This window comes from Paractinoplanes hotanensis, assembly GCF_023717965.1.
Classification (GTDB): domain Bacteria; phylum Actinomycetota; class Actinomycetes; order Mycobacteriales; family Micromonosporaceae; genus Actinoplanes; species Actinoplanes polyasparticus.
Window position 1 is genome coordinate 113,429 of record NZ_JAMQOL010000042.1, and the last position, 57,671, is coordinate 171,099.

The window sequence follows — 57,671 nt, forward strand, 5'->3', positions numbered from 1 at the left end:
TTCTGCGCCGCGCGTGGACGGGATTGCGGCCGGGCCGGCCGGCTCGCACCATGCGGGGCTGGACGATCGTCACACCCCTGATCTTCCTGGCTGCGGGCCTGCTCTTCACGACCTCGGCCACCACCGCGGACGGCACCACACTGCGCGACGACCGCCGCCCCCAGCTCGCCCAGCTGATCGCCGACAAGCGCGTACGCCTCGACAACCGCGAGCAGACCGCGGCCGGACTCCGCTCCGCCGTCGATCAGGACACGGCCCGCCTGGCCGAGGTCGACGGCCCGGTCAAGCAGGCCCGCGATGGCGCCGACAAGCTTCGGGCGCCCGCCGGCTTCACCGCGCTCCAGGGCCCCGGCCTCACCGTGACACTCGACGACTCCTCACGCCGAACCAATGATTTTGTGGCCGCCAACGCTCCCGACAATGACGATCTTGTCGTCCACCAGGGTGATGTTCAGGCAGTGGTGAACGCTCTCTGGGCTGGTGGGGCCGAGGCAATGTCGATCATGGATGTCCGCGTGATCTCCACCAGCGCTGTACGCTGTGTCGGCAACACGCTGCTCCTACACGGCCAGGTCTTCTCGCCACCGTTCCGGATCACGGCGATCGGCGAACCCACAGAGATGCATCGCGCGTTGGAGTCCGCGGACGGAGTCCGGCAATTCAAGGATGCGGTCGCCGACTTCGGCCTGGGTTATCAGGAAACCGTCGAGAGGAACGTGACAGTGCGGGCGTACGACGGGTCGAGCGACCTCCGGTCCGCGCGGGTCACCGGCTGATGGCCGCTCCGGACCAGCCGCCGGCCGGGCCCGGGTCGGGACGGCACCGCGCCCCCGACACCGAGGCCCAGACCGCCTACATCCCGCGGATCACCGACGCGTCGCCCGACGGCGTGCCCGGCGGACCGCTCGCCCCTCCGATCGGCCTCGGCGGACAGCCGTCCCGGGCCGAGCAAAGCGCGCCGGCCGCGATCCCGGTCGACCTCGGCGTACAGCAGGCCCGGCCCGAGCAGAGCGCCCCACCCACGCCCCCGATCGGCCTCGGCGCACAGCCGGCCCCGCTTGAGCAGAGCGCGCCACCCACGTTGCCGCCACCCGCCCCCTCGGCGGCCGAGACGGCCGTTCTGCGCACCGACGAAGAGGTGCAGCAGCGGATCGTCCGGGGCGCAGCCGCGGGCGGCGCGGTCCCGCGGGCCGCGCACTCCGAGCCCCGCCAGCCCGAGCGCAACGAGTTCGACTTCTTCGCCGCGGCCGAGGAACCGGCCGCCCAGCCGCCCGCGGCTCAGCCGCAGCGCTACAACACCGCCTACTCGGCTGCGCAGGCGCCCGCAGCCGGCCCGCAGACGCCCTCAGGCGGCCCACCGGCCCCGAACCGGTCGTTCGGCGGCCCGCCCCAGGGCGGGTCGGGCTTCGACGCCCCGGTCTCGCCCAGCCCGTCTCAGGGCTTCGGCGCCCCGGTCTCCCCAAGCCCATCTCAGGGCTTCGGCGCCCCGGTCTCCGCCAGCCCGGCTGCGGGCTTCGACGGCCCGGTGCCGCCCGGTTCCCCTCTGGGCTTCGGTGCCGCGGTCCCGTCCGGCCCGCCTCAGGGCTTCCGGCCCGCGGTGCCGCCCGCCACCGCTGGACACAATTCGGGCGGCTACCCCACGGGGCCGCACGGGTACGGCGCCGAGCAGGGCCGCCCGAGTGTTCCGGTCAACCCCGGCGTCCCGATCAATTCCGGTCAACCCGGCCACCCCTCGGCCGACGGCCCCTCGGACCCGCGCCTCGCCCGAGCGCCCCAGGACGCGCACCTCGCAGGCACGCCGCAAGACCCACGCCTCGCGGGAACGCCGCAAGACCCGCGGGAGACGGCTGTCATCCGTACGTCCGACGCCCCCACCGGCCTGCTGCCGGCGATGAAGCGTTCCGACGAGCACCCACCCCCCATCCAGGCCCCCACCGCGCTCCTCTCCGCGGTCCCCGGCCTCGCCGCCCAGTCCGCGAAGGCGAAAGCCGAGCCCGACGCCGCCCTCGGCGCCGCCTCGGTGTCCCCCGCGGCCCCGGGCTCCCTGAGGCCCCCCGCAGCGGAGGAGCCCGTGCCGGAGCAGCCGAAACGCGGCGAGAAGGTCGTCAAACTGCGACCCGAGCAGACCGGCGAGGGCTACAAGAGCGTCTACTCCGAGATGACCCGGCCCACCGTCGGCTCCCGCATCCGCGGCGCGATCCGCGTCTCCGGCGAGCTGATGATCACCTTCGGTCTGATCGTGCTGCTCTTCGCCGGCTACGAGGTGTTCGGCAACTCGGCCAAGGTGCAGGACGAGCAGAACGCGCTCAGCACCGAACTCGACGAGGTGTGGAACGACCCGACCGTCGGCCCGACCCCATCGGCGGCCACGAAGGCGCCCGTGGCGCCCGGCAGCAACCTGGTCGGCCGTCTCTACATCCCCAAGCTCGACAAGGAGTGGGTGGTTGTCGACGGCGTGCAGCCCGACGACATCCGCTACGCGCCCGGCCACTACCCCGACTCCGCCAAGCCGGGTCAGGTCGGCAACTTCTCGGTGGCCGGCCACCGGATCAAGAAGATCTTCTGGCGGCTCGACGAGCTCAAGTCGGGCGACGTGATCGGCGTGGAGACCCGTTCCAACTGGTACGTCTACCGCGTCTACACGAGCCAGGTCGTCAAGCCCAGCGCGGTCGAGGTCGTCGCCCCCGTGCCCGGCAGGCCCAAGGCCAAGCCGACGAAGTCGCTGCTCACACTGACCACCTGCAACCCGAAGTACAACAACTACGAGCGCCTCATCGTGCACGCCGAGCTGGTCTCGACCACCAAGCGTGACCAGAAGCTGCCCAACGCCGGCATGCCGGCCGAAGTGAAGGGGGCCTGAGCATGTACGCCTGGATCTGGCGCAAGCTCCCGTTCGGCTTCTGGGGCAAGCTCACCGGCTCGCTGGGGTTGCTGGCGGCCACCACCGCCCTGCTCTGGTACGTGGTCTTCCCCTGGGCCACTCCGCTGCTGCCGTTCGACGACGTGCAGGTCGGCACGGGCACCGAGCAGCAGGGCCCGGCCGGCAACGACTCGGATGTGACCGTTCCCGGCGACCCCGACCACGAGGCGCCCGAGGACATCCCGTACAGCACCGAGTCGAACCAGCCCCACCCCTCAGAAGGCCTTCCCGGTGAGTGACATGCGCATCCTGGTCATCGACAACTACGACTCGTTCGTCTTCAACCTGGTGCAGTATCTGGGCCAGCTCGGCGCCGAGTGCGAGGTGCGGCGCAACGACGAGATCGAGGTGTCCGACGTCGGCACGTTCGGCGCCGCGGGCATCCTGCTCTCGCCCGGCCCGGGCACGCCGGAGCGCGCCGGCATCATGATGGACGTCATCCGGGCGTACGCCGGGAAGGTGCCGATGTTCGGCGTCTGCCTCGGTCATCAGGCGATCGGCGCCGCGTTTGGGGCCACCGTGACCCGCGCCCCCGAGTTGCTGCACGGCAAGACCTCCGAGGTGCACCACGACGGCACCGGTGTGCTGGCCGGGCTGCCCGAGCCGTTCACCGCCACCCGCTACCACTCGCTGGCGGTCCTGCCCGAGACCCTGCCGGCCGAGATCGAGGTGACCGGGCGGACGGAATCGGGCGTGGTGATGGCGATGCGCCACCGCGAGCTGCCGATCGAGGGCGTGCAGTTCCACCCCGAGTCGGTGCTCACCGAGGGCGGCCACACCATGCTGGCCAACTGGCTCGCCTCGTGCGGCCTGCCCGAGGCGCTCGAGAAGGCGCCCCCGCTGGCCGCCGAGGTCGAGACCCGTCGCCGGGCTGCCTTCGCCACCACCTAGATCACAAAAAAAACGGCCCGCCTTCACGGCGGGCCGTTTCTCGTTTCCGCTCAGATGCCGGCGTCGTCCCGCCGGACCGCGTTGATCGAGTTGCCGATCAGGCCGTTCGCACCCGTGCCGCCGCCGTTGCCCGGCGATTCCGTATCAGTGGGATCGGTGGGTTCGGTGCCGGGGTCATCAGGCTCGGCGATGACCGACAGCGTCACCACGTCGCCCTTCTCGGCCGTCGTGTTCGCCTTGGGGGTCTGCTCGACCACCGTCCCCGGCACGCCATTCGGGTCCTGGACCTCGACCGGATTGACATTGAACTGGCCGGCGTTTTCGAGGATGCCCTGCGCGGTGGCCAGGTTCTTGCCGACCACGTCGGGCACCTTGACCAGGCGGCCGTTCGACACCTCGATCGTGATCGTGCTGCCGGGGTCGACCTCGCGGCCGGCACTCTCGACCTTGGTGACGATGCCGACGGGCTTGAGGCTGTCGACCTCTTTCGGGTCGACCTTGAAGCCCAGGCCGCGGAGGTTGGACTGGGCGCTCTCCTTGGTCGAGCCGACCAGGTTGGGCACCTCGACCTTCTCCGGCTTCTGGCAGAGCTGGTAGCTGACGGACTCGGTCGCGCCGACTGTTTGGCCCTTGCCCGGGTCCTGCTTGACGACAGTGCCGTCGCAGTCCGACCGGAACTCCGGCTCGTCCGGCGAGTAGTTGGTGATGCCCGCCGCCTGCAGAGCCTTCAGCGCCTCAGCGTTCGTCATGCCCACCAGATCGGGCATGTCGTGGGTCACCGGGGCCGAGCTCGGAGTCTCGCTGCCGGCGGTGTTGTTGTTGTCGTTGCCGCGTTCCTGCATGAGCGCGACGCCGAGCACCACGACGACCAGCACACCGAGGGCGGCCAGGCCTGCCCACACCCACGAGGACGACCGCCGTTCCGGCTGCCGCGGCGGGCCGCCGACGGGTCGCTGCATGGTCGTCGCGGACTGCGGCTGCCACTGCCGCTGCGTCGCCGCCCCCTGCATCGCCATGGTCTCGGCCTGCGACATCACCGGCTCGGCCAGCACGGGCCGGCCGGCGACCGCCCGCAGCGCGTCGGCCCGCATCTCCTGCGCGCTCTGGTAGCGGTTGACCGGGTTCTTGGCGAGCGCCTTGAGCACGATGGCGTCGACGTCGGCCGGAACACCGGGAACGATGTCGCTGGGCGCCTTGGGCTCTTCCCGTACGTGCTGGTAGGCGACGCTGACCGGGCTGTCGCCGACGAACGGCGGGTTGCCGACCAGCAGCTCGAAGAGCACACAACCGGCGGCGTACACATCGGAGCGGGCGTCGACCGACTCGCCGCGGGCCTGCTCGGGTGACAGGTATTGCGCCGTGCCGATGACCGCGCTGGTCTGCGTCATGGTGGTGGCGCCGCTGGCCAGGGCCCGGGCGATGCCGAAGTCCATGACCTTGACCTGGCCGTTCTGCGTGATCATCACGTTGCCGGGCTTGATGTCCCGGTGGATGATCCCGTGCCGGTGGCTGAACTCCAGGGCGGCGCAGATGTCGGCGATGTATTCGAGGGCCTGGCGGGTCGGGAGCCGCTGTTCCTGGGCGAGCACCTCTTTGAGGGTTTGCCCGTTCACGAACTCCATCACGATGAACGGCTGCTTCTCGCCGGTCGACGAGATCTCCTCGCCGGTGTCGTAGACGGCGACGATCGCGGGGTGGTTGAGGGCGGCGGAGTTCTGCGCCTCGCGGCGGAAACGCTCCTGGAACGTGGCGTCACGGGCCAGGTCGGTCCGCAACATCTTGATCGCTACGTCACGGCCGAGCCGGAGGTCGCGTCCGCGGTGCACCTCGGCCATGCCGCCGTAGCCCAGGAGCTCGCCGACCTGATACCTGCCACCGAGCAGGCGGGCCTGCGCCGTCATAGCGTCTGTCGTCCTTCGTTAGCTCTTGTCCAGCCGGGGTTCGCGCCCGCCTGAGTGGTTAGACGGTTCGACGCCACCGATGGATCCCCACCGGTCACGCCCGTGTGGACGACGGTCACGCCGGCCGGCGTGCCGCTCGCGTTCTGGCCCTGCTTGTAGAGGAACGAGATCACCCCGGCACACAGCAGGACCAGCAGCGCCAGCACAACAGCCAGCACGATCAGGACCTGCCGCCCGCCCGAACTCTGCGGTTTGGCGGCCGGCGTCGCCGGTGATTGATACGGCTGACGGTAGGCCTGCGGTTGAACGGGTTTGTGAACGGGCTGCGCGGCGGGCGGCCCGGAAGGCACGGAAGCGGCGCCGCGCGCGCCCGAGACGGGACGCGGAACCGGAGGATACGGGGGACGACCAGGTGCCGGCGAGCCGGGCGTGGGCGCGCCGCTCGACGGGTAACCGGTCGGTGGACTGGGCGGGCCGGACGCGCGGACGGTCTGACCGGCCGGCTGCGATGCCGTGTTGGCCAACGACGCGGCGGCCTGCCGGGCGATGGAAGCCAGCGCCGAGGCTGAGGGCCAGCGGGCGTTCGGGTCCTTGGCCAGAGCGCGGTCGACGATCACGCGCACCGGGGGCGGGATGTCGCCGGGCAGCGGGCGCGGCGTCTCACGCACGTGCTTCATGGCGATTTCCATCGGGGTGGCGCCGTCGAACGGCCGGTGGCCGGAAAGGCACTGGTAGGCGACCACGCCGAGGGCGTACACATCGGAGGCGGGCGTCGCGACCGCGCCCGAGGCCTGCTCGGGCGAGATGTAGGACGCCGTGCCGAGCACCGAGCCGGCCACGGTGAGCTGACCCACCAGGGCCGAGCGGGCGATGCCGAAGTCGGTCAGCACCAGCGTGCCGTTGGGGCGGACCAGCAGGTTGCCGGGCTTCACGTCGCGGTGCACGATGCCGTTCGCGTGCGCGGCCTGCAACGCGTCGGCGGCTTGGGCGATCAGCGCCATCGTGCGGGCCGGGGTCAGCCGGCCGACCCGGCTCAGCGTGCGGGACAGCGCGTCGCCCTCGACGTACTCCATGACCAGGAACGCGAGTTGCTGGTCGCTGCCGTAGTCGTAGACGTCGACGACCCCGGGGTGGTTGATCGTGGCCATGGTGCGGGCCTCGCCCCGGAACCGCTCGGCGAAGCCGGGCTCGTCGAGCAGCGCGGGCAGCAGGATCTTGACAGCGACCGTCCGGCCCAGCACCTCGTCGGTGCCGCGCCAGACATCGCCCATCCCACCGCCGGCGATCCGCTCGTCGAGCCGGTACCGGCCGCCGAGGGTCACCCCAGGGCTGATCATGCTCAGTCCCCTCCCTGACCCGCCGCGGCCTTCATGATGAGCCCGGCGATGCGGGCAGCCTCGGCGCTCGCGTGGCCACCGGGCACGTTCTCCAGCATGACGCAGACCGCGGAAACCGCCTCACCCTTGTCGTTGTAGGCGAAGCCGATGAACCAGCCGTGCGGGTCGGCGCCCTCGGCGTTCTGCGCGGTGCCGGTCTTGCCGCCGACCTCCATGCCGGAGATGCGGGCGCGGCGGCCGGTGCCGTTCTCGACGACGCTGACCATCATGTCCTTGAGGTCACCGGCGACCTCGCCGTTGATCGGCGTGCGCAGCGTCTTCGGGTCGGCGGTGTAGATCGTCCGAAGATCCGGGCTGGTGAGCTTCTGTACCAGGTAGGGGCGCATCTGCTTGCCACCGTTGGCGACCGTGGCGGCGATCAGCGCGCCCTGGATCGGGGTCATCCGCACGTCGCGCTGACCGAGCGACGACTGGGCCAGAGCGCCCTTGTCGACGCTGCCGTCGGGGTTCGCGATCTTGCCGGTGTCGCTCATCGCGACCGGCAGCCCGTTGCCCTCGAGGTTGCCGACCGTCAGCTGATCGTCTTCGAAGCCGAACGCCTTGGCCGCGGCGAGCACCTTGTCGCGGCCGAGCGTCACGCCGAGCCGGGCGAAGCCGGTGTTGCAGCTCGTGGTCAGCGCGTCCTTCAGATCAATCTGGCTACCAGGGCAAACTTCGTCCTCGGAGTTGCGGATGACCGCACCGCTCTCGCGGTACTCACGCCCCGCCTCGATCTCGGTCTCGGTTGTATAACCGTTTTGGAGAGCCGCGGCCGAGACGATCACCTTGAAGACCGAACCGGGCGGCTTGGTCTCGGCCGTCGAGCGGTTCAACAGGGGCTGATCGGGGTCCTTGTTGAGCTTGCTGTACGCCGCCGCCGCCGCCTTCTCGTCGTGCGTGACCAGCGTGTTCGGGTCGAAGCTGGGCATCGAGACCATGGCCTGCACGGCGCCCGTACGCGGGTCGATCGCGATCGCCGCGCCCTTGTCGACCCCGCGCTCGTTGTCGACAAGCTCCTTCCAGGCCTTCTCCTGCGCCTTGGTGTTGATCGTCAGCAGCACGTTGCCGCCACCGGTGTTGTTCCCGGTGAACATGTCCTTGACCCGGTCGGCGAAGAGCTTGTCGCTCTCACCGGAGAGGAAGTCGTTCTCGGCGTTCTCGATGCCGGTCGCGGCCAGGCCGACGGGCCGGTAACCGAGGACCGGGGCGTAGACCTCTTTGCGGGGGTAGACGCGCAGGTACTTCAGCGCGTCGTCGGTGACCTTGTTGGTCGCCACCCCGGTGCCACCGGCCTCGATGATGCCGCGGGGCCGCTCGTACTGCGCGACCACCACCCGGCGGTTGTAGTCGTTGGTGCGGTAGTCGTCCGCCTTGTAAGCCTGAACCCAGTTGAGATTCGCGAAGAGCAGGGCGAACAGGACGAGGATGACCACGCCGGCCCGTCGAAGGGGTGCGTTCACGGCTTGATCACCTCCGTCATGGCGCCGTGCAGTTGGGTTGGTGCCTTCTTCGGTCCGCCGGACCGGTCGCTGCCGCCACCGCTGGCCGCCGGGCCGCGCGCCGCGTTCGAGATCCGCAGCAGCATGGCGATCAGCAGCCAGTTGGCCATCAGCGACGATCCGCCGGACGACAGGAACGGCGTCGTCTGGCCGGTCAGCGGAATCAGGCCGGTGATGCCACCCAGGATGACGAAGATCTGCAAACCCAGGGTGAACGACAGACCGCCCGCCACGAGTTTGCCGAACGAGTCGCGCACCGCCAGCGCCGAGCGCAGACCCCGCTCGACGATCAGCAGATAGAGCACCAGCAGGGCGGACAGGCCGAAGAGGCCGATCTCCTCACCCATGCCGGCGAAGATGAAGTCGTTCTGCACCTCGGGCACGAACCGCGGCGAGCCGGCACCGGGCCCCGTGCCGAACAAGCCACCCGTGCCGAGCGAGAGCAGGCCCTGTACCAGCTGATAACTGCCGCCGAGCCGCTCGTAGTTCTCGTTGTCGAACGGGTTGAGCCAGACCTCGGCCCGGTCGTAGAAGTTGGCGAACGGGCCGCCGACCGACGCGCCCAGCAGGTAGGCCACGTAGACGCCGCCGAAGAACAGCAGCAGACCGATGATCAGCCAGCTGGCCCGTTCGGTGGCGACATAGAGCGTCACGATGAACAGGCCGAAGTACAGCAGCGCGGTGCCGAGGTCTTTCTCGAAGACCAGCACCAGGAGGCTGAGCAGCCAGACCGTGACGACCGGGCCGAGGTCGCGGCCGCGCGGCAGGTCGATGCCGAGGACCCGGCGACTGGCCAGCGACAGCACCTCGCGCTTGCGGACCAGGTAGTACGCGAAGAACGAGACCAACGCGATCTTGGCGAACTCGCCGGGCTGGATCGAGAACGACCCGATCCGGATCCACAGCTTGGCCCCGTTGACCTCGGAGATGCTGCCCGGCAGCACCGCCGGAATCATGACGAGCACGATGCCGGTCAGGCCCAGCGTGTACGCGTACCGGGAGACGATCTTGTGATCCCGGACGACCAGCAGCAGGATCGCCGCCAGGATCAGCGAGATCAGCGTCCACGCCAGCTGGCGGCCCCCGATACCGGCGAAGATGCCGGGCACGGGCAGCTTGTCGCTGAGCGCGTCACCGATGTCCAGCCGGCGCAGGAAGCCCACGCCCAGCCCGTTGATCAGCGCGACGGCCGGGATGATCACCGGATCCGCGTACGGGGCGGTGTAGCGCACCACCACGTGCAGACCGAGGAACAGGATGCTCAGCAGCGCGGCCGGCACCCAGAACGTCGGAGTGATCTCACCGATCCGGCTCGCCTCGACGGTGGCGCCGTACGCCGCCACCAGCACCATGGCGAACGCGAGTAGACCCAGCTCGGCATTGCGCTGGGTCTTCATTCCCGGGATACGCGCCATCTCGCCCGTGGAGGCGGGCGAGGAGGCGGGCACGGCGGGCGCGGTCAAGAAGGATCCCCAGACATGGTCGAGCCGAAGCTCAGTTGACGGTCCGGCACCCGGCCGGATCGGCAGCGGGCGCGGACTCTGACGCCTGAGCGGACGGCGTACTGGTGGGCACGGAGGAGGGCGGCGCCGCGACGGTGCTGCCGTTCGTGGTGCTGCCGGGCAGCGCAGTGCTGCCGGCACGGTTGCTCGCCCCGGCCGAGGGTGCGACCGGCGGCGCCGACGTGGGAGCCGGCGCGGTGGTGGGCACGATGCAGAGTGGCTTCAGATTCGGGTTGGTCGGAACGTCGTCGGTCAGTTCGGCGATCATGCGCTGGGCGTCCGGCCGGTCCTCGGCGTGGATGCCCTCCTTGACCCGCTCCTGCGCGACCACGGTGAGGTCGTCGAGGCGGGACGGACTGGTCTCGTTGACGTTGGACAGGTCGAGGCCGGCGATCTCGCCCGGCACCCCGCGGAAGATCGCGAGCTGACCAGCCTCGGTCGCGCCGACGTAATACTGCTTCTGCGTGTACTGGTAACCCAGCCACAGGCCCCCGCCGAGCACCCCGAGCAGCACGAGCACGAGCAGCGCGGCCCGCACCGGATGGCCCTTCGGTTCCGGCTCGGCGTAGTTGTCGTTCTCGGGCTGCGGCTGCGCCGGACGCGGCGCCTGGAGCGCGGCGGCCCGGGCGGCCGAGGTCGAGCTGTCGGCGACCGTGTTGTTGCCCCGGTCGAGCGAGGCGGCGCCACCCACGATCGGCGCCTGCTCGACGATGTCGTGGTCGGTCGCATCGGCGATGACGACCGTGATGTTGTCGGGGCCGCCGCCGCGCAGCGCGAGCTGCACCAGCCGCTCGACACAGGCCTGCGGATCGGCGATCTCACGCATCGTCTGCCCGATGGTGTCGGAGCTGACCACGCCGGAGAGGCCGTCGCTGCAGATCAGGTAGCGGTCACCCTTGAGCACCTGACGGACGGAGTACTCCGGATCGATGTCGCGGCCGTCGAGCGCGCGGGTGAGCAGCGACCGCTGTGGGTGGCTGCTCGCCTCCTCCGGGCTGACCCGGCCCTCGTCGACCAGCATCTGGACGTACGTGTCGTCCTTGGTGATCTGGGCGAACTCGTTGTTGCGGAGTAGGTAGGCCCGGCTGTCACCGATGTGCACCATGCCGAACTTGCTGCCCGAGAAGAGCACCGCGGTCAGCGTGGTGCCCATGCCCTCGAGCTGCGGATTCGCGTCGACGGTGTCACGAAGGTGCTGGTTGGCCGTGCCCACCGCGTGACGCAGCGCGTCGACCATGGCGTCCCCGGGGACGTCCTCGTCGAGCGGCGCCATCGCGGCGATGACGATGTTGGACGCGACGTCACCAGCAGCCATACCGCCCATGCCGTCGGCGACGGCAAGGAGCCGAGGCCCGGCATACACGGAGTCCTGGTTGAGGTCTCGGATCAGACCGCGGTCGCTCTGAGCGGCATAGCGCAGGGTCAGGGTCATGGCCGTAACTCGAGGGAAGTGCGCCCGATCCGGATCGGCACGCCAAGGGGGACGGGAGTAGGTCCGGAGACCTTACCGCGGTCGAGATAGGTGCCGTTCGTCGAGCCGACATCCTCGACGAACCACTGACCGTCGCGCGGAACGAGCCGTGCGTGCCGCGCCGAGGCGAAGTCATCGGTGATGACGAGGGTCGAATCCTCGGCACGCCCGATGGTGATCGGAGCCTCGCCCAGCGTGATGCGGGTGCCGGCCAGGTTGCCGGCGGTAACCACGAGCTGCCTGGCGGCCTTACCGCGTTTCGCCTTCGCCGGCCGGCCCTCGGGAACCGCGCCACCCACCCCCCGAGGGCTGGCGACGATGCTCTTGGACCGGACCCCGGCGAAGAGATCCCGGCGGATCACCCCGACGACCGTGAACACGAAGATCCACAGCAGGATGAGAAAGCCGAACCGGGCGACGGTGAGGACGAATTCGGGCAAGGTGCCTAGCCGTCCACTCGGAATGTCAGCGTGGTCGTGCCCAGCTGGATCATGTCGCCCGGGTTGAGCGCCACGGCCGAGACGCGCTGACCGTTCACCATCGTGCCGTTGGTCGATCCCAGGTCGGTCAGCACGACCTGGTTGCCGTCGTAGTCGAGCCGGGCGTGCCGGCGCGAGATGCCGACGTCGGGCAGGCGCAGGTTGGCCTGGTCGCCACGGCCGATCACGGTCGAGCCCATCTGCAGCGGGTAGGTGCGCCCGTCACCGGAGATGAGGCCCACGCCACCGCGCCCGTTCGGAGCACCGCCGCCGCCGTGCGGCGGGTAGCCGCCGTGCTGCTGCTGTTGCTCGTAGGGCGGGTACTGCGGGCCCGCGTCGTACGCCGGCTGCTGCACCGGGGCGACCTCGCCACCGGTGTAGACCTCGGCGGTGACCCGGAACATGCCCGTGTCGAGCCCGTCACCACGCTCGATCTCGACGATCACGTCGCCGTAGACGGTCCAGGCCTGCTCGCCGATGAACTCGGCCTGTGACTGTGCGAGTTCCTGGGCCAGCGCGGCGGCGTAGGGCGCCAACCGGCTGTGGTCGTAGGGCGAAAGGTCGATCACGTAGCGATTCGGCACCAGCGTGCGGCCACCGGCAAGGATGGCCTTGTGCGCCTCGGCCTCCCGCTGCATGGCATTCAGAATCTCCACCGGGTGCACGACACCCTTGAACACCTTCGCGAAGGCCCCCTCAACCAGGCCTTCCAATCGCTTTTCAAAGCGCTGCAGCACGCTCACCGGCTCCTCCTCGGCTTCCGAGGACATGATGGTATCCGGCCGCCGCTTGCGCACCTGTTGCGCAAGGTCGACCGGCACTTCTGACCCTCGTATGACACCCGTAGACGCCGTGCTAGTCTTCCCTGGCGTCAGGGGCGATATCAACTCGCTTGGTGACGTGCGACAGCGTAGTCTGTCGCAGCCAGTAACAAAAAGTCAGGTCTTCGGCCTGTCTAATAAGCCACGGGGATGTGGCGGAATGGCAGACGCGCACGGTTCAGGTCCGTGTGTCCGAAAGGACGTGGGGGTTCAACTCCCCCCATCCCCACGAGTCGCAGGCGCAGAGTGTCCGCTGAGAAGCGCGGACCTCTGCGCCTCGTCATTTCTGCTCAGGGGGCCGAGCCCCCTGAAACCCCGCGGTGCGGGCGCCGGCTGAGCGGGATATCTCACTCGGGTCGGGGAGTGCCGGCTTCGCCGGGGTCCGGTGGGATCGGACAAAAGTCGCGTAACGGGCATAAAATGTTGCTCTGCGTGTTGGTCACGGTCTGGTTCCAACCTTGCGGCCGGCGGGGACAGAGTGACTTCGGGTCGCGGATTCGGGTGCTACCGGATCAGGGATCGGGTGCTGCCGGGTCACCGGGGTAGGGCCAGGGCGGCTGGGCCACGGATCGATTGCTGCCGGGGGCACGGGTGGGGGCACGGCGGCATGGGTCACCGGATCGGGCCGCAGGGGGATGAGCCCGGACGGGTGATGGGGGTTCTGGTCGCTATGCTCGGCGGCGGAAAATGGCTGGAGAAACACTTACGTCAGGGGTGCCGACCGTGACTGCCGCTACCGGGACGGGCAAGCGCAGTGTGCTTGGTGTGCTCGTTGACATCACTGACTACGCGGACGCCACGGCGCGGATCATGGAGGCCGCGCGGGAGCGGCGCGGGTACGCGGTCACAGCGCTGGCGGTGCACGGGGTCATGACCGGTGTGCAGGACAAGGAGCACAACCGCCGGCTGAACTCCTTCGATCTGGTCACGCCGGACGGGCAGCCGGTGCGGTGGGCGCTCAACACGGTGCACAAGGCCGGGCTCGCCGACCGGGTCTACGGACCGACGCTGACGCTCAAGGTCGTCGAGCAGGCGGCGGCCGAGGGTCTTCCTGTCTATCTGTACGGATCCACGCAGCCCACGCTCGACCGGCTGGTGCCGGCGCTGGAAGGCATGTTCCCGGCGCTCAAGATCGCCGGCGTCGAGGCGTCGAAGTTCCGGATGTCGCACCCGGGCGAGGCCGGCGAGATCGCCGAGCGCATCAAGGCGTCGGGCGCGCGCATCGTTCTGGTGGGGCTCGGGTGCCCGCGGCAAGAAATCTTCACGTACGTCATGCGTCCGCTTCTTGACATGCCGCTGCTGGCGGTCGGCGCCGCCTTCGACTACCACGCGGGACTGCTCAGGAACCCGCCCGCGTGGATGCAGAAGTACGCCCTCGAGTGGCTGTGGCGCCTGGGCCTCGAGCCGAAGCGGCTGTGGAAGCGGTATGTGCTGCTCAACCCGGCCTACCTGGCCCGGCTGGCCGCTCAGCGCAGTGGCCTGTGGAAGGCCACTCCGCCCCCGCCGACCACCGAGCCGGTCACCAGCTTCGCCGTGTGATCCCCGCCGACGAGGGGTCTCGGGGTAATCGACGACACTTCCCCTACGGGACCGGTGGGGTGATAACCCGGTTTCGCGCCGGAGCCCGTCGGTGAACGCTGTCGATTGTGAACATCGTCGCGGACCTCATCCTCGCCGGCGCCCTCGTCGCCGTCTGGCTCACAGCCGGGCTGCTGGCCGACTCGCTGCCGTCGGCCCGTTCGGCGCTCCAGATGCGGCGCCGGGCCGGCCTGCTCACCGCGCTGGTCGCCGGGGGTGCCGCCGTGTTCGTCGCGATCCCGCTGGTCACCGGACTGCTGCCGGGCGACTCGGCGGCGCCGGCGGCGGCTCTGCTGCCGGCCGTTCCCGCTCTTGTCGCCCTCACCGCCACCCTGCACCGGGTGGCTCAGGTACGCCGCGGTGCGGGCGCCTTCGACACCGCGCCGCGAACGCCGGTGCCGCCCGGCCTGCGCGCGGCCGCCGCACATCCGCTGATCCTGGTTCCGCTGCAGGTCACGGGTCTGGCCACGCTGATCAGCCTGCCGATCGCGGGCGGGCTGGTCGAGGTGCCGGGCACCGACCTGGCCGGCATCGCGATCACCGTGGTCGGGGTGGCCGTGCTGGCGATCGGCATCCGGGCCGGGCTGCGGCACAGCCGGCTCAGCCTCCAGGCGCTGGCTCCGATCGGCCGCAACCGGCTACGGGCGCCGGTCGACTCGTCCCGCTGAGCTCAGCTCTTCTTGGCTTCCTGCACATACAGCAGCTCGAGGATCGACCGCGCCGCCTCGAACCACCGGTCCAGCCAGTCCGATGTGGGCAGTGTGCCGCGGGCGGGCAGCTCCAGGAGCAGGCCACGCAGCAGCGGATGATCGGCCATCGACTCCGACGAGCCGGAATCGGGCCAGCCGCTGGACGGGAAGACCGGCTCGCTGAGCCCGTGCAGGTCGAGCGACGGCAGTTGGGCCGCACGGTCGAGCGGGCTGGTCGGCTCGATGCTGTGCGACCGCCCCGGCGACCGGGTCGGCAGGCCCGAGGAGCTGCCCCGCGACATCAGCTCGCCGTCCGAGGTGTCTCCGGAGAGTGCCGCGTCCCGCCGGTTCTGCCGGTACGCGCTGACTCCGCCGCTGAACCTGTCCTGCGCCGTCGACGAGCTGCTGCTGAGGTTTTCCGAACCAATCGTCATCTGTCTGCCCTGCCTCGTTCGGGGAATTGACCCCGCCGGTGTGCGCGGTCCGGACCGCGCTTTTGGCGTTCAACGAGGCGAGCGCGGAAATGACTACGGCCGGCTCCCCCGCACCGGACGGGAGGGGCCGGCCGCAGCTCGGCGGACCGGGCGGCTCAGAGGTCGAACTCGCCGTCCTTGGCTCCGCCCACGAACGCGTCCCACTCGGCGGCAGTGAAGATCAGCGCCGCTCCGAGCGGGTTCTTGGAGTCGCGGACCGCGATCGCCTCGTCGACGAATGCGACCTCGACGCAGTTGTCGGAGTTCGGCCCACTGCGAGTGCTCTTGAACCACTGTGCCCGGCTCAGATCGACCCGGAGACCCTTCGCTTCGATTTCCACAATGGCTCCTCTGCCAGCATTTGAATCATCCCGATGGACTCCTCCGGTGGGAGGGCCGTCGTCCGGATGGTCTCGAAGATGGAGATGTACTTGCTGAGCTCCTCGGCCTTCTCGAGAAACAGGCCACCGGTCGCGTTCTCGGTGAACACCACGTCGGCGTCGCCTTCCTCCTCGAACTCGAGAATGGCGAACGTGCCGTCCATCCCGGCGTGCGCACCCGCCGCGAACGGCAAGATCTGCAACGTCACGTTCGGCAACCGGGCCGTCGTGATCAATCTGGCTAACTGATCACGCATGACCTCGTCGCCGCCGACCGGCCGACTCACCACCGCCTCATCGAGCACCACCCAAAGATCGATCGGATCGTCCTGAATCAATAACGACTGCCGTTCCATCCGGACGCGCACCCGCTGCTCGATTTCCTGGTCGCTGTCCCCCGACCGGGCGGCCCGAATCATCGCAATTGCATACTCTTCGCTCTGCAGCAGACCGGGAATGACCTGCGATTCGTACGTGCGGACCAGCCTCGCGGCGGCCTCTAGGCCGACATAGGCTCCGGTCAAAACCGTAGAAAATGGGTGCCACCATCCCTTTTGCTGCGCTTCTCGGGCAATTTGGACAAGCTCCAGCTTCGCCTCGTCAGAAACGCCGTAAATGTCCATCATGGCCGAGACATCACCGGGAGTGGCGCTGGTGTGTCCCGTCTCAATTCGGGACACTTTGGACGTGGAACAACCGAGTCGCTCCGCCACCATGTCGATCGTGACCCGAGCGGCCTCGCGGTGCCGGCGCAGCTCGACACCCAGCCGGCGGCGGCGAATGGTGGGACTGCGGCGTTGATTCACGACCACCAGTCTCCTGTCGATCATTTAACGATTCAAGTTGACCGTTGCCTACCGATCGGTAATCACGAAGGGCTGACATGCAACTTGCATCGACCCCACTCGTGGTGCAATCTTTTCGGTATGGCCCACGTCACTACGCCCATCCGGGCGATGCGGCTGGGCCCCGCTCAACCCTCAGATGCGCCATCGTTAACGGGGTACCGATCTTAATGTTCGTCCGACGTGGACTGATCCACTTTCGGGCGGCCATCGGATCGGTGACGGTGACGTTGTGCAACGCTTTTGATGATTGGCATCACCAGAGGCTTGCACTGCGGTTTTTGCCGGGCACACTTGGTGCTTTCGTGTCAAGGTTCGTCCCGCGACGAAGTTTCAGGGCAGGAGATGACGTGCTTCCTCGGTCCGGTGATGTTCTCCACGTGACGAAGGCGGCGAGCGTCCAATTCGCAGCGCCGATGCTGTTCCGTGTCATTCGGGTCCACGACTGGCCGACCTACGACGGCTGGATCTGGCTGGACGGATACGAGCTGAACGCAGCGGGGGACGCGGTGGAGCGACGATCGATCTTCGTTCAGGTCAGCGGCCTGCGGGCCGTCGGCAAGGCGCCCGACCCCCGGGCGCGCAACGGCCGCCAACCCGGCCTGGTCAGTGGCACGGTCCAGACCCGCGCGGTCCGCTCCAACCGCTGACCGGTCAGTTCTGACCCTGGTCCGGATCCTCCGTGGGGCCGGTCGGTGTCGTCGGCGTGTTCGTGGCCTCGGCCGCGATCACCAGGGTGACCGTCGTGTCCGGTGGCACCTCCTGCCCCTCCACCGGGTCACTGTCGATCACCGTGCCCGCCGGCACGTCCGGCGCCTGCCGGTAGATCAACCGGTAGTTCAGGCCGGTCGAGCGCAGCGCCGCCTGAGCCTCGCTCAACGCCAGTCCGCGCAGCGCCGGAATGATGACCTCGGCGCTGGTCGGATCGGTGGTGGACGGCTCCGGCGAGGGTGTGGTCGGCGTCGGACTGGGCGACGAGGTCTCGGTCGTGACCGTCTCGGTGGGCGTGACCGCCGCACTGGTCGTGACGGACGGTGCGGGCGTCTGCTCGTCGCCCGAGGTGTTCACGAGCAGATAGACCGCCCAGCCCAGCACTGCCAGCAGCACCAGGGCGATGATGCCGACGACGATCGGCATCCACCAGCGGTCGCGTTGCGGCTGCGGCGCGGCTGCGGCCCAGTCGACCTCGGGGTATCCGCGGCCCGGCAGCGGTGAGCGCACCTCGGCCCGGCCCGACCACGCGGGGTTGGCCCGGCTCGGGGCCCAGTCGTCGTCGTTCACCGGCGGCAGGATCGCGGTCGAACCGGGACGGTCGGCGACCACGGTCGGCTCGTCCTGGACCGTGGGCACCTGGCGCGCGTCATCCAGCGTGTCGTCGTCGCGGCTGCCCTTGCCGGGCAGCGTGTCCTCGTCATCGGGCGCAGGCACGGCGGCCCGGCCGACGGTCATCGCCTCGGCCGGCGGCCCGTCGACCTGGGTGGAGTCCAGGTCAGCGGGGGTGCCACCCACCTGGGTGGCGTCGAGGTCAGCCGGGGTGCCACCGACCTGGGTGGCGTCAACATCAGCCGGGGTGCCACCCAACCGGGTGGGATCGGGATCAGTCGGCCGGCCGGCTGGCGGGGTGGCGTCGGAATCGGCCGGTTCGGCACCCGCCGGGGTGGCTTCCGGCTCGGGAGGCGGGTCGTCGGCGTCGCCGGGCGAGAAACGTCGCGTCTCGTCGCTCTCGTCGGGCATCGCCTCTCCTTGGGCTCGTTCACCAGCAGGGGTCAACGTATCGAATCTTGCGAGACATGTCTGGCCTCCGCAGGACAAACACACCAGGTGGCTACGGTTGAAACGCATACAGGGTCAGCGCCGCACCGATTCGCAGGCATCGGTGGGTACCGCTACAGTGCGGCCCATGGCCGACAAGGGCTGGACGGCACGGATAGCGACGGCGGCGGGCGCCGCCGCGGGGACGGGCGCCGCGCAACTGGGCCTGGGCTACGGCCTGGGCGTGGTGGTGTGGCCGGTGACCCCGACCCCCGACGACAGCGCCTGGCTGGGCAGTCTCGGCTGGGCCACCTGGATCACGGCGAGCGCCACGGTGTTCGGGGCAGTGCTCGGCAGCCGCTACCGGGGCGGTCCGGGCCCCAGCACGAGCGCGGCCTGGCGCTTCGCACTTGCCGCCTGCGCCGCCGTCGGTGCCCTGGTGACCGTCGCCCTGATCGCGCTTCCGGCCCGTTCCGCCGTACGGCTGGACACCTTCTCGCCGCAGGTCATCGCCGGTGGCTACGCCGCTGTCGGCCTGGTGCTGGGCCTGGTCGTGGCGTTCTGGGCGGTGTCGTCGAGACCGGTCGCCGCCAACCTGATGGCCACCGGCGTCTGGCTGTGGGCGCTGGCCGTCGCCAGCATCGTGGTCGAGCTGAGCACCAATCGCGAATCGGCCACCTATCTGACCAGCTGGCAGTTCGCCGAGGTGGCCAGCAGCGGCCGCTACGGCACCATCTACTGGCCGAGTGCCCTGCTGACGCTCGGCGCCGCCTTCCTGGTCGGCGCGCTGGCTGCCGCCCCCGCCGCCCGGCGCGGCGACCTGGGCGTCGGCGCCACCACCTCCGGCGCCGCCGGACCCCTACTGGTGGCCATCGCCTTCCTGGCCCTGGCGCCCCGCTTGACCGGAGCTCTGGGCGCGATCGAGTCGGCGTACCTGATCGCTCCGTACGCGGTTCTGGCCGGCCTGGCCGGCTCGGCCTTGGCCGTAGCCGCCGCCCGCGCGCTCGCCGATCGCCGCTCCCGCCGCGCACAGCCCATCGCCGACCACCCGGCGCCGGCAGCACCCGGCCCTCGCGCTCCCACGGAGCCCAGCGCCCGCCCGGCCGACGCGCCAACCGCCCGCCTCGCCCCCGTCGGCGTGGCCACGGTCGAAGAGGCGCCGCCCGCCAAGCCGAAGACCGGACTCTTCGGCCGGGCCAAGCCCGCCGCACCCCGGCCGGAACGCTCCGACCAGGACATTCCGGCCCAGCCCAGCCCCAGCGCCAAGTCCGCGGCCAAGAAGAACGACCCGCAGACCAACGGCAGGCCCGCAAGCGCCGTCGTCGACGCCGAGATAGCGTCGGCTGCCCGCTCCCGCCCGAGGCCACGAAAAGCCGCGACGGCCCCCGAAGCGCGCAAAACACCTAAGTCCACTGTGACTCCGCCGCCGACGGCGCCCACCGTCGCGCAGATCAATCCCAAGCCGACGGCGAAGGACTGAGCGCTTCAGGCGGTGGGCCAGGTGTGCACGGGCTCGTTGGTGCGGTGCAACTCGGCGTAGCGCAGCAACATCTCGTGCAGGGCCGCGATCCGGGAAAGACCCCGGCGCTCCGCGGAGCGTACTGCCTCGGTCTGCCACGACGCTCCGTTGCAACGCAGACGGCAGCGCTCGTCGATGATTCCCAGGAGCCGGTCGCGGATCATCGGCTCCACGCCGTAGCGGTCCAGACCCTCGTACGCCAGGGGTAGCAGCACCGATCGCACCAGCTCAGCCACCGGGATCTCACCCCGGCCGGGCCAATAGGCCGTCGCCTCGATCCCGCCGATCGCGCCGGCGTGGAAGTTGTCGAGCGCCGCGGCGAACGGCAGACGCGACCAGATCGGGCGCTCGTCCTCGGCCAGCCGGCGCACCAGCCCGAAATAGAACGCGGCATTCGCCAGCAGGTCGGCCACGGTCGGGCCGGACGGCAGCACCCGGTTCTCCACCCGCAGGTGCGGCCGCCCGTCCATCACGTCGTAGACGGGCCGGTTCCAGCGATAGACCGTGCCGTTGTGCAGGCGCAGCTCGCCGAGCCGGGGCACCCCACCGGCCCGGAGCACGTCGACCGGATCTTCGTCCTCGAGGATGGGGAGCAGGGGCGCGAAGAAACGGACATTCTCGTCGAAGAGGTCGGTCACCGAGGTGATCCAGCGTTCACCGAACCACACTCGGGGGCGTACCCCCTGAGCCCGCAGTTCTTCCGGCCGGGTGTCGGTGGCCTGCTGGAACAGGGCGATCCGGGTCTCGGCCCAGAGCCGCCGGCCGTGCAGATAGGGCGAGTTGGCGCCGATCGCGACCTGGACGCCGGCGATGGCCTGGGACGCGTTCCAGTAGCTGTCGAAGCGGTTGGGCGGCACCTGCAGGTGAAACTGGACACTCGTGCAGGCCGCCTCGGGGACGATCGAGGCGCTGGCGCTGCGGAGCCGCTCGACGCCCCGGATGTCGAGGTCGAACTGTTCGCCGCGGGCGCCGGCCAACTCGTCGTTGAGAAGGCGGTACCGCTTGTTGGCGCTGAGGTTCTTGAGCACCAGGTCGTCGGGCGACAGCGTCGGCAGCATGCCGATCATCACAATGCCGCAGTCCGTCCTGGCGGCGGCCCGGCGCAGGCTGTCGAGCAGATCCTGCTCGTAGTCGCCGAGGCCACGACCGGCGATCGACCGCGGCGGCGCGTTGAGTTCGAGGTTGAATCGGCCGAGTTCGGTCTGGAAGCACGGGTCGTCCAGTTCGGCCAGCACCTCGGCGTTGCGCATGGCGGGCCGGGCGTGCTCGTCGATCAGGTTGAGCTCGATCTCGAGCCCGGTCATGCCGTCGGAGTCGTCGAAGAGGCCCCGGTGGAGCATCTGGGCGAAGACGTCGAGGCATCGGCGCACCTTCTGGCGGTAGGTGACGCGAGCCTCGGGGGCAAAGCCGAGAGTCGCGAGATCCTTGCCCACTTGCCCTCCTGGGGCGGCCGGCGCCGGAACGGAACGTCGATGATCGCTCTGTGATCGATTGCTTGCTTTGCGTCTACCTTGCCATTTCGGATTGGGGCGCGCCACACAACGGCGAACCGCCGCCCGGAGGCCCGGACGGCGGTTCGACAGTGGACGGTGGATCAGGCGCGGCGGATGGCCTCGCCCTCGATCTCAATCTTGATCTTCTTGCTCACCATGACGCCGCCGCTCTCGAGGGCCATGTTCCAGGTCAGGCCCCACGCCTCGCGGTCGATCTCGGCGGTCGCGCTGAAACCGAAGACGGCCTGGCCGTACGGGCTGGTGCCGGCGCCCTCGAACTCGACGAGCAGCTCGACCGGCTTGGTCACATCCTTGATCGTGAGCTCGCCGTCGAGCACGAACTCGCCGCCCGCGTGGCTCTTGATGCCGGTGCTGCGGTAGGTCATGACCGGGTACTTCTCGGACTCGAAGAAGTCACCGCTGCGCAGGTGGTTGTCCCGGTCGACCTGGCCGGTCTCGATGCTGGCGGTGTTGATGGTCGCCTCGACCGAGGACGCCAGCGGGTCCTCGCCGATCGTGATGACAGCAGAGGCGTCCGCGAACTGACCGCGAACCTTGCTGACCATGAGGTGTCGCGCCACAAAGCCGACCCGCTTGTGCGCGGCGTCCAGGTCGTACGTGCCGGCGGCCGGGATCTGCAGACCCTCGTACGCACGGGTGGTGGCGACGGACTCGGTCATGACTGGTTCCTTCTCTCGAAGAGCGGTGGTCGGTGTTTGTGTGACGGAGCAATAATATGCCAAGCAATATTCCGCGTGTCAAGGTCCGGTGTAGGATGGGAACGTGAGTACGGATCTGGATGACCCCCGCTTCACCGCGTTCGGCCTGTTCGCCGAGGCGTTCACGGGGCTGACCAATCGCTTCGCCGCCCAGTTCGAGGAACACCGCCTCTCGTCCGTCGAGTTCGAGGTGCTGATGCGTCTGGCCCGCTCCCCCGGCCGGCGCCTCCGGATGACGGACCTCGCCGGTCAGACCTCCCTGTCCACCAGCGGGGTGACCCGCGTCGTCGACCGCATGGACCGTGACGGGCTGGTACGCCGCGAGGCCTGCCCGAGCGACCGGCGCAGCTCGTTCGCCGTGATCACCGAGGCCGGCGTGAGCCGCCTCGACGAGGTCCTCCCCGGCCACCTCGAGCTGCTCCAGCAGTGGTTCATCGGCCAGCTCACCCCGGGCCAGCTCGACGGCATGCTCGAGTCGTTGCGGACGATCCGTGACGCGGTCAACCCGTGCGCGACGGCCGGCACCACCGAGGAACGCCCGGCCGCCTGAGCAGGATCCTTGATCAATGAGGACACTCGACGAGGTCGTCACAAAACGGTCCGTGACGGTCGCGCCGGAAGTTCTGAGGGAAACCGGCAGAACTACCGGCAGAACCGGGCGACTCGGCGGTCTAAACGGACAAATCTGCCGTGTTCCTGTGACGCGCGCGGCTACTGTGATCCACGCAGGGGGATGCGGCGCGACCGAGGCGACGGCGGGGCTTGACGGGGGAGCTTCGTTCTCGCCGCGTAACTGGCGGGCGTTGCGACGGTCGGCGCGTGGGGGGCACGCCATGCCGACCGTCCACGCCCGGCCAGCCCTGTCAAACTTCGAGCCTGTCGGTCTTCGAGCCCGTCAGTCTTCGAGCCCGTCAGTCTTCGAGCAGGGCCCTCGTGGTCTGCGGCCCGAGCCGCTCGCGTTCCCGGGCCAGCAGCACGATCCCGCCGGAGCGGCACATCTTGCCCAGCCGGCTGACGGCCGCGGCCCGCTGATCCGGATCGGGCGTGCTGATGATCAGCCCGACCAGGGCCGCCACCACGTCGCGAGGATCATGGGTCCCGTCGTACGCCTCGGCCGCACGCGCGAAGTTCTCGGCCGCCCGCTTCGGCTCGCCCCGGCGCAGCGCGATCGCCGCCGCCACCACCGCCGCCGGACCGTCCTGAGCGCCGTCCTCCTCGCCCGGGCCGAGCTGCTCGAGCACGGAGGTCGCCTCGCCCACCCGGCCCGAGTCGGCCAGGGCCAGACCGATGGTCGCGAGCAGCCGCCGCCGGTGACCGGGGTCGCCCAGTCCGGCCAGCCCGATCATCGCGCTGCGGCCCAGTCGCTCGGCCTCCTCCAACTGCCCGTCCAGGCGGGCCACCTCGGCCAGGTTGGCCTGGGCCAGAGTGCGCAACCGCTGCTCGCCGCACCGCCCGGCCAGCCGGTCGACCGCGGCCAGCCGGGATCGGGCCGCGACCAGGTCACCGCGACGGATCTCGTGCCACACCAGGTTGTTCTCGGCCACGGCCAGATCGCGGTCGTTGCCGCCGTGCCGGGCCAGTTCGAGGGCGGCCTCGGCGTGTCCGCGGGCCTCGTCGTAGGCGCCGGTGCTCATCCACAGCGCGGCCAGCTGGGCGTGCGCGGTGAGCTGACCGGCGACGTCGTCCAGCCGTTCGAAGTCGGCCAGAGCCTCGCGCGCCGACTCGAGCTCTTCCGCGCCGGCGCCGTGCTCACGGGCCAGCTGGGCCAGGCCGATGCGGGCCCAGGCGCGGGTGGCCGGGTCGGCGTCCGCGGTCCGCGGGTCGTCGAGCAACCGGCGCAGCCACTGACGGCCGGTCACGTCGCGCCCTCGGAACCGCCACCAGCGCGGCAGCGCCGCGGCGAGGCGCAGGGCCGTGTGCGGATCGTCACCGGCCGCGTGGGCCAGGCCGGTACCGAAATCGCCGGCAACGTCGTCGAGGCGGCCGGCTGCCTCGGGCAACCGGGTGCCGGTCAGGTCGGGCCAGATCTGCTCGGCCAGGTCGGCCATCACCCGCGCGTGCCGCCGGCGGGCCTCGGCCAGTTCCCCCTCGGCGGCTGCGCGCTCGGCGGCGTAGTCGCGCACCACGTCGAGCAGCCGGAACCGGAACGTCCGGCTGCCGCGTACGCTGAGCAGGCCCAGTTCGAGCAGCCGGTCGAGCAGGTGCACGACGTCCGTACGAGGCTCGTCGACCAGCTGCTCGGCCAGGCCGATCGACCAGCGGTAGCGGAACATCGCGAGCCGTCGCAGCGCGCGCTGTTCCTGCGGGTTGAGCAGCCGGTAGCTGGTCGCCACCGCGTCGCGCAGCGACACCGACCCCGGCCGGTCGAGGTCGAGCACCCGGTCGCCGTAGCGGTCGAGGATCTCGGGCACGGTCAGCACCCGGCCACGGGCGGCGGCCAGCTCGATGGCCAGCGGCAACCCGCCCAGCCGCCGGACCAGCGCCGCGACCGCCACGACCTCGTCGGGCTCGGGATCGGCCCGGCGCACCTGGGCCAGCCGTTCCAGGAACAGGGCCACCGCCGGGTACGCCACCAGGTCGCTCAGGCTCTCGGCGGCCTCGGGCGGCGGCGCCGTCAGCGGGGCCAGCGGCCAGACCCGTTCCGTGCTCAACCCGACCGGGTGCCGGCCGGTGGCCAGGAACCGCAGCGTCGGCAACCGCTCGAGCAGGTGGGCCAGCATCTCGGCGGTCGCGTCGGGCGACCGCTCGACAGCGTCGACGAAGACCATGGCGGCCCGGCCCCCGAAGCGCGCGGGCAGGTCGTCGGGCCGTCCGACACCGAACTCGGCGGCGATGCTGCCGAGCATCTCGCCCGCCGTGCAGCCGTCGGTGACCACGATGCCGGCCACCCCGCCCGGATAGGCCGCGGCCACCCGGTGGGCGGCCGCGAAGGCGAGGCTGGTCTTGCCCACCCCGGCCAGGCCGACCAGGGTGAGGCCGCGGGGGCCGTCCGGTCCGGACAGCTGGGTGGTGATCTCGGCGAGGTCGTCACCGCGGCCGATCAGCTCGCCGGGCGGCGGCACCCGCTGGAAGCCGGTGGGCGGCAGCGGCTCCTCGGTGGCCTGGCCACGCGCCGCGGCCAGGAAGGACTCGCGATCGCCGTCGTCCAGTCCGAGCGCGTCGGCGAGCAGGCCGACCGTGGTGCGCTGCGGACGGGACGAGCGGCCCCGTTCCAGGTCGCGAACCGTGCGCACGCCGACGCCGGCACGAACGGCCAGCTCCTCCTGGGTCAGCTTGGCCCGCAGGCGCGCACGGCGCAGTACGGCGTCGAACCCGGATCCGCCCTGGTCCGGTGCGGTATCTGACCCCATGACACCGAACTTAAGGTGGGTTAACCCGCCCGGCGAGCAGAGATCCGCCCGTGTCGGATTGCGGACCGATCGCTACACGTCCAAAAGCCACGAAGGGGTTAAAGCCCCAGACCGCGGGCGATCAGCATGCGCTGCACCTCGGACGTGCCCTCGCCGACCTCGAGGATCTTGGCGTCGCGGTAGAAGCGGCCCACGGCGGACTCGTTCATGAAGCCGTACCCGCCGTGCACCTGCGTCGCCCACCGGCTGTTCTCCATCGCGGCGTTGCTGGCGTTCAACTTGGCCACCGCCGCGTACCGCTTGAAGTCCTCGCCGGCCAGCATGCGCGCCGCCGCGTCGTAGTAGCCGACCCGCGCGATGTGCGCACGCATCTCCATGTCGGCGATCATGAATTGCATCGCCTGGTAGTCGCCGATCGGGCGGCCGAACGCCTCACGCTGCCGGGCGTACCGGACCGACTCGTCGACGCAGCCCTGGGCGAGCCCCACCGAGAGCGCCGCGATCGCGATGCGGCCCTCGTCGAGGATGCGCAGGAACTGGGCGAAGCCCCGGCCCCGGGCGCCGAGCAGGTTGGCCGCGGGCACCCGGACGTCGTCGAACGAGAGCTCGTGGGTGTCCGAGGCGCACCAGCCGACCTTCGAGTAGCCCGGCGCGACGGTGAAGCCCGGCGTGCCGGACGGCACGATGATCGTGGACAGCTCCTTGGATCCGTCGGGGTTGATCCCGGTGACCGCCATGACGGTGACCAGGCAGGTGATGTCGGTGCCGGAGTTCGTGATGAACGCCTTGGTCCCGTTGATCACCCACTCGTCGGTGGCGTCGTCGTAGACCGCGCGGGTCGTCGTGCCGCCGGCGTCCGAGCCGGTGCCGGGCTCGGTGAGGCCGAAGCCGGCCAGCGCCTCGCCGGTGGTGAGCCGGGGCAGCCAGCGCTCCTTCTGCTCGGTCGTGCCGAACCGGTAGATCGGCATGGCGCCCAGCGAGACCGCGGCCTCGAGCGTCACCGCCACCGAGCTGTCCACTCTGGCCAGTTCCTCGAGCGCGATGCACAACGCGAAGTAGTCGCCGCCCATGCCGCCGACCTCTTCGGGGAACGGCAGGCCGAACAGGCCCATCTTTCCCATCTGGCGGATGACCTCGTACGGGAAGGTCTTGTGCTCGTAGTGCTCGGCGATCACGGGCGCGACCTGCTCCCGCGCGAAATCGCGGACGGTGACGCGCAGCGCCTCCTGCTCGTCGTCGAGCCGGAAGTCGACCATGGCTGTGCTCCTGTCGGATCAGACGGGCGTGACGCCGTGGCGGCGCCGGGCGAAGCCGCGTTCCTTGCCGTGGGCGGCGCGGTAGCGGCGGATGAGTTCGTCGCGCAGGTCGCCCGGCTCGACGACGGTGTCGACGACCAGCTCGCTGGCCAGTCGCATGATGTCGATGTCCTGCTCGTACTCGGCGCGGCGCTCGGCGACGAAGGCGGCGCGCTCCTCGTCGGTCGCCAGGGCGGCGATCTTGTTGGCGTAGACCGCGTTCACCGCCGCCTCGGCTCCCATCACCGCGATCTTGGCGGTGGGCAGGGCGATCGTGGCGTCGGGCTCGAAGCCGGGCCCGGCCATGGCGTACAGGCCGGCGCCGTACGCCTTACGCACGACCACACAGATCTTGGGCACCGTGGCCTCGGAGATCGCGGTGATCATCTTGGCGCCGTGCCGGATGATCCCCTGCTTCTCGACCGCCGAGCCGACCATGAAGCCGGGCACGTCGCACAGGAACAGCAGGGGGACGTTGAAGGCGTCGCAGAGCTGGACGAAGCGCGAGGCCTTGTCGGCCGAATCGGGGAAGAGCACGCCGCCCTTGAACATCGAGTTGTTGGCGACGAGGCCGATCACCTCGCCGTTCAGGCGGGCGAAACCGATCGTCAGCTCCTTGGCCCACAGCGCCTGGATCTCGAAGAACGACCCCTCGTCGACCAGGCCCTTGATGTAGCGCCGCATGTCGAAGGCCTGGCGCTCGCTGGCGGGCACCAGCGCGCCGAGATCGGCCCCGGTCGAGGCCTTCGCCTCGGTCGTGGGCGGCCGGCCCTCCCAATTGGACGGCAGGTAACTGAGGTAGGACCGCACGGTGTCGAGCGCGTCCTGCTCGGTCTTGCAGAGGAAGTGGCCGACGCCGGACTCGGCGCAGTGCACCCGGGCGCCGCCCATCGCCTCGAGCGTCGTCTTCTCGCCGGTGACCATCTCGACCATGCGGTCGGAGCCCAGGTACATACTGGCGTTGCCGTCGACCATGGCGACGATGTCGCAGAAGGCAGGGATGTAGGCGCCACCGGCCGCCGACGGGCCGAACAGGGCGCAGGCCTGCGGGATCGCGCCGGACGCCTTGACCTGGGTGTGGAAGATCTTGCCGGCGCCGCGACGCCCCGGGAAGAGGTCGACCTGGTCGGTGATGCGGGCGCCGGCCGAGTCGACCAGATAGATCATCGGCACGCCGTACTGCACCGCCCGTTCGATGACGCGGATGATCTTTTCAACCGTGCGCGCGCCCCAGGAGCCGGCCTTGACCGTGGAGTCGTTGGCCATGAGGCAGACCTCGCGGCCGTCGACCCGGGCGATTCCGGTGATCACGCCATCGGCGGGCAATCCGTCGGCCAGGCTGTTGGCATAGAGCCCGTCCTCGACGAAGGTGCCCTCGTCGACCAGCAGGGCGATCCGCTCGCGGGCGAAGAGCTTGCCCTTCGCGGCGTTGGCGGTGTGGTAGCGCTCGGCCCCGCCGGCCAGCATCCGCTTGCGTGCCTGTGCGAGTTCGTCGCCCACGCCGATCCTCCTGAACGGTCGTTAAAGCTTAACGACCGTTAGGGTAGCCGATCCGACCTTGCGCGGCAACGACGGACGGGAGCCTCCGCTGGTTGCGGAGACTCCCGTCCGTTTCACTGCCACCGATGCCGTGGAGGGGCACCGGCTGTTACCCGACGCCTCCTGGCGTCGTTCGGATCGTGCCCGGGACCGGCACGACCCGGTCTTCCGCTATCCCCCGTGGGAGAGCGAGTTTCAGCGCAGGGTGTTGAGCAGGCCCAGGCCGCCGACCGTGTCGGTCACCGCGGACAGCGGAGCCGACTCGCGGCCACCGGTGGCGTTGGTCTTCGAACCCGTGGCGGCCGGCTTCACGTAGCCGTCGTCGTTGCCCGCCGGCATCTCGCCCGCGTCGTCGGCAGTGTCGTCGTCGGCGACGTCGTCGCTGTAGTCCTGCTGGTCGCCCCGGACGCCGCCGTCACCCTTGTAGTCGTCGTTGTCGTCGTCCTTGACGCCACCGTCGCCGTCGTTGTCCCAGTCGTGGTCGCCGTGGCCGTGGCCGTGACCCGGACGGCCGTGACCCCGGTCGCCGTCCCAGTCGTCGTCGCCGAAGCCGCGGAAGCTGCGACCGCCCCGGTCGTTGACGCAGGCGGCCGACGACTGCGCGGCGCCGAGGACACCGAGCGCGTTGCCGCAGGCGTTGATCGGAACGTTGATCGGCACGGCGATCTGGGTGCCGTTCAGGATGCCGAAGTTCGAGCCGGTGACCTGCGTGATGTCGTCGTCGTGCCCGTTGGCCGACTCGTTCACGGCGACCGCGCGGCTGCTGGACGCGCCGAGCACCGCGGCCGAGTTGCCGGCCAGGTTCACGGGCAGGCTGATCGGCGCGAGCAGCTGGGTGCCGTTCGCGATGCCGACGTTCCGGCCGGTGGCCTGGGTCGCCCCGTGGCCACCCTGCACGCTCTCCTTGCGTCCGAAGCCGAAGCTCCGGCCACCCCGACCCGAGAGGTCGTTCGCGCAGACCGCGCTGGACTGCGCGAAGCCGAGGATCGCGAGCGAGTTGCCGCAGATGTTGATCGGAACGTCGACCGGCGCGTAGATCTGGGTGCCGTTGCCGATGCCGAAGTTCGACCCGGTGACCTGCGTCGGGCTGTCCCAGCGACGGTCGTCCCGGTGGTTCGTGCTCTCGGTGCGGTTGACCCCGGCGCCCTGGGCGCTGGCGAAGCCGCCCACCGCGGCGGCGTTGCCGACCACGTTGACCGGAACGGTGACCGGCAGGTAGGCCTGGGTGCCGTTCAGGATGCCGAAGTTGCTGCCGGTGGCCTGGACCGGGCCCCGGCCACGGTCGCCGCGACGGCCGCTCTCCAGGTTGTTGACGCCGGCGCCACGGGCGTCGGCCACGCCGAGGATGCCGAGCGAGTTGCCGACGACGTTGACCGGCACCTGCACCGGAACGGCGATCTGGGTGCCGTTCAGGATGCCGACGTTGCTGCCGGTGACCTGACGGGAGTCGGCGTTGGCGACGCCCGGAGCGAACAGCAGGGCGCCGGCGGCCAGGACGCCCACGCTCAGAGTCTTGCGAACCCAAGTCTTCATGAGAAAAGAAATGCCTTTCAAGAATGTTTCGGCAAAGGTGTTGCGTATTCAATTGGGGGATCTTCCGGAACTGCATTCGGGCGCAGCGGTGCCCTGGCGCATTTCTTTCTGCCCTGACCCCGCTTGTCGACGTGCGCCCGGTGGCGCTTCGGTGCGGTGCGTGTGATTCAGGCGTCGGATGATTCGCCGCTCGTTCGCAAGCGGTTCGGGAATCGAGCCGGAACGCGGACACCGAAGAGGCGTGCCGGCCGGTTCACCGGCGGTCGGGCGGACCGCCGGGCGCCATCACTCAGTCAGGTGAGACGGTCGGTGCCTCGGCGTCGTACCGCCGGACCTCGACATCGGGCGCGATCGCGGGCACATGACGAGCCGTCGTGCTGTTCGCGATCGCCGCCGGCAGGAAGGCCGCGGAGCCACCTTCCGTCGGAACTCCCGGCCCGCTGGCCGGGATGCCGCTGACTTCCCCGAGGTGCAGCCGCAGCGGAGCGGCCGGTGCGTCACCGCCGGGCGTGTTTTCCTCCGGCTCCGTCGCCGGCTGCGCCGTCACCGCGTGAGCGGTGTGGTGGTGCTGCCGGTGGGCGGACGGTACGGAGAAGGCCTTGCCGTGCTTGACCGGAGCCACGGCCGGACGGCCGGCGACCGGGGCGGGCAGGACCTGGTGGAGCGGCTTGCGGCTCGGCTCGGCCGTCTGCTCCGCCTCCTGGGGGAGAGGAGCCGGCTGAGGTTCTCCGGGGAGTTCTTCCTGCTCAGCCGGGAGCTCGACGTCGGCGACCGGATCGGTCGCCGGGGTGAGCCGCTGGTCGGGCGCCGCTTCGCCGGTGAGGCGGAGTGGGGCGGCGACCTCGTCCTGGTCCTTGTCGACGTCGGAGACGTCCACAGTGGCCACGGACGGTTCGGGTACGACGTCGTCGTCGGTCACCGGGCGGGTCAGAACCTGCCGCGGCACGTCGAGGATGTCGGACACGAGGTGCTGTTCGTGGTGTGCCGGTTCGGTGCGCTCCAGCGGCTGGACGGCCGCCTGCAGGAGGCCGGTGACCGGCGAGGTGGCGTCGGCGCCCACGAGGGAGCCGAGCAACGAGCCGTCAGGCCCGTCGGCCCGGTCCGCTGCGTGGGCGGCGGAGCCGGTGAGCAGCCAGGCCGCACCGGCCAGGCCACTGACGGCGAGTACGCGCAGACCCCACCGGATTCCGGTGCGTCGCGCACGGTTCTCCGAGCGCCGCTCCGCCCCCTGGATGGGAGGCGGCAAGGGCGTGGAGACACCGGTGGGCGGCACCGGCAACCGGTACGCCGCGCGCAGCGTGCGCTCGACCCCCGATTCCGTCATGATCCGCCCCTCGTCGTGTCGGCTGAACCGGTGACGGATCCGCCTATTCGATCCGGCGATATCGGCCACTCGATATTGGTAACGACACGACCGGAGACCGGTCACGCGGACAAATGGGAAAAATGATCGCGGGTTCGGCGGTCGAAATCACACCAATCTGGTGCGCGGTCCGGCCCGAAGGACACCCGACGGGAGCGTGCGGCCGAGCAGCTTCTCGGCCGTTTCGGCCGTGCTGATCAGGCGATCCAGGTCGATTCCGGTGTCGAGGCCCATGTCGTGCAGCATGTGGACGACCTCTTCGGTCGCCACGTTGCCCGAGGCGCCCGGCGCGTAGGGGCAGCCGCCGATCCCGCCCACGCTCGCGTCGAACTCGGTGATCCCGAGTTCGAGCGCGGTGAGGATGTTGGCCAGCCCCGTCCCCCTGGTGTTGTGGAAGTGGAGCAGATCGGGGCGTACGGCCGAAAGCAGATCCCGCACCCGGCGGGGCGTCGCCATCCCGGTCGTGTCGCCGAACGCAATCCGGTCGGCTCCGTCGGCCCGGACCCGGGCGACGATCGCCGCCACCCGGTCGGGGTCGATGTCGCCCTCGAACGGGCAGCCGAAACTGGTCGCGACAATCACCTCGACCGTCGCGCCGGCGCCGTGGATCAGCGGGATGAGCGAGGCGATGTCGTCGAGCGACTCGTCGGTCGAGCGGTTCAGGTTGCGCCGGTTGTGAGTGTCCGATGCGGACACCACGACCTCGATCTCGCGAAAGCCGGCGGCCAGGGCCCGCTGCGCGCCCCGGGTGTTGGGAATCAGCGCGGAATACCGGATCTCGGGATGGCGGTCGACCCGTGCCCACACCTCGTCGGCGTCGGCCATCTGCGGGATCGCCCTCGGGTGGACGAAGGAGACCGCCTCGATGCGCCGCACGCCGGTTCCGCTCAACGCGTCGATCAGGCGGACCTTGGCGTCGGTCGGGATCGGTTCCTCGTTCTGCAGGCCGTCACGTGGGGCGACCTCGCGGATGCTGACGGTTGTCATCGGCCCGTCACCTCATCCGGGCGACGATGGCGGTGTCGTAGTCGCCGGACAGGAACTCGGCGTTGTCGAGCAGTTCGGCGAAGAACGCCAGGTTGTTCTTGGGACCGGCGATCGCGAATTCGGCGACGGCCGAGCGGGCCCGGGCCACCGCCTCGTCGCGGTCGGCGCCGACGACGATCAGCTTGGCCATCAGGGAGTCGTAGGACATGCCGACCGTGGTGCCCTCGGCATAGCCGGAATCGACCCGCACGCCCTCGCCGCCGGGCTCGACCCAGATGGTCACCTTGCCCGGGCCGGGCAGGAACCGTTTCGGATCCTCGGCGTTGATTCGCAGCTCGATGGCGTGGCCACTGGTTTCCGGTACGGCGGTGAACGTGGGCGCCTCGCCCGAGGCGATGCGCAACTGCTCCTCGACCAGGTCGATGCCGTGGATCAGCTCGGTGATCGGGTGCTCGACCTGCAGACGGGTGTTCATCTCGAGGAAGAAGAAGTCGCCGGTGGCCGGGTCGAGCAGACACTCGACGGTGCCGGCGTTGCGATAGCCGACCGCCTCGCCGGCCTTGACCGCAGCTGCCAGCAGGCGTTCGCGCAGCTCGGGGTCGACGGCGGGGCTCGGCGCCTCCTCGACCAGCTTCTGGTTGCGCCGCTGGACCGAGCACTCCCGCTCGGACAGGGCGATCACCCGGCCGTCGGCGAGGCCGAGGATCTGCACCTCGACGTGGCGCACGCGCGGGAAGTACCGCTCCAACAGGACGTCGCCGCTGCCGAACATGCGTTCCGCGAACGCGCGAACCTTGGCGAGCTCGGTGCGCAGCGCGGCTTCGTCGCCGGCGACGGCCATGCCCATGCCGCCACCGCCGGCCGCGGCCTTGACCATCACCGGGTAGCCGATGGTCGCGGCGGCCGCGATCGCCTCGTCCGCCGAGCCGACCGGATCCTGTGTGCCGGGCGCGACCGGAACGCCGGCCGCGGCCATCAGATTGCGCGCCTTGATCTTGTCGCCCATCGCGGCGATGGCGTCGGGGCCGGGGCCGACCCAGATCAGGCCGTTGGCCTCGACCAGCCGGGCGAAGTCGGCGTTCTCGCTCAGGAATCCGTAGCCGGGGTGGATGGCCTGGGCGCCGGTATTCTTGGCGGCAGCCAGGATCGCTTCCGCGTTGCGGTAACTCTCGGCGGGATTGGCCGGGCCGACGCAGAAGGCTTCGTCGGCTTCGAGAACGAAGGGCATCCCCTCGTCGGCCTCGGAGTGCACCGCGACCGTCCGGATGCCGAGCCGCTTCGCGGTACGGATGATCCGGCGGGCGATCTCACCCCGGTTGGCGATGAGCAGCGAGTCGATCATCGTTGACCTTCTCTTCTTCCGTGCCCGGTAGGGCGCGTCGTGAATGTCAGCCCGGTAGGGCGTTTGTGGTTGTGCCCAGGGTCGGGGCGGGGTGGTGCGCCGCCCCGAGGAGGACGGGTGGTACGCCGCCCCGAAAGAGGCGGCCGCCGGGAAGATCAGCGACCGGTGAGGGCGTGCATGGTGGCCTCGCGCAGCAGCGCGGCCCGGCGGCGGCGGTCGACCTCGCCACCGAGGAACGGGGTGGAGTTCATCAGGCCGAACGCCGAGTGGGCGAGCACCCGCGCCTCGGCCGCGTCGAGCTCGGGGCGCAGCGTGGCCAGCACGCCCACCCATTCCTCGACATAGAGGCGCTGGAGGCGGCGGATCTGGCGGCGCGGCTCTTCCGGCAGGCGGTCGAGTTCGTGCAGGTGCAGGGCGATGACGGCCGGGTTGGCCAGGGCGAACTCGACATGGAAGTCGATCAGATCGGCCAGCGCGGCGCTCGCGTCGGCCGGATGCTGACCGACGCGCGTCTTACCGCCGTGCAGCAGGCTTTCGCTCACCGGGATCAGCGCGGCCACCAGCATCGCCTCTTTGCCGGCGAAGTGGTGATAGAGCGCCGGGCCGGTCACCCCCGCGGCCGAGCCGATGTCGTCCATCGACACGCCGTGGTAGCCACGGGCCGCGAACAGGCCCACCGCGATCTCGAGAATCTCGTCACGACGCGACCGCCGCCGGGGCGCGGGCGGGCCCGGACGATGCTGCTGATCAACCGTTGTCACGACGTCACTCTAACCCGCTGTCAAGCCTTCGCCTTAACGGGCGTTCAGGATGTGGAACGACCCTCCAGGGCGGCTCGCGCCTCGTCGTGAACCCGGACCGCGACCTCGCGGCTCGGCGCATCGGCGGGCATGCGCTCGATCAGCGCCCGCAGCAACGCCTCGGCCTCGGCCTCGTGACCGGCCCGGAACAGCGCCTCACCCAGCATTCCCTCGATGCGGTCGGCCTGATCGGTGGCGCCGATCGCCCGCAGCCGCTCGGGAGCGCCGCGCAGATGTGGCAACGCCTCGGCATAGCGGCCCCGGGACATGAACAGGTTACCGGCCTCGAACGCGGTCATCGAACGTTGGAAGATCGCGTTGGGTTCGGCCGCCAGTTCGGCGGGCAGCGTGTCGAACCTCTCAGCGATCAGCCGCAGCGCCTCTTCACCCCGCTCGGGCTGGTCGGAGAAGTGCAGTGCGGCCACGCCCCGGCGCAGGGCCCGCAGCTCGCCGATCAGGTCACCGGCCTCGTGCAGGGCGGAGGCGGCGGCCCGGAACGTGTCGGCCGCCTCGGCGTCGCGGTCCAGGTCGAAGAGCAGGCCGGCGGCTTCCTCGGCGATCTGGCCACGGCCCGCCGGATTGCCGGCCAGCCGCTCGACGAGTGTGCGGTAGAGCGCGAGGGCGCCGTTCTTGTCGCCGATCGCCTGGTAGAGCCCGGCCAGCAGGTAGCGGGTGTTGTCGGCCGCGTCGTCGTCGCCGGACTTCTCGAAGAGGGCCAGCGCCTCCTCGGCGACCTCGGCCCCCTCGACCGGCCGCTCGGCCAGGCGGTAGGCATTGGCCAGGTCGCTGCGCGCGTAGGCGCCGCCGGCTTCGTTGCCCGCCTCGGCGCAGAGGGCCACCGCCTCGGCCAGGTCGGTGATCGCCTCGCCGGGCCGGCCCAGCTGCAACAGCGCGTGGCCGCGCCCGACCCGGGCCGGGAGCGACCGGTCGGCGTCGCCGTCGCCGTCGGCGAGCACGGTGCTGAAGGCCTCGAGCTGTTCGGCCGGATCGTCAACGGTGTGGCCGTAGATCATGCCGGCCTCGGCCAGGCGGCGGGCCGGGCCGTTCGTACGGTAGAACTGCCAGGCCTCGCGGGCAGCGGCCAAGGCTTCGTCGTGGCGGTGCGAGGCCATGCGGCTGCGGGCGCGCAGCATCGCATGCAGGGCGACCAAGCGGGCGTCGCCGGTCTGCACAGCGCACTCGTCGCCGCGGTCACCCGCCTCGTTCGCCTCGTCCGGGCGGTCGTTCATCAGGTGCAGGATCGACAGCCGGGCCCAGGCGTAGGCCTGCTCGCGCGGTCCGCCGTGCTGTTGCTGGCAGGTGACGTCGGCGCGGACCGGCTCTTCGTCGACCTCACCGCCCGCGTAGCCCGCCGCCATCGCCATGCGGGCGCGCAGGGCACTGGCCTCGCCGACGGCGCCGGCCTGGGTGAACAGCTCGAGCGCCCGCGGCCAGTGGTCGTTCCCGCCGCCGGCTGACCGCAGCCGGTTGCCGAGCAGCAGTTCCCGCCGGGCCGCGAGCAGCGGATCAGAGTGCCGCCGGCCATCAGGCTGCCGATCGGCCGGCTGCGGGTCGGCCAGCTCGGGAAAGCGGGCGTCCAGCGCATCGAGGACGGCGTTCAATCCCGGGTCGTCGTCGGCGTGGTCGTACTGCTGGGCGAGGTCGAGGAGCTGGGCGGCGCCGGCCTCGACCGGCACCTCAGGGCGCGGCGCCGGAACGGCCGCGGGAACCGGGACGTCGGCCGGAGCCGGACGACGTGCGCTCGGCGAGAGCGTCAGGGCGGTCTCGTACGGCTCGGCGTTCAGCTTGGCCGCGATCGACCGGCTCTGGTGATCGTTGCCGTTGCGCTGGTCGAACCGCCGGGCCAGCTCGGTGGCCCGGCCCGACAGCTCGGTGGCGAGTTGGGCGGCGACGATGTCGCCGTGCTCGCGGCGGTGGATCACCGCGTCCCCGTGCCCCCGCTCGGTGAGCCGGCGCAGCAGCATGGCGGCGGCGGACGAGAAATGCATCTCGGCGGCCGGGGAGGGCGCCTTGTCGAGCCAGTCGACGTGGCGCTGGAGGATCTCGAGGCCGCGATGCTCGTTGCCGGTGCGCGCGCAGAACGCCAGGTGGGTGCCGAGGTTCCACAGGTCGGCCAGGTTGCCCCGCTCGAGACGGTAGGACCGGCGGTGTGCGTCGGCTGCCTCGTCGGGCCGGCCGGTGCGAAGGTAGGCCACCATCAGCTCGCGCAGGATGCCCTGCGGCTGCTCGCTGCAGCTCAGCTCGCCGGCCAGCACCGGCTCGGCGGTGGCCACGACGTCGGACCACCGGCCGCGCTCGTTGTAGTAGGCGGCGACCGACGACGGGTCACAGCCGATGCAGTCGGAGAGGTCGTCGCGAGGCGCGGCCTGCCAGCGGGCGAACCACTCGTCGGCCCCGGCGGTGTCACCGACGTGGTCGGCGACCAGGTAGCGGTGCTTGTAGACGGCCTGCAGACTGTGGCCGTCCTCCCGGTAGCGCCGCTCCATGTCGTCGAGCACGGCGTGGGTACGGTCGAGCGCGATCTCGGGGAAGTTGAGCATCGCGTTGACCATGGTCTTGAAGTGCCAGAGCAGCGTGTGCTTGCCGTGCTCGTGATGCCGGCCGGGGTTGCGGTCGAAGTCGTTGAGGGTCCAGGCGAAGGTGACGAACGCCTTGGCCGGCTCGCCGCCGTAGGTGTAGGCGTTGGTCGCCAGCAGCCGCACCGTGAACGCGAGATGGGGGTCGTTGACCGTGTCGGCGTGCCGCATCACCTCTTCGACCAGGGCGATCTGGGCCGCGCCGTGCGGCATCGTGCGGGCCTGCTCGCAGAGTTCCCACAGCTCGTCGGCGGTTCTCATTTGTCCTCCCCCGGGACGGCTCGGTCGAGCAGGCCCATGAACGAGCTGGTGAGCAGGGCGGCGTCGGCCGGGCGGATCGGATGCCCGCCGAGCATGAGGGCCTGGCCGTAGAGCGATTCGACGGCCAGGCCGGCCAGATCGGGATCGGCGATCGCGGTGACCCGGCGGACCAGGGCGTTGCGGTGGTTGAGCACGAGCTGCGGACGGTCGGTCGGCACCGTGCGCGACAGCGCGTCGAGCACGCCGCCCCACAGGTCGTCGGCGGCGTCGCGACTGGCCGTGAACTGCTCGTTGAAGGCGGCGGCGCGGCTCACCAGATAGAGCGCCGGAACGGTCGCCGGCTCGAAGCCGCGCACCACGACCTCGCAGCCGAGCCGGTCGAGGCGGCGCTGGGCCACGGTCAGGAACGGGCGCAGCCGCAGCTCGGCCTCGGCGTCGACGGCCGAGAAGCGAGCCGCCACGTCGGCCGGCTCGAGCCGCTCGGCCCGCACCTCGGAATCCACTGTGGCCAGCCGCTCGACGAGGTCGGCGTTGTAGACGATGCCGCCGTTGATCACGCCGAGGTCTTGGGCGGCAGCGACCGAGGCCAGCTGGCGGAACTCGTCGTCGCCGGCCGCGTAGCGCAGGACACCGTGTCTTTCCCGGAACTCGGCCAGGGTGAGATGGCCCAGGTTGGTCTCGAGTGGCACCCATTGCTCGACCAGGCGCAGCATCTCGTCGTCGTGCAGCGCCAGCGCCTTGACGCCGAGATGGTGGATCGAGAGGAACTCGGCCAGGCGGCGCGGGTCGGTCGAGGCCAGCCGGACCAGCCAGCCGCGCAGCTGGTCGGCGATCGCCTCGCGGGTGTCGGCGAGCAGGCCGTCGTCGTAGAGTGCCTCACGGCTCGCGGTCGGCCGCAGCTCGGTGCTGTCGACCACGCAGCGGGCGAAGAACGCCCACTCGGGCAGCAGACCCTCGATGCTCTCGGCGAGCAGCATCCTCTTGAGATAGACGCGGTGACCGCCGCGGGCGGCCGGGTTGACCGGCGTCGGCAGCACGAACGCGACGCCGGTGAGGCCGGCCTCGGGCACATCGAGCGGCACCACGTCGAGCGGGCGGAAACCGAAGACCTTTTGCGCATACGTCGTGAGATCGCCACTCGGCCACGGCAACGAACCCGTGGTGACGGCGACGTCGTCGACCTCGACCCGCACTGGAAGCAGCGAGCCGTACAGCTCGGCCAGCTCGCGCACCGTGGGGCCGGACAGAAGACTTTCGGCGCCGCGGCGCGCCACCAGCGTGACCGTCGTGCCGGGCTCGCGATCGTCGCCGGGGGCGACCGAATAGCGGCCGTCGGAGAAGCCCTGCCACAGCACGGGCTCGGCGCCGGCCCGGCGGGTGTGCACCCGGATCTCGTCGGCCACCAGGAAGCAGGAGAGCAGGCCGATACCGAACTGGCCGAGGAACTCGTGGCGGGCGAAGCCCAGCTCGTCGCGCTTGGAGCTGCGGCCGATGGTGGCGAGCAGCTCGTGCACCTGCGCCTCGGTCAGGCCGATGCCGTTGTCGCTGACGCGCAGCCGGCCGGGCCCGGTGGTGATCGAGACCAGGCCGCGCACCTCGGCCGCGGTGATCGCGTCGACCGCGTTCTGCAGCAGCTCGCGGACATAGACCCGCGGGCTCGCGTAAAGGTGGTGGCTCAGGAGGTCGACGATGCCACGGAGATCGACCTGGAACGTGTTGCTCACGGCGGAGAAGGTACCGCGAACGACCGACAAGAACGGGGCCGGTCTTGATCTTCACCGGATCAGACCCGCCCCGCTTCGCTCGTGCTATGTCAGCTCAGGCCGCCGGGCTCGGAGCCCTTCGCGATCGGGGCCCGGACCAGGTTGCCCCACTCCGTCCACGAGCCGTCGTAGTTGCGGACCTGGGGATAACCCATCAAATGGTGCAGCACGAACCAGGTGTGGCTCGACCGCTCCCCGATCCGGCAGTAGGCGATGATGTCGTCGCCCGACTCCAGCCCCAGCTCGTCGCGGTAGATCTTGACGAGTTCGTCGGCCGGTTTGAACGTGCCGTCCTCGTTGGCCGCCGACTTCCACGGCTTGCTGACCGCGCCCGGGATGTGACCGCCACGCAGCGCGCCTTCCTGGGGATAGGCCTCCATGTGGGTCAGCTCGCCCGTGTATTCCTGCGGGGAGCGGACGTCGACCAGCGGGCGGCCACTGCTGATGTGCCCCATGACCTGATCGCGGAAGGCCCGGATCTCGGCGTCGTTGCGTACCGGGACCGGGTATTTCGCGGCCGGTCGCTCGGTGCGCTCCCGGGTCAGTGGCCGCCCCTCGGCCGCCCACTTCTGCCGCCCGCCGTCGAGCAGGCGCACGTCACGGTGGCCGAAGAGGCTGAAGACCCAGAGGGCGTACGAGGCCCACCAGTTGAAGTTGTCGCCGTAGAAGACGATCGTGTCGTCGCGGCCGATGCCCTTGGCCTCGCACAACGCGGCGAAGGCGGTCGGGTCGAGATAGTCGCGGGTGAGCTGGTCGTTGAGCTCGAGGTGCCAGTCGACCTTGACCGCGCCCGGGATGTGCCCGGTGTCGTAGAGAAGCACGTCCTCGTCCGACTCGACAACGACCAGGCCCGGGGTGTCGAGATGGGCGGCGAGCCACTCGGTGGTGACGAGCTTGTCGGGGTGGGCGTACGCCTGCAGTGCGGGCGCCGGATCATTCTCAACAGACATGTCTGCCACGCTAGCCCTTTACTCGGTCATCCCGATCGGCATGAGCTCGGGTCGCTTCGGGGTCACCAGTTCGCCGGACGAGTGGCCCAGCAGATGACGGCCCACCCAGGGCGCCAGGTGCTCGCGGGCCCAGCGCAGGTCGGCGCTGCGAGCCAGCAACCACGGGGTGGGCTCGGGCGCGGGCGGCACCAGCATCCAGTCCTCGGTCACGCCGACGCCGAGCACGTTCAGCACCTGGCCGGCGACCCGGCGGTGCCCCGCGGGCGAGAGATGCAGCCGGTCGGCCGACCACATGTGCGGGTGGCGGAAGGCGTCGTCGGCGAACAGGTCGACCAGGTGGCAGCCGTGGCGCCGGGCGATGGAGCGGGCGCCGTCGTTCAGCACGGCCGCGCGGCGCCCGAGGATGGCCGGCAGGTTCACGGTCACGTCGGCGAACCGGAAGAGGATCACGTCGGCGCCGGTGTCGCGCACTCGTCGCACCACCGCGTCGAGCTCCCGGACGAGGGCGTGCGGATCCACCCGTACGCGCAGAGCGTCGTTCCCCCCGGCGGCGATGCTGACCAGGCCGGGCCGCATGGCCAGCGTCGGCGACAGCTGTTCGTCCACGACCTGGTGCATCACCCTGCCGCGGATGGCGAGGTTGGCGTACCCGAAATTGGGCCCCGAATCGACGGCCAGCCGGGTAGCGACCAGATCGGCCCAGCCCCGAAACGTTCCGTCCGGGTACGCGTCGTTCAGGCCCTCGGTGAAGCTGTCCCCCATAGCAACGAAGCTGCGCCAAGCCATCGCCGCCCCCTTAACGTGCGATCAAGTTGCCCGTGGGGACACATAAGCACTGAATGGAAGTCACCGGTAGCGTGATGATGGCGACACCCCGTTAATGGACTGCTTTCGGCGGTGATCCTCCCTACGCTGCTTCGCATGCTGCTGCGAATGTCCACCTTGCTGCTTCGGACACTGCGCGAGGAGCCGGCGGACGCGGAGGTGCCGAGCCATCGGCTGCTGCTGCGCGCCGGTTATGTCCGCCGCGTCGCGCCGGGTGGCTACACGTGGCTCCCGCTCGGCAAGCTCGTCCTCGACCGGGTCACCGCGATCGTGCGGGACGAGATGCTCGCCGTCGGTGGGCAGGAGGTGTCGTTTCCGGCGCTGCTGCCGCGGGAGCCCTACGACGTCAGCAACCGCTGGACCGAGTACGGCGACGACATCTTCACGCTCAAGGACAGGCGCGGCTCCGACTACCTGCTCGCGCCCACCCACGAGGAGATGTTCACCCTGCTGGTGCAGGAGATGACCACCTCGTACCGCGACTTCCCGCTGGTGCTGTTCCAGGTGCAGACGAAGTATCGCGACGAGGCCCGGCCGAGGGGCGGGCTGCTGCGCGGCCGCGAGTTCCTGATGAAGGACGCGTACTCGTTCACGCTGACCGACGAGGGGCTGGTGGCCGCGTACGAGTCGATCCGCGCCGCCTACCAGCGCGCCTTCGCCCGGCTGGGGCTGTCGCACACGATCGTCTCCGCGATGTCGGGCGCGATGGGCGGTTCGGCGTCCGAGGAGTTCCTCGCCACAGCCGAGGTGGGCGAGGACACCTTCGTCGGCTGCACGTCCTGCGACTACGCCGCCAACACCGAGGCCGTGGTCACGCCCGCCCCGCCGGCCACGACCACCACCGCGCCGCCGCTCGAGGTGCACGACACCCCGGACACCCCGACCATCGCGTCGCTGGTCGAGCTGGCCAACGCCCGCGCACTCGGTGGCCGCACCGACTGGACGGCTGCCGACACGCTCAAGAACGTGGTGGTCACCGTGCACCACCCCGGCGCCGGCCACGAGGTGCTGGTGATCGGCGTGCCCGGTGACCGCGAGGTCGACCTCAAGCGGCTCGACGCTGCCCTGGCCCCGGCCACGGCCACCCTCTTCGACGACTTCGCCGGGCGTCCCGATCTCGTCAAGGGCTACATCGGCCCCCAGGGCAGCAAGCCGCGCTACCTGGCCGACCCGCGGGTCGCGCCCGGCACGTCGTGGCTGACCGGCGCCAACGAGCCGGGGCGGCACGCGGTCAACGTCGTGGCCGGTCGCGACTTCACGCCCGACGGCATGATCGAGGCAGCCGTCGTGCTGGCCGGCGATCCGTGCCCGGCCTGCGGCACCGGCACGCTGACCATGCGGCGGGGCATCGAGATCGGGCACATCTTCCAGCTCGGCCGCCGCTACACCGACGCGTTCAAGGTCGACGTGCTGGGGGCGGACGGCAAGCCGGTACGGCCGACCATGGGGTCGTACGGGATCGGGGTGTCCCGGGCGGTGGCCGCGATCGCCGAACAGCACAACGACGAGCGCGGCCTGCTCTGGCCGGACGAGGTGGCGCCGGCCGACGTGCACATCGTCGCGGCCGGTAAGGACGGTCAGGTCGAGGCCGCCCTCGTGCTCGCGGGCGAGCTGGTCGCGGCCGGGCTGCGCGTGCTCGTCGACGACCGCCCGAACGTCTCGGCCGGCGTGAAGTTCACCGACGCCGAGCTGATCGGCATCGCCCGGTCCGTTGTCCTCGGGCGCCGGTTGAGCGAGGGATTTGCCGAAATTCGCGACCGCCGCACCGGGGAACGGAACGACGTATCCGTAACGGACATACCAGGTGTTATTACTGCTTCACTCGGGTAACGCCAGTACCAACAGGAGGTGAGCGCATGTCCAGGCCGGCAGTCGCTGAAGTGATGACCCGGCAGGTGGTCTACCTGCCCGAGGCGACGATGCTCGACGAGGCCGCGCAGGTGATGCGTGACCGCGGCATCGGCGACGTCGTGGTGACCCGGGGCCCGGCCATGGTCGGGGTGATCACCGACCGGGACATCGTGGTCCGGGCCATCGCCGAGAACCTGCCGCCGACGTCGACCAGCCTGGGCGACATCACCTCGCACGAGCTCATCATGGTGGAGCAGTCGGCCACCATCGACGAGGCCGTGCAGGCCATGCGCGAGCGGGGTGTCCGCCGGCTGCTGGTCTGTGATGCCGATCGCAAGGTCGTCGGCATCCTCAGCCTCAGCGACGTGGCGCTCCGGCCGACGTCCGCAGCCGCCTGACCGCGCGCGTTAGGGTCGATGGCGTGACCGACATGCCCCCGAAGCTCGCCGAGATCGTCGATGAGTTCGCCTCGGCGCCGCGCGAGGTGGTGCTCGAGATGCTGCTCGAGTTCGCCGACTCCATGCCGCCGCTCCCGGCCGACCTGGCCGCGCACGACGGCATGGAACAGGTGCCGGAATGTCAGACGCAGTTCTTCCTGAAGGCCGTGGTGCGACCGGACGACACGGTCGAGACGTTCTTCGACTGCCCGCCCGAGGCGCCGACGACACGAGCCTTCGCCGGCATCCTGGCCGAGGGCCTCGAGGGCGCCTCCACCGCCGAGATCCTGGCCGTGCCCGACGATCTCTACGCCCGGATGGGCCTGGCCCAGACGATCAGCCCGCTGCGCATCCGCGGCGGCTCCGCCATCCTCGCGCGACTGAAGCGCCAGATCGCGGCCCAGGTGGCATGATCATGGACCTTCAGGTGTGGTCGGACGTCGTCTGCCCCTGGTGCTATCTCGGCCGGCGACGGCTCGACGCGGCGCTCGCCCGGTATTCCGGCGAGGTCACCGTGACGTACCGGGCCTTCCAGCTCGACCCGTCGTCCGTGCCGCCCGGCCTGCCGCTCAAGCAGGCGATGGCAGCCAAGCTCGGCGACCGGGCCCGGACCGACCAGATGCTCGCGCACGTCACCGCCCTCGCCGCCGGCGAGGGCCTGCGTCTCGACTACGACCGGGCGATCGCCGCCAATACGTTCGAGAGTCACCGGTTGATCGCTTGGGCCGCCGGCCAGGGTCGTCAGGCCGAGATGCTGGACGCCCTCCAGCGGGCCCACTTCACCGACGGCCTCGACGTCGGGTCCCCCGCGGTGCTCGTATCGGTGGCCGGGGCTATCGGCCTGAACGCCACCGCGGCGGCGGCATACCTGCGGTCCGAGGCGGGCACGACCGCGGTCGAGGCCGATCTGGCCGAGGCCCGCGAACTGGGCATCTCCAGCGTCCCGTTCTTCCTTGCCGACGGGAAGTACGCGCTTCAGGGCGCCCAGGAGGCCGCGACGCTGGTCGAGGCGTTCGAAGAGATCGCGCGGCGGGAGGCTGTCGACGTCGGTCTATGACGTTTCACGTGAAACGTCAATCGACGAGCCGAGCCAGATCTTCGATCACCTCGGCGCCCGGCAGCGCACCGAGGGCCGGGCCGGCGATGGCGATCTTGCTGTGCCGCACGCCGGACCCGACGATCACGTGGGGCGTGGCCGCCACTCGCGCATCGACGAGGATCGGCCAATCGGCGGGCAGGCCGATCGGGGTGATCCCGCCGTACTCCATGCCGGTCAGGCGAACTGCCTCGTCCATCGGGGCGAAGCTGCACTTGCGCACGTCCAGGCGCTTGCGGACCACGCCGTTCACATCGGCCCGGGTCGTGGCGAGCACGATGCAGGCCGCGTACCGGACGACGTCGCCACGCTTGCCGACGACGATCACGCAGTTGGCCGAGACGTCCAGGCCCACGTCGTACGCCTCGCAGAACGCCGCCGTGTCGGCCAGCCCCGGGTCGATCGGGGCCACGAGAACCTGGTCGGCGTCGATCGGCGCATCCTCGGGCCAGACGGCGAGGGCCTTCGCCACCGGGTCGGCCAGCAGATCGGAGCGGGACTGGGCGGGCTCGAGTTTCAGACTTCCCATCACGCCCGCCATCCTGTCACGCCCATCTTGCTCAGAAATCGGGCGTGGCTGCCGACCGTCAGAGGGTGTGAGGGAGAGACGCGATAGCCGGGTCGGGACCGTCAGTGGGCTGGCACTGCTGGCCGGCGGGACGGCCATGGCGGCATCGGTCGGCGGCGAACACCAGTCGCTGTCCGCGACACTGCTGCTGGGCGTCCTGACCCTGGTTCTCGGCCACTCCCTGATCGAGGAGATCAAGCGTCAGGCCCGCCGCGCCTCGGCCGGCTGGACCCGGAAGGACACGATCAACGCCGTTCTTCTCGGCCTCTGGACCGAGTTGGCGCTGGCGGTGAGCATCCTGCTGCTCGACACTGTGCCCACGCGCGCCGTCGGCCTTGCCTTGGCCGCGTCGTACGCGGCTGCCTGCGGCTACTTCGTCACCGAGCGCCGACGGGCGATCGCCACGGTGGCCGCTGAGGCCGCTTCACCGGATGGCGCTGTGCCGCACCGCCGGCACCCCGGCCACGTGAACCCGGCCCCGCTGGCGGCCACGGACGAGATCAGGTCGGCAGGACCACGATGATCGGCGGCACCGGGACGCCACCGTTGGTCTCGGTCGGCAACTCGGGCGCCGGCAGCCAGTCGAGGCCCAGCATCTCGGGCCCGGAACCGTCGTCCAGGCCGATGCGTGGCTCGCCGTCGGCCACGGTCACCGAGAACACCGACGTCATGCCGGACGGGTACGGCATCTCGAGCACGTAGCGGGCGTCGCTGACCACCAGGCCCGTCTCTTCGAACACCTCCCGCCGTACGGCTTCCTCGGCGGTCTCGCCGGGTTGCAGGCCGCCACCCGGCAAGGTCCACCACTCACCGCCACCGGATCGTCGGCTGCGCTCATGCACCATCAGTACACGCCCGTCCCGCACGATCACGGCGGCGGCCCGTTTTCGTTCGCTCACGTGACGCAGGCTAACCGGCTCCCCGCCGGTTCCGCATGCCACCTTCCGGCACTGTGGATAACGTCCGCATTCGGGCCCTCGCAAGGGTTCACGGACTGACCAATGAGGACAAAACGGTGACCGAAACCGATCAGACGGCGTAGTCACTGCGCGTGGGCGTCATGTCCGCCGCACCGTCACGGTGGTCCTTCACGGCAAGAATCTGATTGACCCCGATGCGGGCCTGTTCGAACGCGAGGGCCGACGCCGCCATGTAGAGTCGCCACACCCGCGCCCGGCCCGGGCTCGTCAGCTCCACCGCCGCCGGCCAGTTCGCTTCCAGGTTCGCGACCCAGGCCCGCAGGGTGCGACCGTAGTGCTCGCGCAGCATGTGCACGTCACGCACCTCGAAACCGGCCTGCTCGAGCAGCGTCACCGTCGTGCCGGCCGGAGCCAGTTCGCCGTCCGGGAAGACGTACGCGTCGATGAAGCTGCGCGCCTGATGCGGCTGCTTCGGCGGCAGGTGCAGGCGCGAGATCTGGTGGTTGAGCAGCCGGCCACCCGGCTTGAGCTGGGCGTAGAGGATGGCGGCGTACTGGGCGTAGGGCTCGGCGCCGACATGCTCGGCCATGCCGACACTCGAGATCGCGTCGTACGGGCCGTCGTCGAGGTCGCGGTAATCCTCGAGCCGGATCTCCACCTGGCCGGTGAGCCCCGCCTCGGCGACCTGCTTGCGGGCGTACTCGGCCTGTTCGGTCGAGAGGGTGATGCCCACGACCTGGACGCCGTACTCGCGGGCGGCGTGGATGGCCAGGCTGCCCCAGCCGCAGCCGACGTCGAGCAACCGCTGGCCGGCCTTCAGACCGAGCTTGCGGCAGATCAGGTCGAGCTTGTCGCGCTGAGCGTCGGCCAGCCCGTAACCGGGCGCGTCGGACATCCAGTAGGCGCACGAATAGACCATGCTCGGGCCGAGGACGAGACGGTAGAAATCGTTGCCGACGTCGTAGTGGTGGCTGATCGCCTGCCGGTCACGGCGCCTGCTGTGCCGGGCGCCGGCAACGACCATCTCTTCCGGCGGGGGCTTGGGCTGGGTGCCCAGCACGCCGAGGCGTACGAGGTCGCCCGCCACGTGCCGAATCGGGACGTCCCTGACGTCAGGCGCCCGCCAGAGCAACGCGGCCAGGCGGTTGAGGGCGTCGTAGAGGTCACCCTCGACGTCGATCTCGCCGGCGATGTACGCCCGGGCCAGGCCCAGTTGGTTGGGCTGCCACATCAGCCGGCGCAGGGCGCGGCGGTGCCGGATGACCAGCACCGGCGCGTCGGCCGGGCCGGCCGAGGAGCCGTCCCACGCCCGGATGCGTACGGGCAGTGGGGTCTGCAGAAGTGCTTCGAGAACGCTCTGAAGCTTCGAAGCGGTCGTCGGGTGAGGGATGGTGGTCGGCATCGATACCTCCCGGGCGCAGCGTCGCGCAACCGAATATGGAACCGATTCACTATCCGCCCGGCGCGGCCAGTTACATAAGACCCTTTTATAGCTTTGTGATCGAGGACTCACACTGCGCGCATGACCCGCTCGAGGCTGGTCAGACGCAGGGGTCGGGCCTGGTCACGGCGGCTTTCCGCGAAGTCGTCGAGTACGGCCCGGCGCTCCCTTTCGGACAGTACGCCCGCGAACGGCGAAGCGGAACGCAGTCGCACCGCGTACTGGGCAGGCGACGTCAGCGCCTCGGCCACAGCCTCAGGCTCCCCGGCCAGCAGCACCTCCCACCGCTCCAGCCATTCCCATTCCGCGCCGCCCGGGTGGAGGCGGCGCAGCCGGCGCAGATTCATCTCGGCTATGGCCAGCACCGCCGACGGCTCGGCCGTGTAGCGGGCGGCGATCGCCTGGTGCAGCCACAACTGCTCCAACTCGGCCCGGGTCAGCACCGGATGGATCAGCGCCTCGACGTCAGCCCGTCGCACCCGCCGATGCGAGCCGACGCTGACGTACGGCAGAAGCCCGCGCGCGCAGAGATCGAGCACCCGGCGCCGGGGGAACCGAAGCAGGATCGCGGCCTCACCGATGGTGAGCAAATCGGTCGTGCGGATCGTCACACGTGGATGTTGGCCCGCCCCGCCGCGCCGTGCAACAACCGAACGGCCATTGACTCTTTCACTGACCGGTTGGCACCGTGCTGAACAGATAGGTGCGCTTTTGCAGCCCGGCCAGATCCAGCGGAACCCCGGTAAGCCGCTCGGCCAGCGCAAACCCCGCCTCGACCCCGCTACCGCCGACGGCCGTGATCATCGGCGCCAGCTCAGCGGCTCGCCGGCCCGACGCGGGCGTGTCCGACATCGGGTCGAATTCGAGTTGGACGGCCTCGTCATCCAGCAGGAGGAACCGCCCGCTGCCGTCGGCCGCCCGATACAGGCAGACCACCGTCGTCCCCACCGACAACCCCCGCAGCAACTCGTCCGCGGCCCCCAGCTGCCCGTTGTCCTCGACAACCAACGACCACGAGTCATCGAGCCGGGACACCCCGAAATACCGCTTGCCGCTGCTGACGCGCTCGCCGTTCCCCGCGCCCACCAGCTGCTGCCACCCGATGCGCTCGAGCTCGTCGGCCCCCATGCGCTTCAGAACCTGAGCCGGCCGTACCCCCCGCACCCAGACAAAGCAGAACCCCTTGGCCAGGTCACCGACGGAACGAAACCAGCCGTAGTCCCCCGCCACAGCCGCACGTCCACCAGAACTCGGCGACGAAGAGCCGACCGGCACCGACGGAGCCGACGCGGACGCAGAGGACGACGCAGACTCGGCGGAACCTGCGGGCTCGTCGCCACCCCGCGAACAGCCCGCGAGGAGCCCTCCCACCATCAGCCCAAACATCGCCCGACGCCGCACGACGCCCAGTAGACCAAACGCTCCGTCCCGAACACAAAATCCCCGGCTACCCGGAGGGATGCGGACAGCGGTCGGCGTGGCTTGCCCTACGGCGCGCGAGACGTCCTCTCACACGTGGTCGGCCTGCGCGTGCTCACTGGGCCAGGCGGACAGCGAGATTGCTGGCCGAGGTGAGGGTGTCCGGGTGGTCGTCGCCGAGCACCCTTCGCCGCCGGGCCAACGTGTCCTCCTCCAGACGACGGGCCCGCTCGTACTCACCCAGCTGGGCCAGGCGGACGGCGAGGTTGCTGGCTGAGGTGAGGGTGTCCGGATGGTCCTCGCCGAGCACCCGCCGTTGTCGGGCCAAGGTCTCCTCGTTCAGGTGACGGGCCTGCTCGTACTGACCCAACCGGGCCGGCCGGATGGCGAGGTTGCTGGCTGAGGTGAGGGTGTCTGGATGGTCCTCGCCGAGCACCCGCCGCCGCCGGGCCAACGTGTCCTCATCCAGGTGACGGCCCCGCTCGTACTCACCCAACTCGGATAGGCGGTTCGCGAGGTTGCTGGCCGACCGCAGGGTGTCCGGGTGGTCGTCGCCGAGCACCTGCCGCCGCCGGGCAAACGTGTCCTCCTCCAGACGACGGGCCCGCTCGTACTCACCCAACTCGGACAGTTCGATGGCGAGGTTGCTGGCTGAGATCAGGGTGTCCGGATGGTCGTCGCCGAGCACCCGCCGCCGCCCGGCCAACGTCTCCTCATCCAGGCGACAGGCCCGCTCGTGCTCACCCATCGCGGACAGTGTTGCAGCGAGGTTGCTGGCCGAGCTCAGGGTGTCGCGATGGTCGTCGCCGAACACCCGCCGCCGCCGGGCCAACGTGTCCTCGTGCAGGCGACGGGCCGGCTCGTACTCGCCCAGTTGGAGGTGACTGTTCGCGAGCTGGGCGGCTGCCATCAGCACCGCAGGATCGTCCGGGCCGACAGCTTGTCGCCACTGCTGGTGCCAGTCCTGCGCCAATGCCCGAGCAGTGCGATATTCACCCCGCAGCAGCAGATAGAACAAGCCATTCCCGGCGATCGATCGTAGGGCGTGGTTGGTCGTCGTAGTCGCCCGGACCAGAAGGTGAGGCAGGAGGATCGCCCACCGTGTCCACAGGGCCGGATCACCTTGGTCGTCGGGTGCTGCGGCGGCGAGGAGCCGGTCGACATGCCCGATCTCCGGGGTGCTGGTCGGGGCGATCACGGCTTGGGTAAGTCGGTGCACCTGCATGGTGTCGGTGTCGATGCGGGCCAGTCCGAACGCCGCGACCCGGCCGAGCATCCGCCTGCGCGCGACGGTGCTGGCGGCGATCGTGGCCAGCGGCTCCGGCAGCGTCTGGGCCCCGGGGCCCGTCAGCCAGGACAGCGGCACCGGTTCGGGAGCGAGGACGGCGACCAGCCGCATCAGCTGCCCGGCAGCTTCGTCGCGTTCGGTCAGATGACGCATCGAGGCCGTGACGACTGCGGCCAGCGACTGCGGGTACCGACCCGTAGGCCCTTCCCCCAGCAGCCCAACAGGATTCGCAGACAACTCGCCCAGATACTCGTCCGCTGTCATGCGCGTCTCCGCCAACAGGCCGGCCGCCTGATTGAGCGCCAACGGCAGGTGCCCCACCGCGGCGGCCAGGCGGTCCGCGTCCGCAACCGGCAATGTCGGGACAATCTCACGCACCAGGCGCGACGAAGCCGACCGGTCCAGCACATCTACCTCGACCGGCGCGGCCGCGACACCACTGCCCTGCCGGCTGCGCGAGGTGATCACCACATGCCCGGTTCCGTCCGGGATCAGGTCGGCGACCGCGCTCACCGTTTCCGCGTTGTCGTAGACCAGCAGCCATCCCGGCTCACGCCGCAAGCGACTCAACACCGCATCGGCAAGGACCGGGGCCGCTGTGCTCCCGGTGGCCCACCCGGCGGCGCTCGCGAGAGCGGCCAGCTGTTCCCCAATCAGTTCAGGACGTTCCGCGTCGATCCACCACACCAGGTCGTACTCGTTGCCGAACAGGTGCGCGTATTCCACCGCCAGCTCGGTCTTGCCCACGCCACCGATGCCCTGCAACGCCTGCACCAGTGCCCGCTCCCCCGAGCAAAGCCGCCCTCGCAGTCCCGCCAGCTCCCGGCCACGGCCGGTGAACGCCGGATTGCGGCGGCGCACGTTCCACACCGCAGGCAGTGATCCCGGCACCCGTACACCACCCGACGCCTGCGACACGGAACCCGGTCCAGCCGGGAACGGAACCTCACCGGCTGGCCGTGCCGGTCCGGTCACCGCCTCCAGCAACGCTTGCCGGGCCTGCTGCTCGGTAAGGCCGAAAAGGTCACGGAACACCAACGCCTGCAGGATCGGCGGCGGTGTCACCTGCGCCACCCGCACCGGCACCAGCCGCCGGCGATCCCGCTGGTCCCGCGGCTCGGCCAGCACCGCTGTCCACTCCTCGGTGGTGAACCGCTCGTCCCCGAAGTAGGCCGGCGAGTACATAGCCAGCACCTGATCCGCGCGGCGCAGCGCGTCGTTCATCCGCACCACGAAGTTGTCTCCGGCTCCCCAGTCCCACGCCGCCAACTCCACCGACATGCCACGGCGTTCCAACTGCTGAGCAGCCCACTCCGCCCACGGCCGATCCGGACCGGCATAACTGATGAAGACGTCAACCCGGTCACCGGCCGATGCCTGTCCCATACCGTCCACCATGGCCGAATCCTCACCAACCCGCCTCACCCGAACGGATCAACCGGTTCGAGGCCACCCCTGGCTGCGCAGTCCATCGGGCCAGGCGTCCAGCGCCATCAGCCGAAAGGCGTTACGCACGGTGAGCGTTGAGACACTTGGTACAAGACGCGAGAAGGGCCGAACGACGAGCGAACGAAAGCCGCAAGACTCGGCCGCGCCAAGTGCGGGCGGCACGACTGACCCGAATCCGAGGGCGGCCGCTGCCGTTGCCTGGCAGCGGAAGGAGTACTCACCCGGCGAGGTGAAGATGTGGATCTCTGGGCCCGCAAGCGGCCGAATGGTCCAGCACTTACGCAGCCTGTTAAAAGCGTTCGGCCTCTTCAAAGGCCATGACGAGTGGAGCCCAGGGGACTTGAACCCCTAACCCCCGCCTTGCAAAGGCGGTGCTCTGCCAGTTGAGCTAGGGCCCCCAACACCTACCCTCAGCGAAGGTCAGGCGCCGTGGTCGCCTCATGCCAAAGCGCCCGCTCATCGCTGGAGGCCTTGACCTTCTTGAACACCAGAGTAGCCGCGCCAACAACAGCAGCCACAACCAATAGCTTCTTAATCACGCCAACCCCCAAGCTTCCCGGTTCGGCCCCACCGCAACCGCTGAGCCCGACCGCGCACACCGGACCGTGGGATCTTGGGGGCTCACCCCCTATGTAACGCATCCCCACCGCAACCGAAGCGCCAATCGCGCCCAGCACACCGTGGGGTTTCAGGGGGCTCGGCCCCCTGAGAAGGCATGACGGGGAACCACGGTCCGCGCGTTCTGCGGACAGGGCTCCCCGTTTCCCGTGGGGCTAGCTGGAATCGAACCAGCGACCTCAGAGTTATCAGCTCTGCGCTCTAACCGACTGAGCTATAGCCCCTCAAGTGCGACACCGAAGGTTACCGCACCGGGTTGGGAGCCACCAAAACGGGGGTGGCTCCCTTCGCCCCTACTTCCTTGCTCAGTCCCGCTCGGCCAGGGTCAGCTCGACCCCGCCCACCAGGTCGGCGCACACGTTGTAGATGAACGCGCCCAGCGTGGCCAATGCGGTGAACAGCACGACGTTGACGGCGCCGATCAGCATCGACGTGCCGATGACGCCCCAGGCGGTGATCTGGAATCCACCGCTGGAGCCCGTGCTCTCGTTGCCGGTGGCGGTCACGAGCTCCTTGAGGCTGGTGTTGACCTCGCCCCAGACACCCATGGCGTCGAGGGCCAGGTAAAGCACCGAGGTGGCCACGACCACGACGATGAACAGCACCACAGACACGGCGAACGAGAACTTCATCACGGACCACGGATCGATCCGCTTGAGGTTGAGCCGGGCCCGCCGCGGGCCGCGGGCGGCCGCCGACGAGACCGTGGAGCGCGCCGAGCGCACGACCTCGGTCACCCGGGCCGCGCCGACCGCGGCCGAGCCGCTGGCCGGGGCTGCGCCCTTCGCGTTGCCGCTGCCGCCGGGCGTGCCGCCGGGCCGCTGCTGCGGTCCGGTGCCGGGCTTGCCGCCGGCCGGTGGCACGCTGACCCGGCCCGAGCTGCTGCCGGGGGCCGCACCCTTGCCCTTGGTGACGGTCGGCACGCTGGCCGAGCCCTTCACCGCCGGGCCGGGCCGCTTGTCGGCGCCGTCCTGGTCTGCCGGCTCACCGGGCGGCGGGGCCATGCCCGGCGCCCGGGTGAACTTGGGCCCGGTCGGCGATTCGGCGGAGGCGGCACCACGGGCCGCTGCGTCGCGTCCGTTCGGGGCGGCGCCGTCTTTCTTGCCCGCCTCGTTCGGAGTCGACGAGCTCCCCGTGGCCCCCGACTTCGCCTGTGTCTCCGGCATCAACTAGTCCTGTTCGTCAGGCTCGTCGGCATTGCGAGCAAGCGCCACGATGGTTACACCTTCTGGGAGGTCCATCAGCTTGACCCCCATTGTGTTCCGATCCCGCGTGCGCCGTACAGGCTTCACGGGAGTCCGGATGACACCACCATTGCTGGTGATGGCAAATAGTTCATCCTCCGGGTCGATCACGAGAGCCCCCACCAGTCCACCACGGCGTTCCGTGATCTTCGCGGTGAGGACGCCCTTGCCGCCCCGGCCCTGCACGGGATACTCCTCGATCGGCGTCCGCTTCGCATACCCACCATTGGTGGCGACCAACACATCCAGACCCTCCCGAACCACTTCCATGGCCAGGAGCTCGTCTTCGCCGGTGAAGCGCATGCCGATGACACCCGAGGTGGCCCTACCCATAGGACGCAGCGCATCATCGGTTGCGTTGAATCGGATCGCCTGGGCGTGCTTGGAGACCATCAGAAGATCGTTCTCCGGTGCCACCAGGGCAGCGCCCACCAACTCGTCGTCCTCCCGCAGGTTGATGGCGATGATGCCACCGCTGCGGTTGGAGTCAAATTCCTCGAGCCGGGTCTTCTTCACGAGACCATTCTTGGTGGCGAGCACAAGGTACGGCGCGACCTGGTAATTCGGGATCTGGATGACCTGGGCGATGTGCTCGTCGGGCTGGAACGCCAGCAGGTTCGCGACGTGCTGGCCCTTGGCCACGCGGGCCGCTTCCGGCAGCTCGTACGCCTTGGCTCGGTAGACCCGGCCCTTGTTGGTGAAGAACAGCATCCAGTCGTGGGTGGAGATCACGAAGAAGTGCGACACGATGTCGTCCTGCCGCAGCGTAGCGCCGCTGACGCCCTTGCCGCCGCGCCGCTGTGAGCGGTACAGATCGACCTTCGTGCGCTTCGCGTAACCAGTTCGTGTGATCGTCACCACAACGTCCTCGCGCGTGATGAGGTCCTCCATCGAGACCTCGCCATCGAACGGGATGATTTGGGTGCGCCGATCGTCGCCGTACTTCTGCACGATCTCGCCGAGTTCCTCGGAGACGATCGCCCGCTGCCGCTCCGGCTTGGCCAGGATGTCCTTGAGGTCGGCGATCTCGATCTCGATCTTCGCCAGCTCGTCGACGATCTTCTGCCGCTCGAGGGCGGCGAGACGACGGAGCTGCATGTCGAGGATCGCGCCGGCCTGCACCTCGTCGATGTCGAGGAGCTGGATCAGACCCGAGCGGGCGTCCTCGACCGTGGGCGAGCGCCGGATCAGGGCGATGACCTCGTCGAGGGCGTCGAGCGCCTTGACCAGACCACGCAGGATGTGCGCGCGCTCCTCGGCCTTGCGCAGGCGGTACGCGGTCCGCCGGCGGATGACCTCGATCTGGTGCTCGACGTAGTACAGGATGAACTGGGCCAGGTTGAGCGTGCGGGGCACGCCGTCGACCAGCGCCAGCATGTTGGCGCCGAACGTCTCCTGCAACTGGGTGTGCTTGTAGAGGTTGTTCAGCACGACCTTGGCCACCGCGTCCCGCTTGAGGACGAGGATCAACCGCATGCCGGTACGACCGGAGGACTCGTCGCGGATGTCGGCGATCCCGGTGAGCTTGCCTTCCTTGACCAGCTCGGCCACCCGCTCGGCGAGGTTGTCCGGGTTGACCTGGTACGGCAGCTCGGTGACGACGAGGCAGGGGCGCCCACGAGCGTCCTCCTCGACCTCGACCACGGCGCGCATCCGGATCGAGCCCCGGCCCGTGCGGTACGCGTCCTGGATCGCCTGCTGACCGACGATCAGGCCGTACGTCGGGAAGTCGGGACCCTTGACGATCTCGAGCAGAGCTTCGAGGACGGTGGGCTCGTCGGCCTCGGGGTGGTCGAGCACCCACTGCACGGCGGCGGCGATCTCCCGCAGGTTGTGCGGCGGGATCTTGGTGGCCATGCCGACGGCGATGCCTTCGGAGCCGTTGACCAGCAGGTTGGGGAACCGGGCGGGCAGGATCGTCGGCTCTTGGGTACGGCCGTCGTAGTTGTCCTGCATGTCGACGGTGTCCTCGTCGATGTCCCGCAACATCTCCATGGCGAGCGGCGAGAGCTTCGACTCGGTGTACCGCATGGCGGCCGGCGGGTCGTTACCGGGCGAGCCGAAGTTGCCGTTGCCGTCGATGAGCCGGTAGCGCAGCGACCACGGCTGACCCATGCGCACCAGGGCGTCGTAGATCGACGAGTCGCCGTGCGGGTGATAGTTGCCCATCACGTCGCCGACGACGCGGGCGCACTTGACGTAGCCGCGGTCCGGACGGAAGCCGGAGTCGTACATCGCGTAGAGGATCTTGCGGTGCACCGGCTTGAGACCGTCGCGGACGTCGGGTAGCGCACGGCCCACGATCACGCTCATCGCGTAGTCGAGGTAGGAGCGCTGCATCTCGACCTCGAGGCCGACGGGTTCGACCCGCTGGGCCACGCTGCCGGTGTCCGGAGCCTCGTCGCCGTCGGGCGTCTCGGGAGTGTCAGTCACTGTTAACCCTTACTCAAGGTGAAACCAGACATGTACGGCGAAAATACGCATCCTGCTGTGGATAACGTTGTGGAAAGCCCGGGGACGCTGTGGATACAGCTCCCCCGGGAGGCCATCTAGATGTCGAGGAACCGCACGTCCTTGGCGTTGCGCTGGATGAATGAGCGCCGCGCCTCGACGTCCTCACCCATCAGCACGCTGAAGAGCTCGTCGGCCACGGCGGCGTCGTCGAGCGTCACCTGGCGTAGCGTCCGGGTGGCCGGGTCCATCGTCGTGTCCCACAGTTCCTGGAAGTTCATCTCGCCGAGACCCTTGAACCGCTGGATGTCGTCCGGCTTGGCGTTCGCCTTCTTCTGCTGGCGCAGCGCGATCAGGCCGTCCCGCTCACGGTCGGAGTAGGCGTACTGCGCGTCGTCGCCTCGCTTGTTCCACTTGATCTTGTAGAGCGGCGGTGCCGCCAGGTAGACGTGACCCATCTCGACCAGCGGCCGCATGAAGCGGAACAGCAGGGTGAGCAGCAGCGTCTGGATGTGCTGGCCGTCGACGTCGGCGTCGGCCATCAACACGATCTTGTGATAGCGCAGCTTGGCGACGTCGAAGTCCTCGTGGATGCCGGTGCCGAGCGCGGTGATCAGCGCCTGGACCTCGTTGTTCTTCAGCACCCGGTCGATCCGGGCCTTCTCGACGTTCAGGATCTTGCCGCGGATCGGCAGGATGGCCTGGATGCGGCTGTTGCGGCCCTGCTTGGCCGAGCCGCCGGCGGAGTCACCCTCGACGATGAACAGCTCGGACTCGCGCGGGTCGGTCGACTGGCAGTCGGCCAGCTTGCCCGGCATCGAGCCCGACTCGAGCAGCGACTTGCGGCGGGCCAGCTTGCGCGCCTGCTGCGCGGCGATGCGGGCCCGGGCGGCCTGGTCGGCCTTGGTGATGATCTGCTTGGCCTCGGCCGGGTTGCGGTCGAACCAGTCGGCGAGCTGCTCGTTCGCGACCTTCTGAACGAAGCTCTTCATGTCGGTGTTGCCGAGCTTGGTCTTGGTCTGACCCTCGAACTGCGGGTTGGCCAGGGTGACCGAGACGATCGCGGCGAGACCCTCGCGAATGTCCTCGCCGGAGAGGTTCTGGTCGCCCTTGAGCAGCTTCTTGTCCTTGCCGTACCGGTTGACGACACCGGTCAGGGCGGCCCGGAAGCCCTCCTCGTGGGTGCCACCCTCGTGGGTGTTGATGCGGTTGGCGAAGGTGTAGACCGACTCGCCGTACGACTCGTTCCACTGCATGGCGATCTCGACCGCCATGCGGGCCTCGTTGTCCTCGGCCTGGAACTCGACCACCGTCTTGTGGATCGGGTTCTTGGTGGCGTTGAGGTGGCGCACGAAGTCGGCGATGCCGTTCTCGTACATGAAGGTGACCGTGCGCGGCTCGCCGTTCTCGTCGGTCTGCTCGGCCCGCAGATCGGTGAGCTTGATGGTCAGGCCCCGGTTGAGGAAGGCCATCTCCTGCAGGCGGCGGTAGATCGTCTGCCAGTCGAACTCGACCGTCTCGAAGACCGTCGGGTCGGGCCAGAACTGCACCATGGAGCCGGTCTTGTCGGTGGTCTCGCCCTTTTCGAGCGAACCCGGCTTGGAGGCGGTGTAGTGCTGCCGCCACACGTTGCCGGACTTGTGGATCTCGACGAACATCTTGCTGGAGAGCGCGTTCACGACCGACACGCCGACGCCGTGCAGACCACCGGAGACCGCGTACGCCTTGTTGTCGAACTTGCCGCCCGCGTGCAGCACGGTCAGCGCCACCTCGACGCCCGGCTTCTTGAGCTTGGGGTGCAGGTCGACCGGGAAACCACGGCCGTTGTCGGTGACCGACACGCCGCCGTCGGCCAGCAGCACCACGTCGATCGTGTCGCAGTAGCCGGCGAGGGCCTCGTCGACTGCGTTGTCGACGACCTCCCAGACCAGGTGGTGCAGACCCCGCTCGCCGGTGGAGCCGATGTACATGCCCGGGCGCTTACGGACAGCCTCGAG

Annotated in this window: 49 protein-coding genes and 3 tRNA genes (2 of these 52 running past the window's edge); 15 read left to right on the forward strand and 37 right to left on the reverse strand. The window is 69.9% G+C overall.

Annotation, left to right across the window (positions count from 1 at the left end; translation table 11 throughout):
* The 4 genes in view from LXN57_RS29715 to LXN57_RS29730 are tightly spaced (at most 2 nt apart) and all read left to right on the forward strand, a layout consistent with a single transcriptional unit that may run on beyond the window.
* Positions 1-776, forward strand: the 3' portion of a protein-coding gene (locus LXN57_RS29715) for a DUF881 domain-containing protein (RefSeq protein WP_251801509.1). The gene continues 37 nt to the left of window position 1, outside the view; 776 of the gene's 813 nt are visible here — the last part of the coding sequence; its start codon lies off the left edge, out of view; the stop codon is at positions 774-776.
* Positions 776-2,860 (forward strand): class E sortase, encoded by a 2,085-nt coding sequence (locus LXN57_RS29720; RefSeq protein WP_251801510.1) that lies wholly within the window; start codon positions 776-778, stop codon positions 2,858-2,860. The genes LXN57_RS29715 and LXN57_RS29720 overlap by 1 nt, the downstream gene beginning before the upstream one ends.
* Positions 2,861-2,862: 2 nt before the next feature.
* The gene (locus LXN57_RS29725; RefSeq protein ID WP_251801511.1) at positions 2,863-3,159 is read left to right on the forward strand and encodes a hypothetical protein; all 297 of its coding nucleotides are present in this window, start codon (positions 2,863-2,865) and stop codon (positions 3,157-3,159) included.
* A gap of 1 nt (position 3,160) precedes the next feature.
* Positions 3,161-3,811: an aminodeoxychorismate/anthranilate synthase component II gene (locus LXN57_RS29730; protein ID WP_251801560.1), complete on the forward strand. Its 651-nt coding sequence runs from the start codon at positions 3,161-3,163 to the stop codon at positions 3,809-3,811.
* 50 nt (positions 3,812-3,861) lie between these two features.
* Here LXN57_RS29730 and pknB read toward each other — a convergent pair whose 3' ends face one another.
* From pknB to LXN57_RS29765, 7 genes are all read right to left on the reverse strand, one after another.
* Positions 3,862-5,712, reverse strand: a complete 1,851-nt coding sequence (gene pknB / locus LXN57_RS29735; RefSeq protein WP_251801512.1) for a Stk1 family PASTA domain-containing Ser/Thr kinase — start codon at positions 5,710-5,712, stop codon at positions 3,862-3,864.
* On the reverse strand, positions 5,709-7,049 hold the full coding sequence (locus LXN57_RS29740) for a serine/threonine-protein kinase (protein WP_251801513.1): 1,341 nt from the start codon (positions 7,047-7,049) through the stop codon (positions 5,709-5,711). Before LXN57_RS29740 ends, pknB begins: the two co-directional genes overlap by 4 nt.
* A 2-nt stretch (positions 7,050-7,051) precedes the next feature.
* Positions 7,052-8,548: a penicillin-binding transpeptidase domain-containing protein gene (locus tag LXN57_RS29745; protein ID WP_251801514.1), complete on the reverse strand. Its 1,497-nt coding sequence runs from the start codon at positions 8,546-8,548 to the stop codon at positions 7,052-7,054.
* The gene (locus tag LXN57_RS29750; RefSeq protein WP_251801561.1) at positions 8,545-10,002 is read right to left on the reverse strand and encodes an FtsW/RodA/SpoVE family cell cycle protein; all 1,458 of its coding nucleotides are present in this window, start codon (positions 10,000-10,002) and stop codon (positions 8,545-8,547) included. Before LXN57_RS29750 ends, LXN57_RS29745 begins: the two co-directional genes overlap by 4 nt.
* Before the next feature lie 79 nt (positions 10,003-10,081).
* Positions 10,082-11,521, reverse strand: coding sequence for a PP2C family protein-serine/threonine phosphatase (locus LXN57_RS29755; protein WP_251801515.1), 1,440 nt, complete (start codon positions 11,519-11,521; stop codon positions 10,082-10,084).
* Positions 11,518-12,000, reverse strand: a complete 483-nt coding sequence (locus LXN57_RS29760) for an FHA domain-containing protein FhaB/FipA (RefSeq protein WP_221380902.1) — start codon at positions 11,998-12,000, stop codon at positions 11,518-11,520. Before LXN57_RS29760 ends, LXN57_RS29755 begins: the two co-directional genes overlap by 4 nt.
* 5 nt (positions 12,001-12,005) lie before the next feature.
* The gene (locus LXN57_RS29765) at positions 12,006-12,809 is read right to left on the reverse strand and encodes an FHA domain-containing protein (protein ID WP_221380903.1); all 804 of its coding nucleotides are present in this window, start codon (positions 12,807-12,809) and stop codon (positions 12,006-12,008) included.
* Between the two features lie 197 nt (positions 12,810-13,006).
* On the opposite strand from LXN57_RS29765, the gene LXN57_RS29770 reads away from it, so the two are divergent.
* The 3 genes from LXN57_RS29770 (at position 13,007) to LXN57_RS29780 (ending at position 15,106) form a co-directional block, all read left to right on the forward strand.
* Positions 13,007-13,089 (forward strand) — tRNA-Leu (locus tag LXN57_RS29770).
* Between the two features lie 494 nt (positions 13,090-13,583).
* Positions 13,584-14,399 carry a WecB/TagA/CpsF family glycosyltransferase gene (locus LXN57_RS29775; protein ID WP_251801516.1) on the forward strand — a complete coding sequence of 272 codons (816 nt, stop codon included), beginning with the start codon at positions 13,584-13,586 and terminating at the stop codon, positions 14,397-14,399.
* 107 nt (positions 14,400-14,506) lie between these two features.
* Positions 14,507-15,106, forward strand: coding sequence for a hypothetical protein (locus tag LXN57_RS29780; RefSeq protein WP_251801517.1), 600 nt, complete (start codon positions 14,507-14,509; stop codon positions 15,104-15,106).
* Between the two features lie 2 nt (positions 15,107-15,108).
* On the opposite strand, the gene LXN57_RS29785 is transcribed toward LXN57_RS29780, so the two are convergent.
* The 3 genes from LXN57_RS29785 to LXN57_RS29795 form a co-directional block, all read right to left on the reverse strand.
* Positions 15,109-15,561 (reverse strand): hypothetical protein, encoded by a 453-nt coding sequence (locus LXN57_RS29785; RefSeq protein ID WP_221380906.1) that lies wholly within the window; start codon positions 15,559-15,561, stop codon positions 15,109-15,111.
* 155 nt (positions 15,562-15,716) lie between these two features.
* Positions 15,717-15,935: a DUF397 domain-containing protein gene (locus tag LXN57_RS29790; RefSeq protein WP_438872929.1), complete on the reverse strand. Its 219-nt coding sequence runs from the start codon at positions 15,933-15,935 to the stop codon at positions 15,717-15,719.
* Complete coding sequence (locus LXN57_RS29795; RefSeq protein ID WP_251801562.1) at positions 15,905-16,786, reverse strand: helix-turn-helix domain-containing protein; 882 nt, start codon at positions 16,784-16,786, stop codon at positions 15,905-15,907. The genes LXN57_RS29790 and LXN57_RS29795 overlap by 31 nt, the downstream gene beginning before the upstream one ends.
* A gap of 389 nt (positions 16,787-17,175) precedes the next feature.
* Between LXN57_RS29795 and LXN57_RS29800 the strand changes: the two genes are divergently transcribed.
* Positions 17,176-17,475, forward strand: a complete 300-nt coding sequence (locus tag LXN57_RS29800) for a hypothetical protein (RefSeq protein ID WP_251801519.1) — start codon at positions 17,176-17,178, stop codon at positions 17,473-17,475.
* A 4-nt stretch (positions 17,476-17,479) separates the two neighbouring features.
* On the opposite strand, the gene LXN57_RS29805 is transcribed toward LXN57_RS29800, so the two are convergent.
* Entirely contained in the window at positions 17,480-18,559 is a 1,080-nt protein-coding gene (locus LXN57_RS29805; protein ID WP_251801520.1) for a Stk1 family PASTA domain-containing Ser/Thr kinase, read from the reverse strand.
* A gap of 166 nt (positions 18,560-18,725) precedes the next feature.
* Between LXN57_RS29805 and LXN57_RS29810 the strand changes: the two genes are divergently transcribed.
* The gene (locus LXN57_RS29810; RefSeq protein WP_251801521.1) at positions 18,726-20,057 is read left to right on the forward strand and encodes a Hansenula MRAKII killer toxin-resistant protein 1; all 1,332 of its coding nucleotides are present in this window, start codon (positions 18,726-18,728) and stop codon (positions 20,055-20,057) included.
* Between the two features lie 5 nt (positions 20,058-20,062).
* Here LXN57_RS29810 and LXN57_RS29815 read toward each other — a convergent pair whose 3' ends face one another.
* Both LXN57_RS29815 and LXN57_RS29820 read right to left on the reverse strand, forming a co-directional pair.
* Positions 20,063-21,529 carry a glutamate-cysteine ligase family protein gene (locus LXN57_RS29815; RefSeq protein ID WP_251801522.1) on the reverse strand — a complete coding sequence of 489 codons (1,467 nt, stop codon included), beginning with the start codon at positions 21,527-21,529 and terminating at the stop codon, positions 20,063-20,065.
* Positions 21,530-21,690: 161 nt separating this feature from the next.
* Positions 21,691-22,269, reverse strand: coding sequence for a YceI family protein (locus LXN57_RS29820; RefSeq protein ID WP_251801523.1), 579 nt, complete (start codon positions 22,267-22,269; stop codon positions 21,691-21,693).
* 103 nt (positions 22,270-22,372) lie between these two features.
* Between LXN57_RS29820 and LXN57_RS29825 the strand changes: the two genes are divergently transcribed.
* A complete protein-coding gene (locus LXN57_RS29825) occupies positions 22,373-22,858 on the forward strand; it encodes a MarR family winged helix-turn-helix transcriptional regulator (RefSeq protein WP_251801524.1) in 486 nt (161 codons plus the stop codon).
* A gap of 361 nt (positions 22,859-23,219) precedes the next feature.
* Here the strand turns inward: LXN57_RS29825 and LXN57_RS29830 are convergent, their stop codons facing one another.
* From LXN57_RS29830 to LXN57_RS29885, 12 genes are all read right to left on the reverse strand, one after another.
* Positions 23,220-25,658, reverse strand: coding sequence for an ATP-binding protein (locus tag LXN57_RS29830; RefSeq protein WP_251801525.1), 2,439 nt, complete (start codon positions 25,656-25,658; stop codon positions 23,220-23,222).
* A gap of 98 nt (positions 25,659-25,756) precedes the next feature.
* Entirely contained in the window at positions 25,757-26,914 is a 1,158-nt protein-coding gene (locus tag LXN57_RS29835; protein WP_251801526.1) for an acyl-CoA dehydrogenase family protein, read from the reverse strand.
* Between the two features lie 18 nt (positions 26,915-26,932).
* On the reverse strand, positions 26,933-28,420 hold the full coding sequence (locus LXN57_RS29840; RefSeq protein ID WP_251801563.1) for an acyl-CoA carboxylase subunit beta: 1,488 nt from the start codon (positions 28,418-28,420) through the stop codon (positions 26,933-26,935).
* A gap of 267 nt (positions 28,421-28,687) precedes the next feature.
* Positions 28,688-30,025 carry a chaplin family protein gene (locus tag LXN57_RS29845; protein WP_251801527.1) on the reverse strand — a complete coding sequence of 446 codons (1,338 nt, stop codon included), beginning with the start codon at positions 30,023-30,025 and terminating at the stop codon, positions 28,688-28,690.
* Positions 30,026-30,314: 289 nt separating this feature from the next.
* Positions 30,315-31,349 (reverse strand): hypothetical protein, encoded by a 1,035-nt coding sequence (locus LXN57_RS29850; protein WP_251801528.1) that lies wholly within the window; start codon positions 31,347-31,349, stop codon positions 30,315-30,317.
* Positions 31,350-31,496: 147 nt separating this feature from the next.
* Positions 31,497-32,375, reverse strand: coding sequence for a hydroxymethylglutaryl-CoA lyase (locus tag LXN57_RS29855; RefSeq protein WP_251801529.1), 879 nt, complete (start codon positions 32,373-32,375; stop codon positions 31,497-31,499).
* Positions 32,376-32,382: 7 nt separating this feature from the next.
* On the reverse strand, positions 32,383-33,717 hold the full coding sequence (locus LXN57_RS29860) for an acetyl-CoA carboxylase biotin carboxylase subunit (RefSeq protein WP_251801530.1): 1,335 nt from the start codon (positions 33,715-33,717) through the stop codon (positions 32,383-32,385).
* A 155-nt stretch (positions 33,718-33,872) separates the two neighbouring features.
* The gene (locus LXN57_RS29865; RefSeq protein WP_221380919.1) at positions 33,873-34,478 is read right to left on the reverse strand and encodes a TetR/AcrR family transcriptional regulator; all 606 of its coding nucleotides are present in this window, start codon (positions 34,476-34,478) and stop codon (positions 33,873-33,875) included.
* 44 nt (positions 34,479-34,522) lie between these two features.
* Positions 34,523-37,354, reverse strand: a complete 2,832-nt coding sequence (locus tag LXN57_RS29870) for a tetratricopeptide repeat protein (RefSeq protein WP_251801531.1) — start codon at positions 37,352-37,354, stop codon at positions 34,523-34,525.
* A complete protein-coding gene (locus LXN57_RS29875) occupies positions 37,351-39,078 on the reverse strand; it encodes an HSP90 family protein (RefSeq protein ID WP_251801532.1) in 1,728 nt (575 codons plus the stop codon). Before LXN57_RS29875 ends, LXN57_RS29870 begins: the two co-directional genes overlap by 4 nt.
* 89 nt (positions 39,079-39,167) lie before the next feature.
* Positions 39,168-40,067 carry a sulfurtransferase gene (locus LXN57_RS29880; RefSeq protein ID WP_251801533.1) on the reverse strand — a complete coding sequence of 300 codons (900 nt, stop codon included), beginning with the start codon at positions 40,065-40,067 and terminating at the stop codon, positions 39,168-39,170.
* An 18-nt stretch (positions 40,068-40,085) separates the two neighbouring features.
* Positions 40,086-40,853, reverse strand: a complete 768-nt coding sequence (locus LXN57_RS29885) for an SGNH/GDSL hydrolase family protein (protein ID WP_251801534.1) — start codon at positions 40,851-40,853, stop codon at positions 40,086-40,088.
* Positions 40,854-40,988: 135 nt separating this feature from the next.
* Here LXN57_RS29885 and LXN57_RS29890 point away from each other — a divergent pair, with 135 nt between their 5' ends.
* The 4 genes from LXN57_RS29890 to LXN57_RS29905 are packed head-to-tail and all read left to right on the forward strand — an operon-like array spanning position 40,989 to position 44,237.
* Positions 40,989-42,722, forward strand: a complete 1,734-nt coding sequence (locus tag LXN57_RS29890) for a proline--tRNA ligase (RefSeq protein ID WP_251801535.1) — start codon at positions 40,989-40,991, stop codon at positions 42,720-42,722.
* A gap of 26 nt (positions 42,723-42,748) precedes the next feature.
* A complete protein-coding gene (locus LXN57_RS29895) occupies positions 42,749-43,141 on the forward strand; it encodes a CBS domain-containing protein (protein ID WP_251801536.1) in 393 nt (130 codons plus the stop codon).
* A gap of 23 nt (positions 43,142-43,164) precedes the next feature.
* Positions 43,165-43,593, forward strand: coding sequence for a SufE family protein (locus tag LXN57_RS29900; protein ID WP_251801537.1), 429 nt, complete (start codon positions 43,165-43,167; stop codon positions 43,591-43,593).
* 2 nt (positions 43,594-43,595) lie between these two features.
* Positions 43,596-44,237, forward strand: coding sequence for a DsbA family oxidoreductase (locus tag LXN57_RS29905; protein WP_251801538.1), 642 nt, complete (start codon positions 43,596-43,598; stop codon positions 44,235-44,237).
* A 16-nt stretch (positions 44,238-44,253) separates the two neighbouring features.
* Here LXN57_RS29905 and LXN57_RS29910 read toward each other — a convergent pair whose 3' ends face one another.
* Positions 44,254-44,805 carry a YbaK/EbsC family protein gene (locus tag LXN57_RS29910; RefSeq protein WP_251801564.1) on the reverse strand — a complete coding sequence of 184 codons (552 nt, stop codon included), beginning with the start codon at positions 44,803-44,805 and terminating at the stop codon, positions 44,254-44,256.
* Positions 44,806-44,872: 67 nt separating this feature from the next.
* On the opposite strand from LXN57_RS29910, the gene LXN57_RS29915 reads away from it, so the two are divergent.
* Positions 44,873-45,367 carry a hypothetical protein gene (locus LXN57_RS29915; protein ID WP_251801539.1) on the forward strand — a complete coding sequence of 165 codons (495 nt, stop codon included), beginning with the start codon at positions 44,873-44,875 and terminating at the stop codon, positions 45,365-45,367.
* Here LXN57_RS29915 and LXN57_RS29920 read toward each other — a convergent pair.
* The 11 genes from LXN57_RS29920 to gyrB form a co-directional block, all read right to left on the reverse strand.
* A complete protein-coding gene (locus LXN57_RS29920; RefSeq protein ID WP_221380927.1) occupies positions 45,345-45,743 on the reverse strand; it encodes an NUDIX domain-containing protein in 399 nt (132 codons plus the stop codon). The genes LXN57_RS29915 and LXN57_RS29920 overlap by 23 nt on opposite strands.
* A 130-nt stretch (positions 45,744-45,873) precedes the next feature.
* Positions 45,874-47,166, reverse strand: coding sequence for a class I SAM-dependent methyltransferase (locus tag LXN57_RS29925; protein WP_251801540.1), 1,293 nt, complete (start codon positions 47,164-47,166; stop codon positions 45,874-45,876).
* Positions 47,167-47,273: 107 nt separating this feature from the next.
* Entirely contained in the window at positions 47,274-47,816 is a 543-nt protein-coding gene (locus LXN57_RS29930; protein ID WP_251801541.1) for a helix-turn-helix domain-containing protein, read from the reverse strand.
* A gap of 58 nt (positions 47,817-47,874) precedes the next feature.
* Complete coding sequence (locus LXN57_RS29935; protein WP_251801542.1) at positions 47,875-48,435, reverse strand: DUF6461 domain-containing protein; 561 nt, start codon at positions 48,433-48,435, stop codon at positions 47,875-47,877.
* Between the two features lie 304 nt (positions 48,436-48,739).
* Entirely contained in the window at positions 48,740-51,298 is a 2,559-nt protein-coding gene (fxsT, locus tag LXN57_RS29940) for an FxSxx-COOH system tetratricopeptide repeat protein (RefSeq protein WP_251801543.1), read from the reverse strand.
* A gap of 388 nt (positions 51,299-51,686) precedes the next feature.
* Positions 51,687-51,759, reverse strand: a tRNA-Ala gene (locus tag LXN57_RS29945).
* Between the two features lie 12 nt (positions 51,760-51,771).
* Positions 51,772-51,900: a DLW-39 family protein gene (locus LXN57_RS29950; protein WP_221380931.1), complete on the reverse strand. Its 129-nt coding sequence runs from the start codon at positions 51,898-51,900 to the stop codon at positions 51,772-51,774.
* A gap of 229 nt (positions 51,901-52,129) precedes the next feature.
* Positions 52,130-52,203: transfer RNA gene (locus tag LXN57_RS29955), tRNA-Ile, on the reverse strand.
* Positions 52,204-52,284: 81 nt separating this feature from the next.
* Entirely contained in the window at positions 52,285-53,145 is an 861-nt protein-coding gene (locus LXN57_RS29960; protein WP_251801544.1) for a DUF3566 domain-containing protein, read from the reverse strand.
* A gap of 3 nt (positions 53,146-53,148) precedes the next feature.
* Positions 53,149-55,656: a DNA gyrase subunit A gene (gene gyrA, locus LXN57_RS29965; protein WP_251801545.1), complete on the reverse strand. Its 2,508-nt coding sequence runs from the start codon at positions 55,654-55,656 to the stop codon at positions 53,149-53,151.
* A 116-nt stretch (positions 55,657-55,772) separates the two neighbouring features.
* Positions 55,773-57,671: the 3' portion of a DNA topoisomerase (ATP-hydrolyzing) subunit B gene (gene gyrB / locus LXN57_RS29970; RefSeq protein WP_308206665.1), read on the reverse strand. The gene runs 54 nt beyond the window's last position; the window shows 1,899 of its 1,953 coding nt (coding positions 55-1,953); its start codon lies beyond the right edge, outside the window; the stop codon is at positions 55,773-55,775.

Excerpts from the sequence above, each read along its gene's own strand:
- LXN57_RS29720 (WP_251801510.1), top strand. The coding sequence starts at position 776 with ATGGCCGCTCCGGACCAGCCGCCGGCCGGGCCCGGGTCGGGACGGCAC.
- LXN57_RS29725 (WP_251801511.1), top strand. The coding sequence starts at position 2,863 with ATGTACGCCTGGATCTGGCGCAAGCTCCCGTTCGGCTTCTGGGGCAAG.
- LXN57_RS29730 (WP_251801560.1), top strand. The coding sequence starts at position 3,161 with ATGCGCATCCTGGTCATCGACAACTACGACTCGTTCGTCTTCAACCTG.
- pknB (WP_251801512.1), bottom strand. The coding sequence starts at position 5,712 with ATGACGGCGCAGGCCCGCCTGCTCGGTGGCAGGTATCAGGTCGGCGAG.
- LXN57_RS29740 (WP_251801513.1), bottom strand. The coding sequence starts at position 7,049 with ATGATCAGCCCTGGGGTGACCCTCGGCGGCCGGTACCGGCTCGACGAG.
- LXN57_RS29750 (WP_251801561.1), bottom strand. The coding sequence starts at position 10,002 with ATGGCGCGTATCCCGGGAATGAAGACCCAGCGCAATGCCGAGCTGGGT.
- LXN57_RS29755 (WP_251801515.1), bottom strand. The coding sequence starts at position 11,521 with ATGACCCTGACCCTGCGCTATGCCGCTCAGAGCGACCGCGGTCTGATC.
- LXN57_RS29765 (WP_221380903.1), bottom strand. The coding sequence starts at position 12,809 with ATGTCCTCGGAAGCCGAGGAGGAGCCGGTGAGCGTGCTGCAGCGCTTT.
- LXN57_RS29785 (WP_221380906.1), bottom strand. The coding sequence starts at position 15,561 with ATGACGATTGGTTCGGAAAACCTCAGCAGCAGCTCGTCGACGGCGCAG.
- LXN57_RS29805 (WP_251801520.1), bottom strand. The coding sequence starts at position 18,559 with ATGCCCGACGAGAGCGACGAGACGCGACGTTTCTCGCCCGGCGACGCC.
- LXN57_RS29810 (WP_251801521.1), top strand. The coding sequence starts at position 18,726 with ATGGCCGACAAGGGCTGGACGGCACGGATAGCGACGGCGGCGGGCGCC.
- LXN57_RS29820 (WP_251801523.1), bottom strand. The coding sequence starts at position 22,269 with ATGACCGAGTCCGTCGCCACCACCCGTGCGTACGAGGGTCTGCAGATC.
- LXN57_RS29830 (WP_251801525.1), bottom strand. The coding sequence starts at position 25,658 with ATGGGGTCAGATACCGCACCGGACCAGGGCGGATCCGGGTTCGACGCC.
- LXN57_RS29835 (WP_251801526.1), bottom strand. The coding sequence starts at position 26,914 with ATGGTCGACTTCCGGCTCGACGACGAGCAGGAGGCGCTGCGCGTCACC.
- LXN57_RS29840 (WP_251801563.1), bottom strand. The coding sequence starts at position 28,420 with ATGCTGGCCGGCGGGGCCGAGCGCTACCACACCGCCAACGCCGCGAAG.
- LXN57_RS29845 (WP_251801527.1), bottom strand. The coding sequence starts at position 30,025 with ATGAAGACTTGGGTTCGCAAGACTCTGAGCGTGGGCGTCCTGGCCGCC.
- LXN57_RS29850 (WP_251801528.1), bottom strand. The coding sequence starts at position 31,349 with ATGACGGAATCGGGGGTCGAGCGCACGCTGCGCGCGGCGTACCGGTTG.
- LXN57_RS29855 (WP_251801529.1), bottom strand. The coding sequence starts at position 32,375 with ATGACAACCGTCAGCATCCGCGAGGTCGCCCCACGTGACGGCCTGCAG.
- LXN57_RS29860 (WP_251801530.1), bottom strand. The coding sequence starts at position 33,717 with ATGATCGACTCGCTGCTCATCGCCAACCGGGGTGAGATCGCCCGCCGG.
- LXN57_RS29870 (WP_251801531.1), bottom strand. The coding sequence starts at position 37,354 with ATGAGAACCGCCGACGAGCTGTGGGAACTCTGCGAGCAGGCCCGCACG.
- LXN57_RS29880 (WP_251801533.1), bottom strand. The coding sequence starts at position 40,067 with ATGTCTGTTGAGAATGATCCGGCGCCCGCACTGCAGGCGTACGCCCAC.
- LXN57_RS29885 (WP_251801534.1), bottom strand. The coding sequence starts at position 40,853 with ATGGCTTGGCGCAGCTTCGTTGCTATGGGGGACAGCTTCACCGAGGGC.
- LXN57_RS29890 (WP_251801535.1), top strand. The coding sequence starts at position 40,989 with ATGCTGCTGCGAATGTCCACCTTGCTGCTTCGGACACTGCGCGAGGAG.
- LXN57_RS29895 (WP_251801536.1), top strand. The coding sequence starts at position 42,749 with ATGTCCAGGCCGGCAGTCGCTGAAGTGATGACCCGGCAGGTGGTCTAC.
- LXN57_RS29905 (WP_251801538.1), top strand. The coding sequence starts at position 43,596 with ATGGACCTTCAGGTGTGGTCGGACGTCGTCTGCCCCTGGTGCTATCTC.
- LXN57_RS29910 (WP_251801564.1), bottom strand. The coding sequence starts at position 44,805 with ATGGGAAGTCTGAAACTCGAGCCCGCCCAGTCCCGCTCCGATCTGCTG.
- LXN57_RS29925 (WP_251801540.1), bottom strand. The coding sequence starts at position 47,166 with ATGCCGACCACCATCCCTCACCCGACGACCGCTTCGAAGCTTCAGAGC.
- fxsT (WP_251801543.1), bottom strand. The coding sequence starts at position 51,298 with ATGGGACAGGCATCGGCCGGTGACCGGGTTGACGTCTTCATCAGTTAT.
- LXN57_RS29960 (WP_251801544.1), bottom strand. The coding sequence starts at position 53,145 with ATGCCGGAGACACAGGCGAAGTCGGGGGCCACGGGGAGCTCGTCGACT.